The organism is Picosynechococcus sp. NKBG15041c, from assembly GCF_055380235.1.
In genome coordinates this window covers 57,672-115,342 of sequence record NZ_AP040364.1, presented here as the reverse complement: position 1 = coordinate 115,342, position 57,671 = coordinate 57,672, and the positions used below count along the sequence as shown (strand labels likewise).

The following is a 57,671-nucleotide window of genomic DNA, read 5'->3' as shown; positions in this document are numbered from 1 at the left end:
AATCCTAAACCAAGAATGAAAAGAGGTGTAAAAAAGGTAGCGCCCTCGACTCCGGATGCCATGGCGATCGTGGCGATCATCACAGAAACAGGAAACATAAACCAATAGTCAAAAGCCATTTGTTACTCCAAAAGACAAGCCAAGCAAAAGAATTGCGCTGGACAAAAACGACTTACTTAATAAAAGTTAATCATTTCAGGCGCAAGGTACAGTCGTCAAATCAGGAATCACGCGTGAGATGGGAATCTCTACCAAAGTTAGCTTTCTAATGACTAATTCCGGCGATCGCCCCTAGTCTTTCCCCTAACCCCGATTTAAACTAAAGCCTGCTCGAGCAAATCTGGATTCTCCTCAAGTTGTTTTGGAAAATTGGCGATCGCCACAATGACTCCGGCAAAATTCTCTCAAAATTCCGACCAGAAGCAATCTGCTTCCGATAGTAGCGATTTTGCCTCCGTCAGAAAAAAACCTCCAGAGGTGCGTCAGGTGTGGGGAAATTTTCTCTTAATCACCAGCAGGTAATCGATAACAGATGCTTGGTTATTTCTATTTGTGTGGTAGGAACTCGGTGCAAGTATGCTGGTTTTTCAATGACTGTCTGTTCTCTGTTTGTTGGGTTTTCTCAATAAGCTCTAATAATTCACTGATTATTGCCAATAGAATTATTTTCGCCTGCTGGGACTTTAGCAAAGCACCACCAAATCCCCAGTAGAGAACCAACACTGAGCCATCAGAATCAATTACAAACAAGCGTACTGATTTAATTTGCTTCCTTTGCTAGTTTTTTTGCTGTCCCATATTTGAAGTTGCCACAAAAAAGACCCCGCAGTGGGGGTCATGAATGAATGAGCCATGCTCAGAATTTACCAAGGGAAGTTGATTCTTCCCTGAGGAGACTATTCATTGTCAGGCGGGGAGCTCTCCAATAGCGGTGCTGATTCCTCTGGCTGTATGGAGATATCGGAAACATCTAAAGTTTCGTCTCCATACAGGGCGGCATCAAATCTCCGCTGAAATTCCTCGGAACACCCAATCTCATTCATCCGTTTCCAGAAGGAGCTAACAATAATTTGACGGGCTACAGCCTGTTGTTCCTTGATGATGCCTGGGGTCTCTTCTATGACCTGGTCGGCATAGAGCTTCGATTCTTGTTTCAGAAAATCCGTAACTTTAGGCTCTAGCACTACAGATTTAATGGGTTGATGGGTGACCAAGGAGATCGCTTGTTTGTAGGTTTTATTCTCCTGGCGCACGAAATGCCAGACCTGCTCCAGTAAGGCTGTCTGTTTTAGCGTAAATACCTCTGTGTTGGGGTCAATTGCTAAAGCCCGTAATACCTCATTAAGCTTTGCCATCGATGTTTTGTACTGGCTGATGATGTCTTGTTTATTCATGGGTCAATTGCCTCAAAAGGTGTCCTTCGCAGATAGGTTGAAATTGAAATGGGATTCCTCATTGGCGTCATCTTCATCCCCATCGAGTTCTTCAAATCGTGCCAATGTCCGTGGCTCTGTTGCTGAAGCTAAATCTGACGATTGTTTAGAAAGGCTATTCACCAGAGCGGTCAGTTGGTTGATTTCCTGGGATAGTCGCCGGATTGATAGTTCCGCCTGACGCTTAATCTGTTTTGGTGTAGCGCCTTGTTTTTGGAGGATGCGGGGATAATGCAAAATCAGGAGGGCGTCTGCTAGTTCTTTTTGTAGGCTCTGGCCCTCGCTCTGTTTTAGGTCTTCTAGGATCTGCCGCAGGGGACTATTTGCCTCACTGCGAAAAAAGTGTTGTTTGCTCATTTTTTTCATTGCTTCTATTTTTTATAGGCTGTGTAAAAGTCCGTAACCATCCACCAAACGACAGGCCATTACCCGGTCTTTGATGCCTGATTTCACCAGTCCCCGCACTAGATGATTAGCCCAACTCACCTTTCCTGATAGATGACTGGTAATTTCCTGCTTCAGGAGGAGTGCTGCGCCGCCACCACACACCACATAGTCCACAGGTTTTTGTTCTGCCAGAAAGTCCTGGATTTGTTGCCAGTAGAGGGGAAGGCATACTTCCATGGCCTGGTGCACTGCTCTATCGTGATGCTTACCTGTGAAAATCATTTCGGCCAGGGTAATTTCATCTTTATGGCCTGTGCGACGCTGCATTTCTTGCACAAGCCAACGAAAGCCGAGGTTATTGGTCACTGATTCCGATACTAGGGGAGAACCTTTGTCGGTCACTAGCCATGAGGCATTGCGATGGCCAATCACCAGCACTGCCACCCGTCCTGACCGGGGATTAATTTTGCTTGGTAATCCCTGGAGAAAGAGTCCTGCCCCCTCTGGACAGATGGTGATTTCATTGATGTCTAATGAGAGCAATCGCCCACAGTATTCAAACTGCTCCTGGGCTGCCATGAGATTCTCTTCTAGGCGGTCTTTTGTGACATATTCATCCAAGGGCAATAGAATCCCTAGGTCTATGGTTGGTGATTCCTGAAGCTGGGTTTGGATATGGGATAGGACTCCCAGAATTTTGTACAGAGCCTTGATGTATTTCAGGTCATTGTTGCGCACAGCAGAACCCTGAAACTTCTTGGCACCAGCACCCAGGAGATAGCAGGCATCGCCATGGGATACCCAAGCATTTTCCACATGGGTATACCCCATCATCCACCCAGAGGATCTCGGGTAGTCTGGAGGCACTGCTGCGCAATAGGGGGACATCACAAAACATTGGCTAGAAGCATTCTCTAGGCAATAGGCCACCTTCGTGGCACTACTACCGGGGTCAATCACAATTTTGAGTTTGGACATAATTTTTTCCTCCTACTGATGAAGAGGAAATGCCCCAGAAAGAACGGATAAAACACGGATAAAAGCCCGCATTTTGTTACACAACTTCACTAAAGGTGTTTTAAGTCGTCCGATATTCGACGGTTTTTTGTTTCGGCTCAGCCCTTTTCATAAAAAAATGGCGGACACCGATTCAAGTTTGAAAAGTAAGTTTGTATTACTGTTGGGGCTGATGTTTGATTATTGGCTCTCTGTTGGCGGTTTGGTGTTGCTTTGCTAAAACTCCAGGGAATAAAAATTTCTGCCATTGGCGATAACAGTCGGATTCATCTGACTTGTTGAGAAAAGCCACCAGACAGAGGGCAAGTAATCACTGAATGGGTAGCACAGCCTCATCAGGTCTCCACCCAAGCACCACAAGATGCTCATCAGCCACTGCCGCTGAGTTACGAGTCATGGAGAGGAAATTTCCCCACACCTTATACACCTCTGGAAGTTTTTTTTGACGGGGCACAATATCCATAGTCGGCAGCACATTTCCTCTGGTCGGAATTTTGAAAGGATTTTTGAGATGTTGAAACTTTTGAGGGTAAGTCCAGCAAAAACGAGCGGCGATCATAAGAACAATGATTACGCCAAGGAAGAACAAATGAAATTTTTGGAGTGGTGCAGTGGTTAGACCAGTGCCGCAACTTTCTTGGCTTTTTGAGATTGGTGCTTCGAGTTAAACTCCATCGTGTGGGCTGCAACTTCGATTAGCTCTGACTCAATGTCTAGCCCCTTGACGTCTCGTAGCCAGATCAAAACCTCTGCAAAATGCCATAGATCGCGCTGACCTTGATATACGGGAATAGGGCCACTCTCGTCAGCTATTGCCAGATGCTGTCTAATATTTTGGCGACTGCATCCGAGAATAGCGGCAATGTCTGAAACTCCGACTAGATCTGGACCAACCCCAATCAGTACGGCTCCGGGAATAGCGCTTTTAACATCTCTAACTGCAGATTTGATGGCCGCCTCTAAAGATTCAGATTCTCGGCTAAAGTCAGCTCCTATAAACCCGTTGCGCCCAGTACCGATCATTGCATCATCGCAGCCTGCTTCAAATAGTGCGTCTAAGTATTGCTCAGGGTTGGTGTTCACACCAGGGAGCCTGAAAGATAGTTCAAAGTTGTAGCATTTCACGGTTTTAGTCCTCCAATGCCTCTTTATCTTGATTGCCATCGCAGCCATCAACCCGTTTCCGAATATTTCTGGCATGCCCTTGGGGATTTTTGGGCGTAGACCAAATCTAGTAGAGGCAGGCAGCGGGCATTTTTTTGGGAAGCTGCTGTGTCCAGACAATAGGGGTTGTCACCCGCCTCTACTTTCTAGCCTTTAGATTCTACATACTGCAATGCCTCTTCAATTTCTTTATTAGGATGCCGTTATCTTTCCATGCTTCACTTGTAAGATAAAGATTGTTTTTTGGTTGTCAACTGACAAGTAAATTTATTGTCGTCCGATAAGCAAGTTAGATTCTTCTTAAGCCATACCAACCACTTAATCTAAAATCAGGCCTTTATGTAGATGATTCGATTTATAAATCCTTAGCGTGCGATTTTTTCCGTTTTATGGCGTGACCCCTAAAAGGTAGATTGGTATTACTGTTGGGGCTGGTGTTTGATTACTGGCTCTCTGTTGGCGGTTTAGTGCTGCTTTGCTAAAACCCCAGAAAATAAAAATCCCTGCCATTGGCGATAACAGTCGGATTCATCTGACTTGTTGCGAAAACCCACCAGGCTGAGGGCAAGCAATCACTGGAGGGTTAGCACAGTCTCATCAGGTCTCCACTCGACCATCACACAATGCTCATCAGCCACTGCCGCTGAGTTACGGGTCATGAAGAGGCAATTTCCCCACACCAGAAGAATATTCTCGTGATTGGTTCTGGTTTTTCTTTCCACAACTTGAAAGCATTCTTTGCTACCACGACAAAGGAATCTCAGACACTCAATCAGGCTTTTGATGAAATCTATATGAGAAAATATCTTTGCTAAGATAATTTTTTAATGAATGTCAGGCTCTATTTGAATCACTTTTAAAGTATCATCATTAATAAAAATTATTCAAACAACACAAAAAGTGTATCTCCTAATGCCTATAGTTCTAGTCGAGATTTTTATTGTCTTTCTATTAATTGTTGCTAATGGTGTTTTTTCAGGCTCTGAAATAGCAATTATCTCAGCACGTAAAACCCGACTAGGGAAGTTAGCAGAAAAAGGAGATTACCAAGCAGGGAAAGCTTTAAAATTAGCAAATTCTCCTAATGATTTTTTATCGGCAGTGCAAATTGGCATTACTTTGATTGGCATTTTAAGTGGTGCTTTTGGGAGTGCAACTCTCTCTGAAAGATTAGAGCCTATTTTTGCGAAGATATCTATACTAGAGCCATATAGTGAAACTTTAAGTGTTGCTATTATTGTCTCTATAATTACTTATTTGTCTCTTGTCGTTGGGGAATTATTACCTAAACGAATCGCTCTTAACTCTCCTGAAAAAATTGCTTGTGCGACTGCTCCTTTGATGACTTTTTTGTCAAAGATAACAACTCCATTAATCTATCTTTTGAGTTTCTCCACAGAAACATTATTAAAAGTATTTGGAATTAAAACGATAAATGAGCCCAATATCACTGAAGAAGAAATCCAAATTTTAATTCGACAGGGAGCTGCTTCTGGTATTTTTGAGGAAGCAGAACATAATATTGTTGAAAGAGTTTTTTGTCTTGGTGATTATCCTATTCAAGCAATGATGACACCAAGATTAGAGGTAGTTTGGTTAGATATTAATGATGCCTTCGAGGATAATCTGCAGAAGGTCATCGAAAGTAATTATTCACGCTTTCCTGTAGGTCAAGGCACCCTAGATGAATGTATGGGCTTTGTCCGTGGTAAAAACTTATTAATGGCTAAGTTATCTGGAGAAGTTACAAGCCTTGATCCCTTTATTCAGCAGCCTTTATTTCTCCCAGAGATAGCAAAGGTATTAAGTGTTATCAAAGATTTTCAAGAGACCGGAATTCACATTGCTGTTGTCACAAATGAATATGGTGGTGTTGAAGGAATTGTCACTCTAAACGATTTAATGGAAGCTATGGTCGGCGATTTACCTTCCATAGAGCACCATGAAGAACCTCTGATTATTCAACGGGAAGATGGTTCTTGGCTTTTAGATGGCTCGTTGGATGTTAGCGAACTTAGGGTTCTTTTCGGGCAAGATTTTTTACCGGAAAATACTAAATTCTATACTGTTGCTGGTTTTATGATTCATTTTCTTGAACATATTCCCCAGTCTGGTGAATATTTTGAATGGAAGTCCTTACGTTTCGAAGTGGTTGATATGGATGGGGCGAGGATTGATAAGGTTTTAGCTAAAGCTCTTTCATCATCAGATGATGCATCTAAGGAGAATATAGATAACTTTTAAATGAAAAAAATACTTTGAATTTTAGATTGTATTCAAATATAAAATTAACTATTTTATGCTGCTAGAGCAGATAATTATTCCGTCCAGCCGTTGGCTTGGGGGTTAACTTGGGTAAGGTCGAGTTAGGCCGGATCATCTTCCTGCACAATTCGTTGCAGCTCTTCAGGATCATTGAGAGCCTATTTGGCTTGTTAAGCTAGCCAGTGAATTTACTCGTGCTGTTGCGGTTGGTAGTCCCCGAGAGTTTACTCAGGTTGGCAAAAAAAAGGATATGGCAGATTACAGGGGCTGAAATGTCAGTCCTGCAAATTGGCTTAGGCGCTGGATAAGGTGTTCTTGGCAGAGGGATGCGGGTGTCCAAAATCCTCCTTTTTGGTCTGTAATATCTTTTGCTAAACAGAGCCCAGCCTGGGCCAACAGTTTGGCGGTAGAACCATAGCCGGGGTCGCGATCGCCTGTTACTTGAATAACCATTGTTTTGCCGGAAGCGGTTTCGCCCCAAAAGCGCAAATCATAAAAACCTTGCTCTTGCTCGGTTTCACTCGGGCCTTCACCAGGGGCAGGGATAAATTTTTTCAGTAAATTAGGGGCGATCGCCGCCGCGCCAACAAAAACATCGAGGGCAAATTTTAAGCCATAAGCCTTAAGACAACCAGAGACATTGGTGCCTGTGAGAATTGCTTCGCTGTATCGGAAATCCTGGCCGTATTGCCAGCCCTGTAAAGCATTGGAGCGCAGGACAATGGGGACATTAATGCCCGCCATTACAAAGGGGGTGAGCCATTCCCCAAAACTATAATCTATCTGGACCGGCATTAGAGTGGCTGGATGATTCCGTTGTGCCTCCGCCCCATCGCACAAAATATAGGGATTCCCCAAAGCAGTCTTGAGGGCTGGATCAGCAATCGCCTCCTGGAGGAGATTGATGCCACTGGCTAGTGTTCCTCCAGATATTCCCCCCCGGATATCTTTGAGCCTCATTTTGACGGTGGTGCAATATTCTCCAAACTGTTTCTGGGCTTGCTGCTGGAGGTAGAAAACCCCTAAATCTGAGGGAATCGAATCAAAACCACAACAATGCACAATCCTGGCCCCAGAATCTTGGGCGATCGCCTCATACCGATCTAACATCCGCCGTATCCATTGCACTTCTCCCGTCAAATCACAGTAATCGGTGCCGGTCATCGCACAGGTTTTGACGAGCATTTCCCCATAGAGGGCATAGGGGCCCGCTGTGGTCATAATTACCTTGGTTTTTTCACATAAAGCCTGGGCCTGGGCGGCATCAGTGATGTCTACCACTAACAGCTCCAGGTCTTGGGCCGCTGACCCTAGAGAATTTTTAAGAGCCATGAGTTTATCGGCAGAACGCCCGGCGATCGCCCAACGAAAATCCTCGACTGCACGATGTTCAAGGAGATAGCGGCAAACAATCTGCCCCACAAATCCCGTAGCGCCAACCAGAACAAGCTCAAAGGTAGTAGACATGGTGAACCTAGACGAACCTATGAAAAAAGAACAAATCAACCTCATCCAGAAAGCACATTTTCGCCGGTTAGCGTACCAGACGGGGATATAGCCTGCCGCAAAGGGTCACTAAAACGGTTGCGCCACCAATGAGGACAGCGAAGTCTGTGAGTAAACCATAGCTTTCTACAGAGCCGACCAGCATCAGATTGCGTAGGGCATCGACAAGGTAGGTGAGTGGATTCAGCCGCGAGAGGATTTGCAACCATGGCGGCATGATAGAAATCGGATAAATGGCGTTACTAGCAAAGAACAGGGGCATCATCATCAACTGGCCGACACCCATAACCCGTTCGTGGGTTTGCGCCCAACAAGCCACCGATAGGGATAGTGCCGAAAAGAGAATTGCCCCCAGCATCACGGCGATCGCCACGCCCAGGATGGCCATGGGATTCCAGTCCAGGTTAACCCCCAAAAAAATGGCCACTCCATAGACGATAACAAGCTGTGATAGGCATCGCACCCCGGCTCCAATGGCTTTGCCTAGCACCAGAGCTGAGCGGGGAGTCGGACTCACCATTAGCTTGTGCAAGATACCTAAGTCTTTCTCCCAGATGACAAGTAGCCCGGTAAAAATTGACATGAACAAGACACTCTGGGCCAAAATCCCTGGGGTCATAAAATCAATATAAGTCAGATTGCTCGTGGGAATGCCCCGCACCTGGGTGAACACCTGCCCAAAAATGGTCAGCCACAATACTGGCTGAACCGCTCGGGTAAAGAGTTGTACCGGGTCATGGCGGAGCTTGCGGATCTCCAGTTCAGCGGTGACCAGGGTTTTGTGAAAAAATTCGGTTGCGGCAAACTGAATAGGAGTGGGTTTAGCCCAGCCGTTGTGCAGTCCGTCGTGTGGTTGAAGTGTCATGATAGCCTCCGTCTTCTTGGGTGGTGAGATAGTCTCCGGTGTAGTGGATGAATACGTCATCGAGGGTGGCATCTGTCTGGGGAATGCCTGCTTTTAGGGTGGCAGGGGTGCCGATCGCCACCTGTTGTCCCTGATAGAGAATGGCGAGGCGATCGCACAACACATCTGCCTCATCCATAAAATGAGTCGTCAAAAATATAGTGGTGTTGTGATCCTGCCGGAGTTGCAAAATCAAATCCCACATCGCTTTGCGCGCCACCGGATCAAGCCCCACAGTGGGTTCATCTAAAAACAACACTGGCGGCTGATGCAGAGTCGCCTGGGCAATTTCGAGGCGACGAATCATCCCGCCTGAATAGGTATTCACCAAGCGGTGAGCCACGGTATCTAAGCCCACATAATGCAGTGCCGTCCGGATCCGCTCTAGGCGCTGGCGACGGCGCACCCCATAGAGTTTGGCTAAGACCAGCATATTTTCATAGCCGGTCAGGGTGCCATCTACCGAGAGGGCCTGGGGCACATAGCCAATCCGCCGTTGTACTTCCATCGGCTGATGTTGGATGTTGTAGCCGGCGACCGTCGCCTGTCCTGAACTGGAGGGCAACAGCGTTGTCAGCATTTTAATCAGGGTGCTTTTGCCAGCACCATTGGGCCCGAGGAGGCCAAAGACTTCCCCTGGTTCAACGGACAAACTCAGAGCATTCACAGCGGCTCTGGGGCCAAAGCATTTGGTTAAATTTTGGGTAGTGATGACAGACATGGGAGGAGTGAGTAAGTAAATAGGCGTAGGGTCTGTAACTTGGGGAGTAAGGGAAGGAGTCTCATCGTTAGTTATTGCTTGAGCTACCCTCCGGCAAAAACATCTTCTAAAATGGCAAGTCCTTGCATCACCTGGGTTGCCTGGTCTGCCGATAATGCCTCCAGGCGCTGGGTGACGCTGGTGAGCGTGGCCCCATATACGCGCTCTAATTCAGCGCTGCCATGGCTAGTCAAACTCAGAATGATTCGCCGCCGTTCCTGGGGATCTTGCTGACGTTGGACCAGATTGCGTTGGACAAGCCGCTCCACCATGGCCGACATCGTCGGACGGGTCACATCTAGATAGTCAGCTACTTCCGATAGGGAGGCTTGGGGTTGCCGATTGAGAAAGTACAGCACGCGGAGCTGCGATAGGGAAAAGTGGGGTTGACCATGGGCGCGGAGTTCGGCCCGTAAAAAGCGGGTGACTACTGGAATGACGGTCATCAGGCTAGCGCCACAAAGGGATGAAGCAGAGACTTGAGTATCCATCTTGGGGATAGATTGTGACACTAATAGTTAGGTTAGCTAACCATTAGTGTAGCGCAACTTTTGCGGATTGACCCCTCAATGCAGATGGGTGTGGCGATCGCTTACCATGCTGTGTTGTGCTCATGCTCGACATACATCAGGTTCACGATTTGATAATTGTTTGAAAAAGCGGCTGCTATGGGTAGTCACTTGGGGAATATGACTTGATTTCTCAGACCACATTCGATGTTTTAAAATGATTTGAATTTGATGTATAAAATATGTTTAAAACTAATGGTAATACTGGTTAGCTTATAGTTTTACTTTAATCGGATTTCAAGACATAACCAATACTCCGGACAGTATGAATAATTCTTTTGATATTATGTGATTCTAATTTAAGTCTAAGAGCTCGTATATACACTTCAATGACATTTGACTCTCCGATAAAATCATAACCCCAAACCTTTTCAAGAATTTGTTCTCTCGTTAAAACTTGTCTGGGATGGCGCATAAGTAGTTCTAGTAAATCAAATTCTTTAGCGGTCAGTTGAATCAAGTGCTGAGCACGATATACTTCACGGGTAATGCCATTTAGGGTCAGGTCTTCAAATTCTAATTGATCGACTATCTCGCGACGGGCGCGGCGTAGGTGAGCATTGACACGAGCTAATAATTCTTCGATACTAAAAGGCTTTGTCACATAATCATCAGCACCAGCATTCAACCCAGAAACGCGGTCAGAAATTTCGTCTTTAGCAGTCAGAAGAATAATTGGAAGTTCTATGCTACTAGAACGAAGCCTGAGGCAAAGATCGATGCCCGATAATCCTGGCATTAACCAATCAAAAATAAGTAAGTCATAATTATTTTCTCGAACAAAATTTAGGGCATCAATGCCATTGTGGGCGATGGTGACGTTATAACCTTCTAGGATTAATTCAGAGGAAATGAGAGCGGCTAGTTTTCTGTCATCTTCAGCAATAAGAATTTGATGGGGCATGGTCAAAGGATTAGATATATGGCTTGGTTATTTGGATTTGGTAATGTTACTGAGCTCTAGGTTTACCTTGCCAGAGGGGAAAGGAAATGGTGAAGCAGCTTCCTTTTTGAGGTTGGGAACGCAGACTGATTTTACCGCCCATGCCTTCAACTAAACTTTTGGCGATCGCCAATCCCAACCCTGTCCCATCACGGGAGCGGGTCATTGTCTCATCCACCCGATAAAACCTTTCAAAAATTCGTCCTTGGTGGCTGAGAGGAATCCCAATCCCGTAATCAATAACATTGATCTGCGCTGCTGGGGGAGCAATGTCGAGATCAATCTCTACAATTTGATCGGCCTCAGAATACTTAATGGCGTTATCAATTAGATTTAACATTACCTGTTGAAGGCGGTCTTGATCTGCGTAAATAATCACATCTTCCGGGGGGGTTGTAAGCTGGATGCACCGCTGGCTGACCTGTTCTGCCATGATGATGATTTCTTCTAGGAAAGTATTAAGCATAATGGGCTGGTGTCGAAAATGGAGGTGCCCCCCATCGGCCCGGGCTAGATCAAGAAGGTCTTGGAGCATACGAATGGTATGGGCCGTTTCAGTGGCAGCGATGGCGATCGCCTGTTGTTGATATTCATTTAAATCATTATTGCGACGGAGGAGACTTTGGAGATAACCTTCAACAATCGCTAGAGGTGTTCTTAATTCATGGGAGACATTACCGACAAATTGTCGTTGATTTTCCCAAGCACTTGAAAGGCGAGACAACATCTCATTGAAAACCTGGGCAAGACCGAGGATTTCGTCGGGTGCTTGATGTAGCTCTAAGCGAGCACCCTGGAGATCGTCAGCAGAGATAGCCTGGGCCACAGTACTCATTTGGGCGAGGGGCTTGGTCACTTTTTGAATACGGTGGATAATTGCCCCAATCAACAAAATAATAGTTCCCACACTGACTAAACGCAGACGCCAAAGACTGATGTAGAGTTTTTCGAGGTCAGCGGTGATATCTTGGGAAAGGTACAGTTGTCCTACAGTTTCTCCATCTACTTCAAGGGGACTGACACAAAGAATAATTTGGCGATCGCCAACATGGACGATTTGAGGTGCCATTGTCTTGAGGTCAAAAGCCATCATTTCTGGAACCTGAGCAACAAATTTAGCTGTTTCTGCCGATTGAGTTAACAATCGACCATCAGGATTTTTTACCCAAGCCATAACCTCTGCAGTGGTAACCCGCTGGAGGGTACGCACCAAACCAGTCTCCACCGTTTCCATTTCGCTATAAAGTTCCAGTTGCTCTGGGAAACGTGAGGCGATGTAATCTAAGGTTTGTTTATGGGCTGCCACAAGATTTTGTTCCATCTGCCAACCAGCCCAAATCGCCACAATCCCAAGGCCACAAACTGACAGGGCAACTAGCTCAAAGGTGAGACGAAATTGCAGAGAACTGGTCGAAAATTGAAAGCGTTTACATTGTTGGGCGATCGCCCGCTTGAGTGTAAAAAACCCCATTCATCTTTTATCCTGAAAATTCTAGAAATTGGTGGCTGTACCATTGGTTAAATCAAACTCAAAACGCTGATCGTAGTCCGTTTCCCCGTAGATGTTAAAACTGACCGTTGGCTCATCTCCCAGTGCTTCAACCTGATGTATTGTATCTGGCATAAAACCAATTAAATCTCCGGCATCCAAAACCTGTCTACCGGCAGTCACCAGTTGATTAGGATCAGCAGGCGATCGCCCCCAAAATCGATTTTCTTCCTGCCCTCGTAATAAAGCAACTAAGCCCCAACACCCATGGTTATGAATCGGCGAAACCTGTTGGGGATGCCAAGCCACCAATTGCACCGTTAAAGGAAAATCTGGTTCATCATACAAAATTTCTACCGCCCAGCCCGTATCAGGATTTGGTGCAATCGGAAAATATTGCAGCCAAGCTGAATCTGCTAAAAAACAACGCACCAGGGGATATATCGCCTCTAATCGTTGCTGATCATCTAATGTATGGCTTAATAAATCTTCTAAATCCGTCAGTAAACGATAGAGTCGATAAGGTCGTGGTGTTGTCCGTGGGAAGTGTGTAACCGTTGGCCATAGCTCCTGTGTACCCCCATGATCAACAAACCAGTTACACTCAGTCATATTTTTTGTCCAAATAATACTAATAAACTTAAAAAAATCTTTCCTTTAGATTGCCACAGTTTCCTGAAAAATAACTGATTAAAATCTGAAGTCTATCTAAAGTTAATTCTGATTTTTTTTAGGATTTTTCTAGTTTTCTTTCATCTGCATTTCATTTTTCCTCAGTTTAATAGGGCCAAGCCAAACAAAAACAAATCCCCATCAGGAATTAAAGCTAATGAAAATTCGCTATGCAGCAGTCCTTATTTCTGTTTCTCTCTTAAGCCTTGGAGCAGCCACTGGATGTTCAGTCAGTCAAAATCCTTGTGCTAGCAAGACAGAAATAGCTAACCCTTGCGCTGCAAAAGAAGATCCTTGTGCATCCAAAGCCAACCCTTGCGCTGCAAAAGAAGATCCTTGTGCATCCAAAGCTAATCCTTGTGCTGCAAAAGAAGATCCCTGTGCATCTAAAGCCAATCCTTGTGCATCTAAAACTAATTAGTCGACAATTTTAATTTAGCTTAAACAAAATCATGGAACAAACTAAACGCATTTCCCTTTCACTTTTGTGTTTAAGACTAAGCATTTTTCTTGTCATGCTAGTCTGGGCCTTGGACAAAATTGTTAATCCAGACCATGCCCGAGCCGTTTTTGAGAACTTTTATTTTGTTGCAGGCTTAAATAATAGCATCTTACTCTTAATTGGCCTTGGACAATTGCTTGTTATTTTAAGCTTTGTAATTGGTTTTCAAAAACGCTGGAGCTATTTTTTGATGTTATTACTCCATAGTAGTTCGACTGTTATTTCCTTTAAGCAGTATCTAGATCCATTTAATAATCTTCTTTTCTTTGCTGCTTTTCCCATGTTAGCGGCTTGTTTTACTTTGTTTCTCCTGCGAGACTATGACACTCTTTGGACAGTCGACTAAATTTATCATGGCAAAATTTGTCCTGAGAAGCTAAAAAATGAAGAAATTCAGTTACTCAAAATGAACTTAAGGCGACTCAAAAAAAAGTTTCAACAATCCTGGCGGAAAAATTTTACAGGCCTAACCCTCGGTGCTTTTGGTTTTAGCATTTGTTTAGAAATTGCTGCTTTTTCAGCATTTTTTACTGGAGTGGCAGCCGCGATTAGTCCTGATTTAATGATTACTAAAGGATTTTTAAATTCTGGTTTCAATCCCCAAATTTGGCTATTAAATGCTTTGGAATGGATTGATAGTCTCGGTTTCCTAGGGGCGATCGCCTTTATGATGTTGTACATCATTGCGACAGTCGCTTTTTTGCCGGGGTCAGTCCTCACCTTGGGGGCTGGAGTTGTGTTTGGGGTTGCTCTAGGATCGATTTATGTTTTTATTGGAGCAACCCTAGGGGCGATTGCCGCTTTCTTGGTTGGTCGTTATTTTGCCAGGGAATGGGTCAGTCAAGCGATCGCCGAGAACCAAAAATTCAAAGCCATTGATGAAGCTGTGGGTCGAGAAGGTCTGAAAATTGTGTTGTTAACTCGCTTATCACCAATTTTTCCTTTTAACCTATTGAACTATGCCTATGGCGTTACTGGTGTTTCCCTAAAAGATTACATTGTTGGCTCTGTAGGAATGCTTCCGGGCACTCTTATGTATGTTTACATTGGCTCCCTAGCAGGGAACCTAGCAACCCTAGGTGCAGAAGATCAAACCGTTAATCCCATTGCCCAATGGTCGATTCGTATCCTCGGATTTATTGCGACAGTAACTGTGACAATATATATCACAAAAGTTGCTAAGCAGGCACTTAATGAAGCAGTGATCAAATAAAAAATTCAAATTTTTTGTTTTCAGAATTAAATTTGTTAAAAGCTTTAAAATGTAACTTCTAAAGCTTTTTTTGTGACTATTAAAAAGATTTAAGCAAGTGATCGCCAAAACTTAAAGAATCTAGATAAAAAGCATTGTAATTTTTGATTTTCAGCATAGTTTTGTTTAGAAAGTAATAGAGCTGTTTTGCTATTGATTTCCCCTAGGGTCGGGTAAATATGAATTCCTGTCAGAGCAGATATTGGTAGTCGATGGGTCATTGCTAGTACAATTTCTTGAATCAATTCTCCTGCCATGATGCCGACTAGGTGAGCCCCAAGAATTTCTCCATTTTTACGCACAATGATTTTGTTAAAGCCCACCGTAGCATCTTCTGCCTGGGCGCGATCTACCGCTGTAAAAGGTAATTTTAAGACCATAACATCTTTATAACGCTTGCGGGCTTGAGTTTCTGTCATGCCAACTCGAGCAACTTCTGGATCTGTAAAAGTTGCCCAAGGAATGATGCGATAATCAATGCTTTTAAGAAAAATTGGCAGGGGATTCAAAGCATTTTTTAGAACCGTAATCGCTTCATAGCCAGCCACATGGGTAAATTGATAACCACCAATTACATCACCACAGGCATAAATTCGACTATTGGTAGTTTGTAATTTTTCATTAACGATAATGCCCTGTTTGTTATACTCGACCCCAGCCATTTCGAGGTTGAGAGATTCTACATTGGGCCTTCGGCCAGTGGCTAGCAAAATTTCATCGGCGATCGCCACCACCTGGGAATTATTTTCTGTGTAAAGATATTTTTTTCCCTGGACAATTTCAATACGTTTTAAGCGGGCATTTTTGAGAAGCTTAATGCCTTCCTGAGAAAATTGTTGCTCAAGAATAGCCGCTGCATCGGGGTCTTCTTTGGGTAAAAGGCGATCGCTACTGGTAAAGAGTGTCACCGCAGTACCCAAACGATGAAAAGCTTGGCCCAGTTCACAGCCAATTGGCCCTGACCCAATCACCGCCAAAGACTTAGGCTGTTCTGTGAGGGAAAACACCTGTTCATTGGTCATAAAGCCCGCTTCTTGCAGACCTACAACGAGGGGAATCTTGGGGCGAGAACCCGTGGCAATCACAAACGCCCGGGCCGTTAACTGGCGGCCATTCACTAAAAAACGTTTTTCATCTAGGAAATGGCCATCACCAAAAATAACCTCTACTCCCAATTTTTCAAATCGCTCCGGTGAATCATGGGGCTCAATGGTGGCGATCGCTCTTTTCACGTGGCCCATTGCTTCTGCAAAGTTAATTTTTGGGGGTTCTGTGTAGACCCCGACCCGACTACCTTGCTGTACCTGATGGGCAACCTTTGCTGTATGCAAAAAAGATTTACTAGGTACGCAACCAAACCACAGACAATCTCCCCCAAGGCGATCCTTTTCTACCAGAGCCACTTTCGCTTTGAGCTGTGCTGCGGCACTGGCTAGCACTAGACCTCCTGAACCACCGCCAATCACAACAATATCGTAATTTACAGCCATTGTTTTATTTATTTTATTTACTATTCTATTGTGTGCAAAATTGAGTATTTAGCAAAGAAAAATCATAAATTTTTTAAGGGATTTTCAGGGGATTTTCAGAAAGTAAATTACAGGGTCAATTGGGAGTTGTTTCTTCGGTTTATGATTTTTATTGTCTTGATTTTATTGGCTTAAAAAGTTTGATATACGCTGCAATCAGAAATAGAGTCACTCTAAAATATCTACTTATCTAATATGATAATTACTTTTTAATTTAAGTATTACGCTACCCCTAAAAAATGTTTCTGGTGTTCGTGCCATGCCCATCCTCGCTTGTAGCCCAAGTGTGCTGTCACAAACTCCTACATATAGAGAGGCGGACTGTATTTCCTCAACTGAAAAGCAATCGAGGCTGGCTTGTAGCCTCGATTCTGTTGGATTTCTACCAATTCATCAAATAGGGTTAGCCATCTATCCAGCTCTACATCGTCTAGCTTGAGATCCTTAGTTGTCACTCTAAAAAGAGGCCACCCTCGATGTATGCCTAAACCATGTAGGAAGTCTGGTGCTGGATGTACGAGCCCGGACTTGTCAGCATTGTGGGACAGCTCATGACCAGGACATCAACGGGTCAATCAATATCAGAAATGAAGGCTGGCAGATATTGTCGTTGGGAACCAGCGATACTGCCTAGCAAGAGAATGTAAGACAACTCGGCAAAACGTCTGTTTTGTTGGATGCAGTTCCCGCTGAAGCAGGAAGCCCGCGCTCATCACAAGGCGATAGAGCGTCGGGTAGTTCACGCACATAACAATTAGCGAATGCTGTTTATGCTGTTATTGAGAGGCGGTACATTAGTCGGCTGTAAAGGACTGCCCAAGGGGGTCAATTCTCCACTGTTAGGCAAGATAGGCGGCGGACAAGACAAACAAACAGGACCGGGAAAAGGAGGGATAGGTAAGGGAATCGGTTGAGGAATTGGTGTCAAACCAGGTGGCAATGGTAGAGGTAAAGGTCTGGGGAGAGGAATGGGCCGCACAATAGGCGACTGGGGTAAAGGAGAGAAGGAGGACGAAGGGGCTACCTGAGCACTAGTTGGCAATTGAGAAGCCATACTTGCTAGTAAAACAGCAGAAAAGGAAGCAAGCTTAATAACATATTTCATCGTGATAACCTCTGTGTTGTGGTTTGTGGTTTATTTGGTGCTTCCTAGTTGCGGCTCAAAAAAGATATGCACTGTCGAGGGCAGAACAGTAACAAGGAAAAATGTTATGTCAGGGCCTAGCTATGGGATATCGGTTTAATATGACGCTGTCATTGATAACTTTCTGGTGAACCTCAATCCTTGGTGAAATACACATCATGCCTTTACCCATGATGTGTGCCAGGAAGGAACGAACCTGTGAAAAAAGAACAAATTAACCTAATCTAGAAATCCTAAAAGAGACGAATGTAGTCAAAACATTCAAAGTATTGGGTGGCTATGCCTTTGTTATTTACAAGGCCTATTACAGAACATTTAACGTTGCTTCAATTTTTTTAGAATCCTTAAAACTAACTTTTTCTAAACATTTTGTTCGTGATTGTCGAACTCGAGTAACCTTCGTCAAACCTTAGACTGTCAAACTCAAATATCGTCATTACTTGCGTAATATCCAGAAAGTCAAATTTAAAGTTCATTGCATAATTATTATTGAATTTTATTTCTGAAAATTCAATAATAATTATGCCCTATTCTAGTGCCTTCTAAGAGCAAAATAAAATCAGAAACAAGCTCTACAAGCACTAAAAAATCATAGCAATTTTGAAATATAAATGTAATTAAAAAAAGTATCAAATTTTAAGTCAAAATAAAATTTTCTGACAATATCTAAAGTCAAAGGCAGTAGATATGACTTAGAAAATAAATTTTTTCTTTAAAACTGAAGCAATTAAAAATTATTAAGGAAAATTTAAGAGCACTAAAAAAATACTAATCGGGTTGCAATTATACTTTTACTTAAAGATTTCAGTAATTTATGAAAAATTAGATGAAGAACCGATGAATTTTTAAGGTAGAGGTTCATCAAAACTTCACAGAAATAATGTACTGATCAAATCATTTTTGTGGATATACTTGCTTTAATCATTTTTGCCTTAGTGTGCGTATAGATATTAATAAAACTGGTCTAAATCAGTGACCAAATATGCTTAAAGCAGCCCAATGGCAAAGTAGCAAGTAAGTTTTTTGCTTGCTTTGAGCTTATGCTCTTACGAATTTTTTTCCAGAGGAGTCCCAATTTGAAATCCCAGTCCCGACGATCGCCCAAAAAATTACCCCAAAGAACCTTAATCCATAAATTAGCCAGTCCTCTCGTTATCTCTGGACTAATGGCTGCGGGCAATTTCCAGCTCATTCCCCAAGCCCTTGCAGCAGGGACCGCAGCTAATACCCAAATCCGCAATACTGCCACCGCAACTTACGAAGATCCAAATGGTGTTGAGCTCAAGTCGATTTCCAATGAGATTACGATTACTGTTGCCGAAGTCGCGGGTCTTACCAACATCGCCCAGGCGCCTACAGATCTCAATGGTAATAGCGTCGTTTCTGGAGACATTCTCCAATTTCCCTTCAATGTCACAAACACAGGCAACGCTTCGACTGGAATCTTCATCCCTTTAAGCACAAATATTGCCAGCACAAACCTGACAAAAAATCCTGGTACTTACATTGATACCGATGGTGATGGTGTTCCTAACTTCTTCCTAGGAGATAATGGCATCCTCAACGCGGTGACTACAACAGCTGGGGCATATTCACCGGGAGCGCCAGTGACTATTGATCCTGGTGTTACGCCCACTTTCTTTACAGGAGCTGGCTGGGTTATCCCGAACATTGCGGCTGATGCAACCATCACGATCATCGTCCAAGGGACTGTCAACAATGCAGCCAGTGGCCAAGTCTCTGTCACTCTTGGGAACACCGGCCCGAACGATGGCAGCCCTGCGAGCCAGAACCAACCTGATAATTTTGACAGTTCTAATAATGATGAAGTCCGGACAGTCAAGTTAGAAAATGGCGCCATTGAACCCGCAACGGCGATCAATGGTAACCGTGAGGCTGCCGATACTTCTGAGCCGCTGACAATTGGTCAAAATGCACCGAGGCCCCTTGCTCTAGCAACCGTGCTGAAGTCAGTATCCAGTATCAATCCTGGTACAAATCCGGACATCACAGATGACGTGATCACCTATAACCTCAGTTTCCGGGTTGAGAGAGAGCTGCCTTCTGGTTATGAAGGCAACTTTACCCCTGCTGGTCTTAGAGGTACACAGATCACCGTTAATGGAACTGCTGGTGAATATGTGCTTGTTTCTGATGCAAGACCATCCGACGCTGATTTTGTTCTCACAACACCGCCCATTGCCCCCACAGGTTGGACTATCGTTTACACCGCAGAAGCTTTGACTACTGCGGCTCTTGATGCGCGATGGTATGACACTTCAACAGCGGCACTGAATGGAGCTGGTGCAACCTCTAAAATCACCCGGGTTGGTTTCATCCGTAGTACAGCAGCTCCCAATGCTGCAATTCCTGCTGGGACGATTGTCACTGGTTTTACCCTCCAAGCAACTAATGCACAAAATCCGACAGTCCGAAACTTAGCTCAAATCTTTGGTCAAACAAACGGCGATCCAGATAACAATATTGTTTTCGATGAATCTGGTGATCAAAACCCCAACAACTTCTTGGGTGAAAATCCCAGTAATGGCAATCCTTATGGTGACTACGATCCCGCCACAGATTTAGGGAATGCTGCTGAAGAAGACGGATCTGACCCCTATGACGATCGCCCGAATGATGGTGGTGGCAATGATACTGAGAAGGGTGAACCAAATGAGCTGGATCTAAACAATATCTTCCAGCCACAGCCCGCTAATTTGTTGAATGGCCCTGGCGGAACACCGGGTGCCGTCGGCCCAACCAACAATAACGATGATTTCGTTGAAAAGTCGATCACAGAACCTGCCACCCTCGGTCAAGCCGTTCCTGACCCCGCTGCTGTTATTTTCAATAACTCCGTCTCCAATGGTTCGGTCACCGACTTCAACAATGTCGTGTTGCGGCCCATCAGTCCCACAGAAGCCAACCTAGTTTGTGCCACCTGTGACTATGGCAGCGTTGATGTTAATGGCGGCGCAATCGATATTCCCGACGGTACAACCGTGACGATTACTCTTGGTGGTCAATCTGCAACTTATACCTGGAACGATGATACAGCGCCTGGTACAGGAACTTTTGATCTCACTACGGGGACTCAAGTTTCCATTGCGACTTTGACGGCAGGTCAGACCCTCAATTACACCGTTACAGTCGATCTACCTGGTGCCAGTGCCTTTGATGCTTACAGCATCCCAGTGATCGCCTATGTCAACAATGACCAGAACAACACCTTTGATGCAGATGCTGAACGGCTGATTAGCAACATTAAGGTCGATCGCCTTTATGCTGGTTACCTGAAACTGAACAAAGAAGTCCGGGTACGCTACAGCAATGGCACAACATCTAACTTTGTTGCGGATGCAAGCATTATTAACCCGGCGCCTGGCCCTGGCGACACCCTGGAATATCGCATTACTTACACCAATATTGCGACACCAGCTCCTAGCGGTGGTTCTGGTAATACGCTTCTACCGGCGAACAATGTTGTTGTTGAAGATAGCGGTATTAGTGGTACTGCGGGCGATACAGGAACCGGAAATAACTGGGCTCTGGATAATGACATCAATGGTGTTATCGATACTAGCCATGCTGGGGTCGGCACGGCGATCGCCTCTGCTGGTGCAATCCAATTCTTTAACGGTAACCCTGCAGTCCTAGGTATCCAACAAACTGGCACAACAGCTTCTACTGATGTCACCCAATACATCAACAATGTGGGCACTGTGAATCCTGGTGGTACGGGTACGTTCACCTTCCAGCGACGCATTAACTAACCCTTACAAATCTGTTGTGAAACTCAATTGAGTTTCACAACAGATCTTTTCTTGTGCAGGTGGGATTTTCTCCCAGCTTGCTTTCTGGCGGCCTCCCAAGGCAAATTCTGCCAGTTTACTCAAATTAGAAAAAGAGATATTTAGCACGATGAAGAAACCTTTATTTTTCCTCCTAGCGAGCATTTCCCTTAGTTTTGGCGTTGTATCGCCTCATGTCGGCCAGGTCGGTTCCCAGCCTGTTTTTGCTCAAACTCAACAACAGCAAGCCCTAAATCTAGAACTGATAGGCCACCTGCGTACTACCGAACGTAATTGGCGGGGCGAGGAACGAGTCGCATGGCGGAGTCTTGAAGGCGGCTTTATGCGGCCTGCTCCCCGGGTACGTCCTGGTGATATCGTCCGCTACACCGTTAATGGTAACAACCGCACTGATCAGCCGCTTTCTGGCTTGGTGCTCACCGATGATCTACCTGAAAACACTGTCTATGTAATGGGTTCAGCTGCTGCTGTGGGTGGCGCCACCGTGACCTTTAGCATCGATGGTGGCCAGACCTATAGCGCTAACCCAACGATTCAAGTGACCCTGCCCAATGGCCGAGTGGAGACCCGCCCCGCCCCAGCAGAACGCTATACCCATGTGCGCTGGACTTTCCGCAATGCTGTCCCTGCCCGCGCTGCCGTGAGTGGGCAATATCAGGTGCGTGTCCGTTAATACTTTTTTGTTGTGACCGAGAGAAGAAGGAAATCCCCGAATTTAATGGCTTTTTTTATACATCATCAACCAGCTAAATTTTGGCACGCTTTTCTGGCGATCGCCTGTATGGGGATTTCTCTCACTGGGGGCCAAGATTTCCTTTTAGCCCAGACCGAAGAACCCACTAATTCAACTGAACCTGAAGCACCCAGCCGCATTATTTTTAATCGCGCCGAGGCCACCTATCAATTTGGCCCCGATACCCAGCCGAGCCGCACCAGCAGCAACCCCATGAGTGTCAATGGTTCCCTCAAACCCTCGACCCCGCCGAGTATTGGCCGAGTGACCCTTTGTAATGGTGATTTGTTTAATGATTACAGCGGTTTTAAGGTCGCGCTCTACGAAGCGACTGGCCCCCTACAAACGGACTTGGGCCCTCTGGTGAGCCTCGACCCCGCTGCGACGCTGCCTTTAATCCCGATGGCAGCTGGCGTAAACCCCAATAACGAAAATCCCTTTGATCTGGGCGACACAGAGCTTCTAGATCCAAGCCTGCAGGGACAATACAATTTCCGCTTGCGGCCAGACCAGGTAAGCGTTGGTCAAGCATTTATTTTAATGGTGACACCCGCCCCTGGTAATTTCGTCGATGAGCGGCCCATCCAAATCCGGATTACGGCGGTGACAGACACTTCTTTTTCTTACACTGTGACTGCCCTTGATGACCAACCGCCCCCCCTCGCCAATGGCTACCTCGATCAATCAAGAACCCTTGCATTTTTACCCCAAACTAAAACACTCCGAAAAACCAGCCTAAAAGATCCCTTAGGCGGTGCGTCGATTCCCCTAAATTTGCTTGCTGCAGAAGTACCTCTCTGTCAACAGCAGGCGATCGCCATTCAAAAAACCGCCAACCAAGCCACCGTAGAACCAGGGGGCATCGCGATCTACCGTTTAGCGATCACAAATCGCACTACCACCAACCTTGAAAATGTAGAAGTGCGCGATCGCCTTCCCCTTGGTTTCCAGCTCATTGAAGATTCAGTTCAAGGGGCGATCGGCGAAAATCCGGCCGCCTTAAATACAGCCATCAGTGGCCAGGATATTACCTTTACTTTTCTCGAACCACTGCCCGGTGGTGAACCCCCCGAAAATAATCCCCTCACCCGCATCGTCTACGCCGTGGAAGTCACCCCCGATGCGATCCGAGGCGATGGCCGCAACGTGGCTTTTGTGGAAGGACAACGTGAAGACATTAACTTTACCGTCCGCGACGGCCCAGCAATTTATGTCATGGGCGTCCGTGATGGCCTCATTTCTGACCTCGGCACAATTGTCGGGCGGGTCTTTGAGGACAAAAACTTTGATGGGGAACAACAGTATGGCGAACCTGGCATCCCCAATGCTGTGGTTTTCTTCAACAATGGCAATCGCATTGTCACTGACAATAACGGCCTATTTTCTATTAGTAATGTTCTTCCGGGCTGGCACTCTGGAGCACTTGACCTGACCAGTGTCCCTGGCTATGCCCCTGCCCCTAACGAAACATTTATCGCCGAAGACCGCAGCTATAGCCGTACTGTTCGCCTTGAACCTGGTGGGTTAGCCCGCTTAAATTTCGCTGTGACTCCCTTGGTTCCCGGAGCAGCCCCATGAAAAAACGCTTCTCCGTTCCCCTAGGCACTTCGATTTTTGCCCTTGGTGGTTGGTTTAATGCTGTAACCGCGAAAGTTCCAGATATTAACACCGCCGAAATCCAGGGGGTGATGCTTGCTCCTACCGAGACGACATCCCAAGGGACTCCTTTTGAAGTTGTTTTGGACAAAACTTTGACTGGCAATGTCCAAGGGGAAATGTACCTCGCAGAAGTACCTGATCCCGTCACCGTCGAACTGGACACGGAACCAGAAGTAATTCCAACACCCCTCAACGAATCAGAGTCTGAACTAGAGATTTCTCCAGTGAGTCCTGGCCCTAGCCAAGCAAGTGTGCAAATTATTAGCCCCAGTCAGGGCACAGTTTTAGACAGCAACTCCAGCGCCGTGGTGATCGAGGTGCCCGTGGGCAGTCGTACCACCCTCAGTGTCAACGGAAGCTCTGTTGACCCCAACCAGATCGGCCAGCTAGAAACCAACAATAGCACTGGCATGGTGCGCCAGACTTGGTACGGGGTGATCTTTGGCCCCGGGGATAATCTCCTGGAAGCGACGGCGACTCTCAATGGCAACACCGCCGCCAGTACCGCCAAGGTGCAATCCCCCGGTGATGTGGCCAGACTCCGTCTCTCGACCCTCGAAACCCGGGTTCCTGCTGACGGGCGATCGCCCGTGACAATCCAGGGAACGCTGCTGGATAAAAATGGCAACCGTACTAATGGGAGCGGCCAAATCACCCTCGAAGCCACTGCCGGAGAATTTCTCGGTGAAGACGCGGGCCCCGGGGCGCCTGGGTTTCAAGTCGATGCTAAGGATGGGGAATTTACCGCCACACTCCAATCCTCCCTCGACAGTGGCCCGGTGCAGATTCGCGCCCGGCTGTTTGACCTGGAAGCCTACACTCAGGTGCAGTTCGAAGCGGCCTTGCGCCCTAGTCTTCTCACTGGGGTGATTAGCCTCCGGGTTGGGGCCGACAATACGGACTATTTCAGCAGTTACCGCGATTTTCTCAACCCCGATAGGGACAGCAATACTACCTTTGATCTAAGCGGAGCCGCCTTTGCCACAGGCAAGATTGGGGATTGGCTCCTCACGGCGGCCTTGAATAGCGATCGCCCCCTCAATGAAACTTGTGAAACCTGTACCAATCGGCTATTCCGCGCTGACCAAAGCTCCGAAAAACCCTATCCCACCTATGGGGATAACTCCACCGTCCGCAACCTCACCCCCTCCCAGGACAGTTTTTTCCTGCGCCTAGAGCGATCGCCTCGCCTCGAAGGAGCCACCGACCCTGACTACATCATGTGGGGGGACTATAGTACCGCCCAGGAATTTGCCACCAGCTCCCAAGAATTCAGCGCCCTCAGCCGCCAACTTCAAGGGGCAAAGCTGAATTACAATCTCGGCGATCTGCAAATTTCGGCCCTCTACAGCCAAGGGGGGGAAGCGTTTCAACGGGATACCCTGATTCCCGATGGTAGTAGTGGTTTCTATTTCCTCACCCAACGCCTCGTGGTTCCTGGCAGCGAGGAGGTTTTCTTTGAACTCGAAGAACTAGAACGACCAGGAATTGTCGTATGGCGCGATCGCCTCCAGCGGAGTCTCGACTATGACATTGACTATGACCGAGGGACGATCATTTTTACCGAGCCAGTGCGCCGTACTGAGGTGGGAGATAACGGGGAAATCCTCGTGCGGCGGATCATCATCACCTACCAAAACGAAAGCGGCGAAGATAATGTCCTCTACGGCGGACGGTTACGCTATCACTTCAACCGCACCCCCAACCAAGCCAGTTGGATCGGCGCGACCTATTTCCACGAAGGTCAAGGGGAGCGGGATTTTCGTCTCTATGGTGTCGATGCCCAGATTCACCTGGGAGAAAATTACAAATTTATTGGGGAATACGCCCAGAGCCAAAACAGTTCTTCAGAAATGGGAGCTGTCTCCGGTGCTGCCTACCGCTTTGAATTGGATGCCAAGTTTGCCGATGGTTTTACGGGCCGCGCCTACTACCGCCGGGTGGATAGTAGTTTTGCCAACAACGCCACCATTAGTTTTGTGCCGGGGCAAACCCGCTATGGGGCTGATCTCAACGCCCAATTGTCTCCCAATACTCGCCTTAACATCCGCTATGACCACGAAAAAAATCAAGGGGTAAGTATTCGCCCCATCGTTACCCTTGGTGATCTGATCAATGCAGGCCAGGAAGGGATTCCCGACGGCTTTGTCAACAATGAGCTCACCACTATTTCTGCGGGTATTGCCCAACGCTTTGGTCAGTCTAGTCTCAATGTCGATCTGCTGTTCCGCGATCGCACAGACTACATCAATCCGGTGAATGACGGTAGCTCTACCCAGTTGCGCACCAACTTCACTACCCCCCTAAACTCCCGTCTCAACCTACGTTTACTGAACCAAACTACCCTCTCAGCAAATTCTGACGCAGTGTTTAGCGATCGCAGTCAAATCGGCCTTGATTGGCGTATCGCCGAAGGAATTGTCCTTAACCTGAACCAAAACTGGTATCACAGCGGCAGCCTCGCAGGTCAAAGCACCACCAGTGTCGGTCTCAATGGAGAATACAAACCCTGGCATAACACCACCTTGACGGCGCGCTACGACATTGAACGCTTTGATGTGGGGATGCGCGATAGTCTCGCTTTCGGTCTGAAGCACAACTGGGCAATCTTTGAGAATTTTGACCTCGACCTGGGCTACGAAAAAGTCGTTGGTAACCTCTTTGGTCAGGGTGATGGGGCCGTGGGTCAAGGGGCTTCCCTGGTGACGGGCGTGCGCGGCGGTGACAGTCTGACCATCCGAGGCCGCTACCGGGGCGGGGATAATTTCCAGGCTGAAGCAGGTTATGAGTTCCGCAATACGAGCGGCAGCAGTACCAGCAACATCAATGCTTTGGTTCAAGGGAAACTTTCTCCCTCCCTGACAGCCCTCGCAAATTTCGACCGCCGTTTTGCCGCGGGCCAAGCAACTCGGGGTTTACCGCCTACAACAAATCTCCGTTTAGGATTGGCCTACCGCAATCCCTACACGGACAAATTTAACGCTCTCCTCCGCTATGAGTACCGCAAGAATCCGGATACCATTCCCGAAACGCTCTTAATCGGCCAGGGGCAAGATGTCACAGAACATTTATTCGCAGCGGAGGCGATCTATGCTCCTGACCACCGCTGGGAATTTTATGGCAAGCTTGGGTTCCGAAATTCTACTCTCCAACTGGCCGATAACTTCGAAGCTGCCAGTTCGGCGACTTTGGCACAGCTCCGGGCAACTTACCTGCTCAACCGCAATGTTGATATTACGGGGGGTATTCGTTGGCTCAACCAGCACACGGCGGGTTACAGCGAAATGGGTTGGCTCGCAGAGGTGGGTTATTATGCAACATCTAATCTACGGTTAGCAGTGGGTTACAGTTCTGGCCAAGTGAACAATGACCGAGATTTTTCGGGTAGTCGCTCCGATGGCGGTTTCTATGCGGGGGTAACCCTAAAACTCGATAGTTTGTTTGGGGGCTTTGGTCGTCAGGAACCGATCGCCCAAAGACCAGAAATCCGGGAGTTACGGGCAGACATTCCCCGGCCAAAAACCGATCTACAAGCTACTGGGCCACTCCGCCTAGATGTATCCCAGGCGATCGCCTTTAATCAAGGCAGCACGAATGTGTCTCTGGAAGGACAGAGGGTATTAGATAGTTTGGTCACTGTCTTGGGGCAATATTCTGATCTGAAGCTGGATATCCAAGGGTACTTGCCCCCATTAGTAGAACTCACAGCTGATAATCTCACGGCCCAGCGGTTGCAGGCGGCTCGTCAATATCTTCTTAGTCGCGGCGTTGGGGGCGATCGCCTGATGATTCGCTCCTTGGGGCGTGGTTCCCAGACGGTTCCGGTGACCTTTACTCTGAGCGGCTCGGTGGGAACATTCCAGGCCATTTTGACCCAACTAGGTGGCAATCCCCTCATCGGGAATTTGATCGACCAGGGGCTACCTCAATTGGCCAGCTTAACCCCAGTGACCCAAAATGCGTCTATGCCTATTACAGAGCAGTCTGCTCCTCAACCCTTGACAATTACCACCAGGCTCACTGTTTTCGATAGTGACGAAATTTCTACCATCCCAGAAGGTCGCTATCGTCTGGGCGATCGCCTAAATGAATCCAGACCCAACTTTACCTATATTCCTGAATGGATCATCGGATTTGCGCCCTTAGAAAATCCCGACGCTTTGCTCCTTGCGGAGGTTATCCCCGTAAATCCGATCACCGAATTTGCCATCAGTCTGACCCCTGATCGAGACTCCATTGCTGAGATTTCAGGCGATCGCCTCCTGGTTCGGGAACTTCCCGACGATCCTCAACCGGCAACGCAAATTTTAGGCGATCGCCGTCTGGATGAAGACCCAGCTAATCTTCTCAGCCTCGCTCCCCAAGCTAGTACCCTTTCTGGGCGAGAAGCCCGCCGCCTAGAAGCAGCCCTCTACTTCCTACTCAGCGAAGACCTCAATCGTTTAGACGATCTATTCCAAATCAGCGGACGACAACAGCGTCGCGAGCTAGGTCAAACTATCGACCTTGATCGTCTTTGGACTACAAATTCTTTTCTGGATGAGTAATCTTCATGAAAATTTTATTCCTAGCACATAAACCCTCCTACAAAATTTAGCAATTTAAACAACCCAAGTTTTTATTTTAGTTAGATTAAGCTCTCAAAACTTCATGGCAAAGAATATCGGCTCCTCAAACGTATTTAAAGCACTATCCTTTGATTTTTTCATCAAAGTATTGCTATGGCCTCTATCTTTACTTGCTGTTATGAGCGATTTTAGCTGGTCTGTTGTTTTTAAGCGAATTTTATCAAACTTTTCTAATCAAGTCATACCACGACAATCCGAAGCGATCGCTGTCTCAACCCGAAAAAAAAGACATATAACAAAGAAAAAAAAATCACGTTTCCTATTCAACTTTTTTGTCACACTAATTCTGACAATTCAACTCTCTGGATTAAACTTAATCTTTCATATACAGCCGGCGATCGCCGCTGGCCCCCTGAGCGTCGAACCCCTTACCTGGGATATCATTGGCTTAGATAGTAACAATCCCAATGATGGCCCCGACAAATTTCTCGTGGGTGCTAGGGTTTGTAACCTCAGTACAACAACCTCTGCCCAAAATGTCAGAATTCGCTTTGTTCGTGAAGGTGCATTTAATCCTCTTATCAGTGTAAGCACGACAGGGCTTTATAAAGATCAATGGCTTGTACCAAATCTTTCCCCATCAACTACAGGTACGGCTCCCTTAAACCATCATCAACAAACCAACAGGCCAAAAAACTGTTTTGATGCTTATTACGTTTTAACCTTGACTCGCACTGCGGATATTTATAATCGAGTCCAACGTTACCGGATTGAAGCTTTCGCTGACAACGCCGCGACAGTCGACACCAATAGCTATCCAGATCCGTATCAAGGCACTATAAATGAGTATGATACTGGCCATCCTCGACAAATTTATATTGAAAAAATTCTTTCCCAATCTCGCAATAGTGTTCTTGGTTTTACCCAATTAGCTCCTGCAACTGCTGCCAGTATTTTTGGACTCAACGCTAGCGAGATCGATAGTGCAAGTGGTAGCGGAAGTAGCTATGACGTAGAAGTCGGCGGCACGTATGCTTTTGAACTGACAACTCGGACTGCAACAGCCTACCCTCAATTAACGGTCAGTTCCGATTTTCCCAATGCTATTTTCCAAATCTTAGATGTTCAGACAGATTATAGTAACGTTAGTGGTGACCCTGACAACTCCAGCATCTACGCCAATGCCTGTGGTTGGATTAGTGATCCTACGGTACCGGGTTATTTAGCAAGTTCTAGCGTCTGTGATTATTCAGAAGTTACGCCAGGTGGAACACCGGATCAATATCCAAATAACGCTGGCAAAGTAGGGAATACCGTTAAAACCCGCTATCTCTTCAAGATTTTAGGAGGCGCTGGTGATTACACAATTAATCATCTTATCCTCGATTTTTCTGGCGGTAGTTTTCACTATAATGGCGGCTTTGGTTCAGGTGTTGGGGTAGTGAACTTTAATGTTACAAACCCTAGCGCTGACTTAGTCATTAACAAAAGCCATATTGGTAATTTTACACCAGGGAACAATACATACACCTTCCAAGTGATCAATAATGGCCCAGATACAGCCCGGGGTGATCTCGTGATCACTGACACATTACCCCAGGGCTTTACTTTCAATCCTTCCAGCCCTGCCATTGGCGTAGAAAATCAATCAGGGACAATTACCGGCTGGACTTGTACTGGTGCAGGAACACGTAACATCACCTGTACTAATCCTAATGATTTAGGAAATGGAGGATCAACAACTTTAAGTATTCGCGTCAATGTTACTGAAACTGCGGCGGTAAATACCTTTAACCAAGCAACAGTGAGTAGTCCAACCACTGATCCTAATCTCGCCAACAATACAGATATTGATCCCACGAGCATTATCCAAGCAACGAATCTGAAGCTAACAAAAGCAGATAGTAGTCCTGATGCGGCAGCAAATCCAGCCAGTAATAATGCCCCAGTGGTTCTCTCTGGATCTCCGATTACCTACACTTTCACTGTACAAAATCAGAGTAGCCTAACAGCTGCAGCGCCGGTAGTCATTACAGATACGCTACCGGAGGGACTTACTTTTAGCTTGGCTGATAATCCGAATATTCCTACGGCCTGGAATTGTGCGATCGATGGCCAAAATCTGACCTGTACTTATACTGAGGGCAATGGTTCTCTAGCAGGTAATACAACAGCACCTTCCTTGCCATTGGTTTTCAGAGCGAATGGTGGTGTGATTACTTCGGGTACTAGCGCTGTTATCAAAAATACAGCGACCGTTACCAGTGCAACAGCAGAAGCAGATAGTAGTGATAACACCAGCAGTGATGATTTTCTGGTTACATTGCCAGTTTCTGATTTGACGATTACAAAAAATGATTTTGAGGCAGCTTTTACCTACAATCTTTCTGGTCAAACCTATACTGGAGAAAATTTAATCTATGAAATTGCTGTAAGAAATAATGGCGTTGCACCAACTGTCGGCCCCATCGCTATCACCGAAACTCTACCGAACAGCAATAACAATATTATTGAATTAGCTTCAACAACCTTCGCCGGAGTAGGGCCAGACGGTTCAGTTATTAACTGGACTTGTAACCAAGGGATTAATAATCCAGTTTTACCCGCAAGCGGAACAGCTTGTGCCGTTGGCAATAGCGGACTTTTTACTTTTGTCTATCCTGGCACTTTAAATCCTGGTCAAACCGTAACCTTAAGTCTAATTGTGCGAGGAAGACAAACAAATACAATCCCTGGGACTAGTAGCTCGCTGATCAATACTGTAGGAGTTTATAACCCTAACGACGGGGTAACCCAATCAAAGACAGCAACTGAATCTACGCCTGTGTTGATTAGTAATAATGATAAATACAACATTGGAATTCGGAAGCAATTAACCCAGATTAATGGAGCTCCTCCAAGTCCTACTTGTACTTTATCTAATGGAATTAACAACTATGGAACCACCGAAAGCTGTACGGCGACAGTAAGCCCCGGCAATACTATTCAATATACTGTTACGGTCGTTAATAATAACAATGGTGGTCCAAATGGTGTTAATGTCGCTATTTCAGACTTTATCCCGCCTGAAATCAACATAACGGGGGTAACTTGCTCTGCAGCTGGTAGCCAGGGTCAAGCTTTAACAGTCTGTGATAATCAAGTTTCTAATTCAGGGCGTGGTAGCCTTTACCCTGTCAATTTTAATTTAGTATCTGGTACTAATCCCCCAAGATATCAAGTTGATAAAACAGCTTTTTTAAGCAAAGGTACGGGGGTTGTTACTTATACATTTACGGGCAGTATTAAAACTCTAGCTCAATTACAAGCATTAGGTATTGTCAACAGCAATATTGTTAACCGAGTTAGCGCACCGAAGACTGATGGAACTTTTGTTGATACAGATTCAAATGATAATCTTTCTTCTACTTCGATTCGTTTAAATATTACTGATCTGAGTATTACTAAAACGGACGCAGTGAATGGAATAACAGATCCTGGTGCTACAAGTTTCACCGCCGGAGCAGAAGGTGTTTACACTTTGAGGGTGAATAATCTCGGTTCGAGTGCAACGGTTGATGACATCAATGTAGTGGATGATGTGCCGGACCGATTCCAGGTGCTCGAAGCTTTCGGGACAGGCTGGAGCTGTTTGGTCGAAAATCCGACCCCCGCTAATCCTGTCAGTAACCCAGCAGCAGATGCTATCAATAACAACATTGTGCGCTGCGTTCGTAGCACATCTTTAGCAGCGAATAGCTCCAGTATGATTACTATTCGCATTAGGCCGATTGCGACATGGATTCCGACTGGAGCAGAAACTTTTCCTGTGAGTTTTGTGAATATTGCCCAGGTGAGTACAACGGGGGATACGAATGCAGCAAATAATGGCTATGCACCAGGTACAACGACCGGATTAACAGAACCTTTTGGCTATGAGCAGACTCCCGTTGTGGCACCGAATTTTGATCTCAAGATTACAAAAAGTGCCCCCAACGGTAGCTTTGCAATTGGACAGACATCTTCTTATCAGTTGGATATTCTTAACAATGGCCCAACAGAGGCGATCGCCTCGACGACAAATCCGATTACTGTAACCGATATCTTACCGACAGGCTTTACTTTTATCTCCGGCACCGGATCCGGTTGGACTTGTTCGGCTTCTAATCAACTGGTGACCTGTACCCGTAGTAGTAACCTCGCCGTAGGCGCGACAACATCGATTAATCTCAATGTTTTTGTCGATGGTACTGCCACTAATCCCACTTCAAATACTGCGCAAGTAAGCCTAACAGGAGAACCCAGCGCTAACATTATTTTGGATAACAACGATTCTAATAGTCGAAATCGTCACACTATCTCGACTGCTGTCCAACAGGCTGCGGATCTCAGCATCACTAAAACATTAATTTCAACGATTACAAATTCCTCGCCCCCTCCAGCAGCCATTCCTGGTTTAGTAGCTGGAGAACAAGCAACCTACGAACTAAAAGTAACGAATAATGGCCCTTCTAATATTTCCAATGGCGAGGCTATTACTGTTACAGATAATCTGCCAAACAATTTGAGTTTTGTTTCCGGTTCTGGCGATGGCTTTAGTTGTAACGCCTCTGGTCAAGCTATTGCTTGCACGAAAACTAATGGCTTAACAGTCGGCCAAAGCGCCGCGATCACGTTAGCTGTCAATGTAAATAATGTTGCCACTGGCGATATTACGAATTCAGCTAGTGTTGATGCTGTGACAACTCCAGATCCTGACCCAAATAATGATAACGACAGTACAACAAACCCTGTACAAACCCGTAATCTTGATCTAGCTCTCACCAAAAGTCACCTGGCTAACAGCTTTGCAATCGGTCGTCAGGGCACCTATAGCTTAGAAGTAAGCAATGTTGGGAATGTCACCGTCACTAACCCTATTACGATCACCGACACACTTCCCGTAAATCTGTCCTATGTAAGTTCTGTTGGCCAGGGGTGGACTTGCAGCGTCACTACCCAAGGAAATACTAGTACCCAAGAGATCGTCACCTGTACCAGTGATGATGATTTAGCCCCTGGTCAAACAAATACTATTGATCTTGTTTTTAGCGTTGGTTCAACAACCCCAATCGGGACTGACATCATCACTAACACAGCCACGGTTATAACGGCAGGAGATAATAATGCCAACAACAATACCGACACAGACCCCACCAGCATTACAGGTAGTGCAGATTTATCTATTGATAAAGCCCATACTGGTGACTTCACACGAGGTACTCAAGGAAGTTATACGTTGACTGTCAGAAATAATGGAACATCTAATGCTACGAATATAGAGTTAGTCGATCAGCTTCCAGATGATCTTTACTATGTCTCTGGTACAGGGACAAATTGGACTTGTCCAATCGTGAGTTTTACGGCACCAAATCCACCCACCCCCGAAGACTTGAGAGATATTGAGTGCAGCTATAACGGAACCCTGGCCCCTAACAGTACGACAGTATTAACATTAACGGTCTATGTACGAGATGACGCACAGGATACGTTTGAAAATTTTGCAACCGTTTTTGCCAATGAAGCTGATCCGAATTTAGATAACAACACTGATACTGATATAACGACTGTTACTGGTAAAAATATTACTGCTCCTGATTTAATCCTTATTAAACGGATTACAGCGATCAATGGAAATAGTCAGAATTTACAGGCAGTTATCTCTGAGGATGGGGCTGATAATGCTAATTGGCCTGTGGACTTTGTGAAAGGGGCAAAAACGACAGAGGCAAAACCAGGCGATACTGTTGATTACACAATTTATTTCCTCAATAAAGGAGATGCCTCGGCAAACAATGTCCAAATCTGCGATCGCCTATCGCAATTCCTGGATTACATTCCCAATACCTATGGTGCACCTGATTGGGGAATTAACCTCCAGTTCAACAGTAACTCCACTAATCTGACCGGAGCTGATGATAGTGATGCAGGACGCTTCTTTATCCCAGGAACTGAACCGACGGGCTGCAGAAACCCAGCTAATCCCACGGCAACACTCACAGCTGCAGAAAATGTGAGCGGTACGATTAGCGTGAACTTGCCTGAAGTCAAAGCTTCAACGGGTTCTGGTATACCCAATGATGCCTATGGCTACGTTCGTTTCCGAGCAAAGGTTAAATAATCTCTGTTTTGTTAAAAGTAGACATGGGGCGATCGCTGTTTGGCACCCACTGACTGGATTCATTAATATCACAGGGATTTTGCTTATGCCAATTGGATCGCTCACCCATTAAGGCAACTTCATCAAAAGAGGGACGTCAGCGTCATATAAGATAAGCGCATTGTTTCCAGACTACACTGATTGTAGTGAAGAGCATCCATGAGAAACGATTTTGTTTTTAGTGGTAGAGCCACATCTGACGTTTTAACAACTAAATACCGACACAAGGTATTTACAGGTGAGATACTGAATTGGTTCCATGAAATTCTGTCTGAACTTTGCGAGAAATAGAATTGCAAATTGATTGAATTCAACGGTGAGGTGGATCATATTCATCTGCTGTTTCAGTATTACCCGCAAATAGACTGATCCAAATCCGTGAATAATTTTTAGGACGACTCACTTCCCCTTGACCATGCCGCATATACCCAAAGCCTTTTTTCTCTCCCATGGTGGTGGCCCGATGCCCTTATTAGGAGATGCAGGCCATCAGGAAATGGTCGCCTGTCTCCGACATATCGCCCTCAGCATCCCTAAGCCAGACGCCCTTTTGGTGGTCAGCGCCCACTGGGAAACAACAATTCCCACACTCACTGCCAGAAAAAACCCGCCGCTCATTTATGACTATTACGGGTTTCCTGAAGAATCCTACCAAATTCAATATCCTTGTCCTGGTGAACCCGCTTTAGCGCAGGAAATTTACCATTTGTTGGCAGGTGCTGGTATTGAGGCTGCCTTGGATGAGGAGAGAGGCCTAGATCATGGAGTTTTTGTCCCCCTCAAGCTCATGTACCCCGAGGCTGATATCCCCTGTGTGCAGTTATCTCTGGTGAATACCCTTGAGCCTTCTACTCACATTGCGATGGGGCAAGCGCTGCAATCTCTACACCAGAAGAATGTCCTCGTGATTGGTTCTGGTTTTTCTTTCCACAACTTGAAAGCGTTCTTTGGTGCCACAACAAAGGAATCTCAGGCACTCAACCAGGCTTTTGAGGACTGGTTGGCACAAACTTGTTCTAGTCTTGACTATACGGAGGCGGAACGGGCAGAACGCTTGCTCCATTGGTCAGTGGCGACTGGGGCGCGCTATTGCCACCCCCGCGAGGAACATCTGCTGCCGTTGCATGTTTGTTATGGCGTTGGGCAAACGCCTTGCTCTGAACAGTTTCGTCTCAAGATTATGAATCAAGAATCTAGTATGTATCTGTGGTAGCTCGGGGATTCTATTCGTTGGCCCTTGCTTTGGTTCGGGTTTTGTCTTAGGCGCTGATACCGGAACAGGCGACGGCATTGTAAATTCGCTGGAGACTTGCTTTGGTCAGAGCAGGCACAAGGCGATCGCCTGCGGCCATGCGCGCACCGGAGATATTACGGGCAGTGGGACCAATTTGTAGGGCGGCCAGTCCTCCCATGAGAAATAGATCACAGCCCTGCCAGCGTAGATATTGATCGAGAATTGGTAAACCTTGGACCGTGGCTTGGGGATATTGTTCACTCACTTTTTTGAGGAGGGGTTCAGCAGCAATTGTAAACCGAGTCCCTGTGGCAAACCAGAGGCGATCGCCTTTAATCATTTCCCCATTTTCGCAGTGTAATTGCCAGTGATTGTCCTGCCAGTGGGCGGCTTGAATTTGACAGTAGGGTTTTAAAGTAATGTTGCCTTGGCGTTCGGCGCGGCGAAGCTGGTGCATCATCGCAGGAGTCAGAGAACCGCCATTACGAGCTTGCAGGATCATTTGGTGGCGTTTTTGCCAATCGGTTTCGGCATAGAATCCCTTGAGATATTTAGGCCCTAGCCAACCAGCGTCGGCATCAAATAGTTTTTCTTGGAAAGAACGACGGGCAATCAGCGTGACTTCTGCCTGACGGTTCATCGCCCCCAATGCCAGATGTCCACTGGAAAGACCACCACCAATAATCACAACTTTTTCCCCCTTGAGGGATAGGGATCGCAGATCCACCGCCTCACTATGGCAAAGGCGATCCGCTGGATGGTTCGTAGAAATGTGTGGGACCCAAGGGGGAATTTGGCGCTCGGTGCGATTGGTGGCAAGAACCACCCGCCTTGCTTGCCATTGCTGACCATTGCCTAGGGTCAGCTGGAACTGTTTTTGTCTGGGAGTTGGCGGTTCTAAATCAATCACTGCCTCTGGGATCAGTAATTGATCGAGGGCAAAGTCGGCGATCGCCCACTGACAAAAATCTTCAAACAGCTTTGTCCCTGGGAGGTCGTAGGGCGGGAAAAGTTCATCGGGACGCCCCTCCGCAAACCGCCGCAGGGCGAAGGGATCGGGGTGGGGATGATGCACCGCAGGCGATCGCAAATGGGGAATCTCCTGGGCAGCAAACTGCGCTGACCACTGGGCTAACCATCGGCCTTTCGGCTCAAAAACTGCAATGCGCTTGTACCATTGGGGCCGCTTTTTCAGGAGATGTAAAACCAAGGTGAGACCTTGGATTCCCGCCCCAATTACCGCTAGATCACACCGTTGCTGAGTAGACATTTGAAAGCTTTTCGTAAACAATGATAATCATTATCAAAATAATGCCATTGCAATTTAGCACAAAATCAAAAGCTAGCTTGTTGGCTGGCAGGAAGAAAAACCCAGATGATCGATTGGACAAAAACAGCCATCGTGGCGATCGCCGGACTGGCAGGATCGGGCAAAACCCAGTGGCTCCGGCAACAATTGCAAAAAAGCAGCGAGCCCATTATCTATTTCGCGCCCCGGACCGTGGACTGCGCAGTGGATCGCCATTGTCTTGCCCTCGAATTTCCCCATTGGCAATTTTTAGAAGAGGGGCAGGAAGTGGAACTGGTTCAAGCGGTGGAACAGGGGGCGATCGCCATCTTAGAGCTGGGTTTTTATGTGGCCCTCGCCTCCGGCGAAGAATTGCTAAAAGCATTGGAAGAGGCAGGTTTTCCCTGCCAGCGGTTGGCATTTGTGCCCGAGCAGATGGCGAGTTCCCCTTGGCATGACTGGGCCAACGAGATCATTGAAGTCCCGATGCACCTCCCCAGCAATGAGATTCAAGTGTGGCGATCGCCCCTCAGTGGTCAGGTGTTTGATCCTGCCAGTCTGAATATTTTTTGGGACGAACTCACCGCCGGAGCCTATGGCAACATCCAGCGAGCCAAGGGCATTGTCGAAATTGTCGATGGCCGAGCGTTTTATCTCGACTATGTGGCCGGCATGGAGGACAGTTTTTACCGTGAACTCCCAGTTCAACAATGGTTAACGGGCAGACCCCAACGGTTTAGCGGTTTAGAAGTAGTCGGGACGCAGTTAGACGGGCGACAAATGTCTAATACTCTCCTTGACTGTTGTTTAGGTGATGAACTGCTGGATTACTATCAGGCACAAATTCGGCAGCAACGGCAAGACACCACCGAAGCTGACTATGCCGCTGCCTAAGCTTCCCCAGGGTTTTTCCGGTAAATAAACACAATTGACTGAACGATAAAATTTAAGCGTAAACTAATGAAAATAGCCGTTATTTCCTGCATCCACGGGAATTATGAAGCATTAACCACCGTGCTGAATGATATTGAGGATCAACAGGTGGATCAAATCTATTGCCTCGGCGATCTAGTCGGTTATGGTCCCTATCCGAATCAGGTGGTGGAATTAGTGCGATCGCTGGATATTCCGACGGTGCAAGGGTGCTGGGATGAGGATATTGTTGACGGGTTAAATGCCTGTGATTGCAGTTATCCTTCCCTGCTAGCCGAAAAACGGGGCAAACTGGCCCACCAATGGACAGACGGAGAAATTTACGCTGAAACCCGTGCCTATCTCGCCGAATTGCCCAAGGTGCTCAAGAAGGATCAATTTGCCTTTACCCACGGTAGCCCCCAGAGTCAGCATGAGTATTTACTGCCGGAATTGGATGGCTTTCTGGCACTAGAACGGGTACTCAGTACAGGGGCAGATATTCTCTTTTGTGGTCATACCCATGTTCCCTATGTGCGTACCCTTGACCAAGCTTCCCTGAAATTTTCTGTCCAGACGAATTCCGCTAAGGCGATCGCCCCAGAGCAAGAATTTACTGCCCCCATCAAACGCATCGTTAATGCCGGATCCGTCGGTGAACCGCGCCATGGTCGCCCCAATGCCACCTATGTGATCTATGACGGCGATCGCGATCAGGTGGCATTACGGGAAGTGGAATACGACTACCAAAAAACCTGTGCGGCGATTATTGAGAAAGGATTACCGCCGATTTTTGCGTGGCGCTTAGCCCAAGGTATGGAATTTGCCGAACGCGCCGATGACCCAACCCATCTCTGTGAGCGGGGGGTATAAAGCCATGATGCAATGGGCAATTTTAAGCGGCATCGAAGGTAATTTAGCCGCCTATGAAGCGGTACTACAGGATATTCGACGACAAACCCCCAAGGTCACGGATCTTTATATCCTCGGCGATCTCATTGATGGCACCCCCGCAGGGAATGCCGTCGTGGAGCGCATCCGCCATCCCAAAAAAGGCGAACTCATCCCCCAGGTTTGTAAAGGAGCCTGGGAAGAACAATGTTTAATCGTGCGGGGCTTAGCGGCGGAACCCGAAGACAATCCTTTTCTTGTCGAAAAAGGGGGCCATATTCTCAAACAACTCTGGGATCATGTCCCACGGGAAACGGTGCAATGGTTTAGTCAGCTCCACTTTGGCTTTGCGGAATTGGACTGTCTCTTGCTCCATGGCAGTAGTTTGACGGTGTTTGAAACCCTGACCCCAGACATTTCTCCGCTGATTTTGCTGGATCGCCTTTCTCGCACAGGCAGTAACCGTCTTTTTTGTGGGCGATCGGGTCAAACATTTAAATATCAGGTCACCACAGGGCAATTGGCCGCTACGGTAACAACTCTTGATACGCCTCAGATGTCTCAAAATTATACGGTGGGCGATCGCCCGGGAACTGACGACGCTGCAGCACGGCTGATCGTTGGCGTGGGTAATGTCGGACGAATCCCGAACCAAGCCACCTACACCCTCTATAGTCCCAATAATGATCAGGTAATTTTTCGGACGGTGCGCTACGGAACAGCGGCGGGCTTCGGTTGATTGATTAAGCTGTTTTCCAAGCAATCCCCTTAAATTTCTCCAGATTGGCGGTTTAAGGGGATTTTCGGGTTGTTAAGACAAAGTTTTTAGTGGAACGACGGGCGATGGCGAATCAATTCCATAAATTCCTGGCGAGTAGATTCATTATTGGCAAAGACCCCTTGCATCGAGCTGGTGACGGTCCAAGAGCCTGGTTTCTCCACCCCACGCATGACCATGCACATGTGGGTCGCCTCGATGACAACGGCAACCCCTTGGGGGTTTAGTAATCCCTGGAGGGCGTCGGCAATCTGTTGGGTTAAGCGCTCCTGCACCTGCAAACGCCGGGCATACATCTCACAGATACGGGCAATCTTTGAGAGACCAATCACTTTACCGTTAGGGATATAGGCCACATGAGCGCGACCTAAAATCGGTAAAATATGGTGCTCGCAAGAGCTAAATAAATCAATATCGCGCACTAATACCATTTCGTTTGCATCTTCATGGAAAACAGCACCATTGAGCAGCTCATCGAGGGATTGGTTATAACCAGACGTCAGAAATTTGAGGGCTTTAACCACCCGCTTCGGGGTATCCCGCAAACCTTCGCGGTCTGGATCTTCCCCCAATCCCAAAAGCAAAGTCCGCACGGCTGCTTGCATGTCGGCCTCTGATACGGGCGGTTGAATTTCGGTACTAATCGCTTGTTGGCGGATGTCGTTCAATGAAATGGGCAAGTTCATGGATTAAATTCTATGGGTTAATTGTTTATCGGTTTTGGTGGCAGGCGATCGCCTAGGGATTCAGTCATTGCTTCCCCCGGCGATGCCCTAGATGGGCAATAAATTATGCCGACTGCAGAGCCAGGGCGACTTCCTTCGCAAAATAGGTCAAAATCATGTCAGCCCCAGCCCGTTTCATACTGGTCAAGGTTTCTAGGACGACTGTTTGCTCGTCGATCCAACCCTGTTGGGCCGCTGCTTTGACCATGGCATATTCACCGCTGACGTTATAAGCCGCCACGGGTAAATTGGTTCGTTGCTTAATGCGGCAAATCACATCGAGGTAGGCCAGCGCTGGTTTGACCATCACGATGTCTGCCCCTTCAAGAATGTCTAATTCCACTTCTTTGAAAGCTTCCCTGCCATTGGCTGGATCCATTTGGTAAGTTTTTTTGTCACCAAACTTAGGGGCCGAATCTAGGGCATCTCGAAAAGGCCCGTAGTAAGCAGATGCATATTTGGCGGAATAGGCGAGAATGCCCACATGAATCCAACCCTCTGCATCTAGGGCGCGACGAATGGCCCCTACGCGGCCGTCCATCATGTCTGATGGGGCGACAAAATCAGCCCCTGCTTCGGCGTGAACCAAAGCTTGTTTGACCAGCACTGCCACGGTCTCATCATTGAGAATTTTTCCATCTTTGGCGATGCCGTCGTGACCCTCACTGCTGTAGGGGTCGAGGGCCACATCTGTAATGACTATCATGTCTGGGATAGTTTCTTTGATGGCACGCACTGCCCGAGGAACTAAACCAGCTGGATTATAGCTTTCGGTCCCTGCATTGTCTTTTTTGTTGTCGGCAATCAGCGGAAATAAGGCGATCGCCCCAATGCCTAAACGATGGATTGCTTTGATTTCAGTCAATAACAGATCCAGAGAATAGCGCCAACAACCAGGCATCGAAGGGACTTCTACGCGCTTTTCTGTGCCCTCCATTACGAACATTGGATAAATCAGGTCATTAACTGTCAAGACCGTTTCACGCACCATACGCCGCAGGGCGGTTGTGCGCCGGAGCCGACGGGGGCGACAGGCTGCGACCTCAATGGAAGCTGACTCTGCCATAGGATTTGACGCAGACTCAGAAGAACATAATGGCGTTGACATATATAAAAATGATAATCATTCTTATTCATCCTACACCACCGAGATTCATCTGGTGTACAAAGGCTTTCTAGATTTAACGCCTTCCCTTCAACCCTGACGGGTCTGGTCGGAGATTCCTGGTTCTTCGTCTCTCGGCTCAATACAACACTGTGACCACACCCTGATCAGACCGACCCTATAGTCGTTATTACATCGTTAAAAAGTTAAATGGGTAAAAAACTTTATGCCCATTTAAAAATAAAGTTTTGCTTCCATATCATTCGGATTTTCGGTTGGAGTGCGAAAAATTTATTGACAAATATTTTTAGTTAGGGTTATCTTACCTAGGAGCGTTTTTATTAAGATAGATTCTCAATAAATCAAGAACCCTTATTCCAAGAAAAGCAATGCAACAACTTTGTGATGATTTAGGACGAGTGATCCCAACTGGGCCTAATCCAGGGGTAATACAGGGGCGATCGCTGCCGGGGAAGCATTCCCAGGCCTATCTAGAACGTCAAGGGCTCCGAGAATCCAATGCCCGTAGCTATCCCCGCCGCATTCCGATGGCGATTCAGGAAGCAAAGGGCATTTTTGTGACGGATGTGGACGGCAATGTCTATTTTGACTGTCTGGCAGGGGCAGGAACCCTTGCCCTTGGGCATAATCACCCGGTGGTCATTGAGGCAATGCAACAGACGTTAACAGGCAATTATCCTTTGCATACATTGGATTTGACGACACCGATCAAGGATCGTTTTGTGGCGGAATTATTCGCCAGTTTGCCAGAAAATTTTGCGAAACGGGCGAAGATTCAATTCTGTGGTCCGACGGGAGCGGATGCGGTGGAAGCAGCTCTGAAACTGGTCAAAACGGCAACGGGACGACGGAGTATCCTCTCCTTTTCTGGCGGTTACCATGGTATGAGCCATGGGGCCTTAAGCTTAACGGGGAATATTGCGCCCAAGGCTGCGGTGACAGGCTTGATGGCGGATGTCCATTTTCTGCCCTATCCCTATGATTACCGTTGTCCGTTTGGGGTCGGTGGTAAGACCGGTCAACAGATTGGTAGTCGTTATATTGAATATTTGCTAGAAGATCCTGAAAGTGGGATTGTGCCACCTGCGGGCATGATTTTGGAGGTTGTCCAAGGGGAAGGGGGCGTGATTCCTGCGCCGGATGCTTGGTTGCAGGAGATGAGACGGATTACCAGTGAACGGGATATTCCGTTGATCATTGATGAGATCCAGACGGGTTGGGGACGCACGGGTCACCTATATGCGTTTGAACGGGCGGGAATTACCCCAGATGTGCTGCTACTGTCGAAGGCGATTGGTGGTTCTTTGCCTTTGTCAGTGGTTTTGTATGATGAGAAGCTCGATTTGTGGAAACCGGGCGCCCATGCTGGCACGTTCCGGGGTAATCAGTTAGCAATGGCAGCGGGTACCGCCACGCTTAACTATATTATTGAAAATCAATTGGTCCATTCTGTGCAAGTTTTGGGCGATCGCCTGAAGCAAAATTTACGGGCTATCCAAGGGCAGCATTCCTGTATTGGTGATGTGCGGGGACGGGGCTTGATGCTCGGGGTAGAGATTATCAATCCCAATGGTGGACAAACAGCTTACCCAGAGCTGGCGCGGCGGATTCAGGCGGCTTGTCTGGAACGGGGTTTAATTCTAGAATTGGGCGGACGTTTTGGGACAGTAGTGCGTTTCCTGCCGCCTCTGATCATCACTGCGGATCAGATCGATATCATCAGTGAAATTTTTGCCCAAGCGGTACAGGTTGCAGAACAAGCATTCGCCTAGGGTGATCGCCGTCAAGTTTGTATCTAAAACCGGATCTCCCTTTCTCCATAAAGGTTTTAGCGGATCTTTGTCTTTAGTAATCTAGCCATTTTTCCTATGTCATCATCGCGTCAGGCGCGCCGCTTTGACCAATATTTTCTGACGGATCAAGCAGAAAGTATTGAGAGTTATCAGCAGGCGATCGCCATTGCCCAAAATCTACTTATTACAAATCTATCTCAACAAAGACAAGCCTATACTGGCCTAGCCCCTTGGGTATTGGAGGAAAGCTTCAGGAACTTTTGCCCCAAAAACTTTATTCAGAAAAATTATCAACAAATTCAAACTGAGTTATCTCAGATCATTGGCAATGCAGCCATGGTGGTCCACCCCAACTGTATTGCTCATCTCCACTGTCCCCCCCTAATTCCGGCGATCGCCGCCGAATTGATCATTGCCAGTTTGAATCAATCGATGGATTCTTGGGATCAAAGCCCCAGTGCAACCATTCTGGAGCAACAATTAACCCGATGGCTCTGTGATTTGTTTGGTTACAGCAATGCTGCTAATGGCACTTTTACCAGTGGTGGCACCCAATCCAATTTGATGGGGTTACTACTGGCGAGGGATAACTATGCCAAAACCCACTTAAACTGGCAAATTCAACAGCAAGGGTTACCGCCAGAGGCCCAACAATTTCGGATTTTATGCTCTGATGTTGCTCACTTTACTGTTCGTCAAGCTGCAGCAATTTTAGGCTTAGGAGAAGGTACCGTTATTCCCATTGAAACTGATGGGAATTTCCAACTAAAACCAACAATTTTGGTTAAAAAACTGACGGAACTCAAAGAAAGTAATTTACGACCTATTGCCATCGTTGCCACGGCGGGAACTACTGATTTTAGTAGTATTGACCCCTTACCTAAACTTGCAAAAATTGCCCAAGAAAATGATTTGTGGTTTCATGTTGATGCTGCCTATGGTGGTGCCTTAAAACTAAGTCAAATCCATAGTCAAAAACTAAAAGGAATTGAACTTGCTGACTCCATCACTGTTGATTTCCATAAACTCTTTTATCAACCGATTAGTTGCGGTGCATTTCTGCTCAAAAATCAGGCTAATTTTAGTTTGATTAAACTCCATGCAGACTATCTCAATCCCGAAGGTAATGAAGCCCAGGGTATTCCCGATTTAGTGACAAAATCAATTCAAACTACCCGACGGTTTGATGCTTTAAAGTTATGGCTGTCTTTGAAAATCTTGGGGGTGAAAACTTTTGGAGAAATGATCGATAGCACCATCGAGTTAGCAGAGGCGATCGCCCATATTATTGCCGAAGATACAGAATTAGAGTTGGCGAATATACCCACCATCAATGCTATTGTATTTCGCTACCAACCCAGTCAAGGAACAGCAGCCGAGATTGATCGCATCAATGAACAAATCCCAAAAAAATTGATGCTCGAAGGCAAAGCAATTATTGCTCAAACCCAAGTCAAAGGTAAAAACTATCTCAAATTTACCCTTCTAAATCCTCTGACAACCTTGGAAGATCTCCAAAAACTACTGATCGAAATCAAATCTTTAGGTAAAACATTACAACAGATATAAACAACCATGAACTCAAAAAAAATTGCTGAACAAGCTACTATTCAAAGTTTTCTCAATTGTTATCTGCGAGAAACCAGAGAGTATAAAAAATTACCCCCTGATATGCCGTTAGCAATCAAAATCAGTGAACTAACCGAAGCAAAAGTCGTCCTTTGTTGTCCATTACCCCATCAAAATTTAGATATTTTTGCAGGAGTTCGTTATTGGTCATTGAGCGATCGCCACTTGTTTACCTTTCCCATTTTCTACAAGCCCCAAAACACCAGCGAACTATTAAAACTCGACTACGTAACCTTAACTGCACTAATTTCCAAAGAACTAAGCTTAAATAGTAATAGCTCAGAAAACTGTGACGAATTAATTCTGCGGGTGATCCAAAGTTGCCAAAACATCGAGCAGTTTTTAAGCCATCGTCAGCCAGACATTGATAGTTTATATGACTTCCATCAAAACTTTATTGACAGCGAACAATCTTTGATTTTTGGGCATCATTTTCACCCCACCCCCAAAAGTCGCCAAGGATTTTTAGAGGAGGAATTACCTATCTATTCCCCAGAAACTCAAGGTAAGTTTTCCCTGCATTATTTTCGCGCCCATTCATCCATCGTCCTCGAAGGTTCAACCCTCGAAAAAACAGCCACAGAATTGATCAAAGAGGAACTACGGACAGATCAAAACATCAGTGAATCTTTTAAAAATAAATATTGTAACCCAGATGAATACGCCCTGATTCCCGTCCATCCATGGCAGGCAAAATGGTTAAAACATTCTCCCAAAGTGCAGGAATTGTTAAACGGGGGTTTATTAGAAGACATAGGACAACAGGGCAAAGCCTATCAACCAACTTCCTCTATTCGCACCGTTTATAATTCTCAATCGCAATTCATGTTTAAACTTTCCTTAAATGTGAAAATTACCAACTCTATTCGAGGAAATCTATATAAGGAATTAGAGCGGGGTTTAGAAGTTAATCGCATCCTTTCTAGTCCCATTGGGGAGGATTTGTATGCACATTTTCCTAACTTTGATATTGTTCGAGATCCCGCTTATATTACCATCCCCCTTGATGGCTTAGAATCTGGATTTGCCACGATTTTGAGAAGTAATCCTTTTCACACGGAAAATTATCAAAGCCATAGCAATGCTCAACCTACCAACGTCACCACCGATGCAACCTGTTTAATTGCCCTCTGTCAAGATTCTGTTACAGGTCAAAGTTCCCGTTTAGGAACTATTATTCATACCCTTGCCAAAAAAGAAAATGTTTCTACGGAGGTAATTAGCTTAAAGTGGTTTCAAGAGTATTTGCAGATTTCCTTAAAACCTATTCTTTGGCTTTATTTTACCTATGGTATTGCCCTAGAAGCTCACCAACAAAATAGCCTTTTAGAGTTGAAACAAGGTTATCCCCATCGATTTTTTTATCGAGACAATCAAGGTTATTATTACCGTCGCTCATTTCAGTATTTGCTTAACAGTATCTTGCCCAATATTAGCGAAAAAAGCGAGACAATCTGCGATGACGAAGTGATTGATGAACGATTAATGTACTATCTCTTCATTAATAATATTTTTGGTTCAATTAATGCTTTTGGTGTGGCGGGATTGATTGACGAGTCGTTACTTTTTGCAGAACTAAGAAAACATTTAACAGAATTTGAAAATAAGAATTTGTCTGGTTCATTATTACTAGAGCATTTACGACAATCCACACTACGCAGTAAAGCTAATTTGTTAACTCGCTTCCATAATATGGACGAATTGGTTGGTTCTGTGGCTACTCAATCTGTTTATGTTGATATTCACAATCCCTTAGTAGAAAAGAAAAATCCCGTTTTAGGAGGTGCTTATGTCTAAATCAATTTTAACGAGGAAGAAAAATTTTACTATTTACGATCGCACCATTGATAAAGAGATTTCTTTTCGCCCTGTCACTCTCACGGAGGATTTACAACGGATTCATCAATGGATGAATTGTCCCCATGTGATTCCTTTTTGGAAGTTGAACTTTTCCTTAGAAAAAATGTATGATCATCTCATTAAGGCGATCGCAGATCCTCACCAAACATTGTACATCGGTTCATTAAATGGTGTTCCCATAAGTTATTGGGAGTCCTACTGGGCGATCGATGATATTATTGCTAATTACTATCCGGCAGAAAAATTTGATCAGGGCATTCATTTATTGATTGGGGATACCCAATTTTTGGGGCAAGGTTTGGCGTTACCTTTATTACGTGCCATGGTTATGTTTCAATTTCAGACCCCAGAAACTCAAAAAATTATGACTGAACCCGATGCCAGAAATCAAAAAATGATCCATATTTTTAAAAAATGTGGCTTTGAGTTCCAAAAAGAAATTGATTTACCAGACAAAACCGGTGCATTGATGAAGTGCGATCGCACCAAATTTGAAGAACTTTGGGATCAAAATATTTTCACATCGGCAAATTTTGATTAACTCATAGTAAGAGCTAAAGGCATTATTTTAGATCCTCTCAATAAGCAAGTTTTGTACATCTTAAGAATTTAGACAAACAATCAACAATGACCGAAAAAATTTACGATCTTTTAGGGGTTGGTATTGGCCCATTTAATTTGAGTTTGGCCGCCCTCATAGAACCCATTTCTCAATTAGAGACTATTTTTCTGGAACAAAAAACAGAATTTCAATGGCATGAAGGACTACTGATGGAAGGAACAACCATTCAAGTACCATTTCTTGCCGATTTGGTAACTATGGCAGATCCCCGTAGTCGTTTTACCTTTTTGAATTATTTACGGGAACATTCTCGCCTTTATAATTTTTATTTTCTGGAAGAATTTAAAATTTATCGCCGTGAATACAACCATTATTGTCAATGGGTTTCACAACAGCTTAAAAGTTGTCGTTTTTCAGAAAAAGTGGAGTCTATTACATGGCATGAGGGGGGATATTTTATGGTTCAATCAAAAAATGTCTTAACCTCTGAAACTAGCAGTTACAAAGCTAAAAACTTAGTCTTAGGGGTTGGCACAACTCCTGCAATGCCCCCTTGTTTTAAAAATTTTCAATCTCAGAAAAATATTTTCCATTCCGCAGAATTTTTACATAAGCAAAATCAATATCAAACCGCAAAATCTGTCACCGTCATTGGTTCTGGGCAGAGTGCCGCCGAAGTGTTTTATCAGCTTTTACAAGATCAAGAAAAGTATCATTACTATTTAGAATGGCACACCCGTTCATCGGGATTCTTTCCCATGGAATATTCTAAGTTAGGCCTAGAACATTTTTCCCCTGACTACATCAAATATTTTTATCATTTACCGCAGGAAAAACGAGATCAGATCAGAAGTAGGCAAAACCTTCTTTACAAAGGAATTAGCTTTAGTTTAATTGCTGATATTTACAATCTATTATATGAACGTTCTATTGGTCAAAAAGCCCTCAATGTGCGTCTTCGTCCTTTATTGGAAGTCAAGGAAGTCGAAGAAATTGAGGCAGGTTATCGATTAAGTTATCGTCACTGTCAAGAGGATACTTATGTAAGCCATGATACTGATTGTATTATTTTGGCAACAGGTTATCAGCATTCCATTCCCTCATTTATGGACGGATTAAATTCCCTAATTCAGTGGGATTCTCAACATCGCTATGGTGTTAATTTTGATTATCGTTTGCAGTTAACCCAAGATATTCCTAACTCTATTTTCGTTCAAAATGGCGAACTGCATACCCATGGCATTGGCGCCCCAGATTTAGGCTTAGGCGCTCACCGAAGTTCTGTGATTATTAATACCCTATTGGAAGAAGAAATTTATCCTATTTCCTCTCAAAATGTTTTCCAAGAGTTTGGGGTTTCTGGATGAAGACTATTTCACAAAAAATGATTATCGGTTTGTTTTTCTGTGTATTTTTGTCTTTGTTTTCGGAGGTGTTGCTGTCTCCTTTTTACCCTTTATTTTTTAGTAAGGTTTTCGGGGTTGAGGATTTAAGTTATGCAGGATACTATATCTTTATTTGTCGATTAACAGTGGTTCTTTTTACTCCCATTTGGGGGTTTTTAGCGAAGCGGTTTGAGGCGAGAAAACTGTTATCTGGTGGACAATTAGGCACGGCGGTAATGACGGCAATGATGGCATTAACACAAAATGTTTATCAATTTACGTTTATTACGGTTCTATTACTTATTTTTAAGAGTAGTTACTTTTTGCTTTATCCGTTGATTATTGAATTGGGGGGGGAGCATAGGAGAAGTACATTAACGGGAGTTTATCAGGCGGTTTTTCATGGGGCGATTGTGTCATCGACAGTGGTTGGGGCTTGGGTTCTCAATTTACAGCATCCTTTGCACTTGTTTTATGGGGTGGCTTTGGGTGATGTTTTACAATTCACTTTATGTTTTATGCTACTTAAGAATATTCCCAAGTTAAATCAGCGAAAAAATATTGCTAAAAATGTTGATTCAGGGAAAAACCCGTGGAGATTTATTATCGCTATTGGTTTGGTGGTTCTCACTTTTCAACTAGCGAATAATTTAGTAAGACCTTATTTTACTGCCTATGTGACAGAGCCTACGCCATTTGGTGTTGATTTAATGACCAGTAGTTTCCTATTTCTTATTCCCAGTGTAATGGCGATCGCATCTATGCCATTTATTCGCCATTTTGCCACATCTAGCCGTTTGTCTATGCTTTATACCACGGGAATAATGCTATTAATTGGAAGTTTATACCTCCAAGGTTTTAGCCAATCATTGCCTATATTCATTATGGCAAGGGTAATTTATGGTTTCTTTCTGGCGATTACCCAAGGGGTTTTAGAACTCAAATTGTTTGAAAATAGTAAATCCAATCATCTACATTTTAATTATGGTCTGATTACTTCCTTTGCCAACATTGGACACCTAAGTGCGCCTTTACTGGCTTCTAGTTTGGTGAATAGCTATGGTTTGGCATTCCCCCTCATTGCCGCCGCCACTTTATGTATTTTGAATTTAGCTTTGGCGAAATTAACAGTTTTTAGACTCAAACTTTCTGAAGGGTTTTCATAGGATTATTTCCATTCACATCCATATCTTTTTTTGAATTTAATTACTTGCAAATATTAGGAGAAAAAACCATGCAATTTAATACTCTCAACTCTGCTTTTAACCCTGTAATTTGGCAAGATGTCAGTCAAAAATTATTAGCAAAAATGGTATCGGAGTTTCTTTATGAGGAAATTATTTCCCCTGAAATCATTGAACAACGAGATTCTTTGATTTCCTATCAACTAAACTTACCAAAAGGCATCAGTTACAAATTCCAAGCAAAAAAACGTCTTTTTGATAGTTACCGCGTCTTGCCAGAATCTATTTATCGTCGAGAAAACGGTGAGTGGGAAACTGCTACAAGTCCATTTCAGTTTGCCATTGACATTCATCAAACCGTAGGCATGACGGCAGAAACTACCGCCCATTTAATTAAAGAATTGAGTAATACTTTGGTAGCAGATGCTCATATTCAACAGAATAAAACGGCAAAAAAAGTAGATTTATTAGCTTTGGATTATGCCCATCTTGAAGGGGAAATGGAAGGACATCCCTGGATTACTTTTAATAAGGGGCGTATCGGATTTGGCTATGATGACTATCTTCTCCATGCCCCAGAGAGTAAAGAGCCAATTTGTATGACATGGATTGCAATCGCGCGCAAGGATAGCACTTTTAATGCGATTCCATCATTAGATTATCAACGGCTAATCACAGAAGAATTAGAGCCCGAAACAACCCAAACATTTAAGCAAACTCTGCTCAATGAACAACTAAACCCAGAAGATTATTATTTTCTCCCCGTCCATGATTGGCAATGGAAAAATATTGTGATCCCTTTATTTGCGGAGGCGATCGCCCTCAAGTCAATTATTTATTTGGGCAAGAGTCATGACCAGTATCTCCCACAACAATCTATTCGTACCTTTGTCAATATTAGCCATCGCCAAAAACATCACGTAAAACTTCCCCTCAGTATTTTAAATACCTTGGTTTACCGTGGCTTACCCAACGAGCGAACCCAAGTCGCCCCAAAAGTAACTGAGTGGGTAAAATCTATCTGTGACGAAGATTCATTTTTAAGTCAAGAATGTCGCCTCATTTTACCCGGAGAAATTGCGAGTTTAAACTACAATCACCCCTATTATCAAAATCTCTCTGGCGCACCCTATCAATACAAGGAAATGTTAGGTTGCCTATGGCGGGAAAGCGTTTTAAGCTATCTCGAAGACGATGAACAAGCCATCACCCTCGCATCCCTCTTACATTGTGACTATCAAAATTCTCCCTATATCCTTCAGTTAGTGGAAAAATCAGGTTTAACTTTAGAGCAATGGTTAGACCGCCTATTTAATACTGTTTTACCGCCGCTTTTACATTACCTCTATCGTTATGGAGTGGTGTTTTCACCCCATGGGGAAAATACAATTTTAGTATTGAAAAACCATACTCCTCACCGTCTAGCCATGAAAGATTTTGTCGATGATGTGAATGTTAGTGAATATCCCTTGCCCGAACTCGAAAACTTAACTGATGATTTACGCAAAATTCTATTAACTGAACCCCCAGAAGGATTATGTCAATTTATTTTTGCAGGTTTATTTATTTGTCATCACCGTTATCTTTCTGATTTATTAGAAACCTATGCCAACTATTCTGAATGGAAGTTTTGGAGTCAAGTTCGACAGGCAATTTTAAATTATCAAAGCCGTTTTCCCGAATTGAAGTCAAGATTTGAGTTATTTAATTTACTTGCACCCCAGTTTACAAAACTCTGTTTAAATCGAAATCGATTGATTACCTATGGTTATGGTGATGATTGCGATCGCCCCCATGCTGCAGCCTATGGAAAAGTGAATAATGCTCTTTATTTAGTTGCTGAATATTAGCTTTATCAACTCACCAAGCATTGAGACAATAAAGCTTCTAAGATACTTGTCTCAATGCTTTTATTTGTCAAATTATTCCTTACTTATTTTGCATTTTACAATCAAGCATAAAAAACAAACTAATAAATTTAATCTATTTTCTCTATTAAACTTGTTTGAATTTATCTTTTAGAAACCCTTTAGATTTTTTATCATTTCCTGAAAAATCAAAGGAATAGCTAATTTTTTAATTTCTGTTTAAACTCCTGTAAAAAACTATCGACTGTCCCAGACAGTTTCCACTGCTTCAAAGGCTTAATAAACTTATCAAAAATATTAAAATCCACAATATAGCTGCCAATTTTCCAGCCAAGAGGCTCCAGATGTTTACCAGGTAATTCTGTTACTTGATGAGATTTTTTTTGTAAATAATTATAAAGCCACAGTACGTCACTAACATCTGGATTTTGATCTTTAATACTGCCTGCGATATCATCTTTGTCAAAAGAAATCATCCCTGTCAGTTGAAATAAACGACTATCGCGAATTAAATTTAATGTTGTTTTTCGATCAGGCTGTACTGTCACATTCAGCTTATTCAATAAAGTAACCAGTGGGCCTAAAGGAATAGCGCTATCTAAATCACTAATATCAGGGGAAATTAAGATTGAACTTTGATTAAAAATTCCATCATAATCTAGATTAAAGGGTATTTTAGAATATGAAGAATTTCTAACATCATTGATATTAGTCATTAATTCAAGCAACGCAATATATTTACATCCTAAACTATGACCAATCCAATGATAGTTAGCTGATTTTCGATATATTTCTGGATCATACTCCATATTTTCTGCTATTTTAGGCAACGAGCATTGTAGTCTATTTTGTTCATCTAATAAGCTATTAGCAACATTCCAATGTCGTAATGAGAAACGAAAAGGTAGAGCGATTATACTATATCCTGCTTGATATATCTCTTGAAGAAAATGATGATAAAAAATCGTAGGAAAAGTCCCAAAAAATGCCCCCCCAATAAATTGAATGATCCCTCGTGGTTTTGGATGGAAGGCCACCCAACTAAATGAAATAGGATAAAATTTTGGCTTAATCATTGGTTTAGCATAGCAGGCTCTAGTTTTTAAGAGCCTGCTCTAAAATTCAGTAGAAATTTAAGATGCGTTGTTCATACGAATAGGAATATTCAAATTTGAAAGCAACTGATTTACATTCTGTAGGTTGTCATTATTCGGATCAATTTGACCCATGACTTCCGCTAAAATATTGGCTTGTTCTACTTCACTTAAGGAGGTGAAATCAAAGGGCAATTGACCCAATTGTGGTAGGCGATCAATAACGCCTGGATTGATCAAAATAGGCCCGCCTGGTTCAGGCTCAATTTGATTGAGTCCATTACCACTAGCTAAAGCGAGAGGATAATTGATTTGGTCAAAATCCGCAGTGTTAGTAATGTTGTTTGGTAAAAATGTACCCCGAATTTCTGGGTTTAGTAGCACTTTTACAGGACGGTTACTCTGCGGTACTCGTCTGAATAAAGGTGCTCGTCTAAAAATGGCAGGTAATCGAATTTCTACAAAGCCACGGACTTCCAAATCAGGATTTGTTTCTGCAAGGAGTGCCGGGGTGAGATTAGGCAGCAGTTGTACAGAAGCAGTCTGTCTAGCTCCGAGAGAAAAACTTGTTGAAAAACGAGTTGTGCTAACAGTGGCATTAGTTGGCGTTAAGGTGAGGGGTTGATTGGCCCCAGCAACATCGATGAGCACAACAGCATTGTTTACCAAGGTTCTGTTTGAATTAGGGGGATTAGGCAGGCTGATATAAAAATCTAAAGTATACTGAAATGCTTCATTTTCAAGGTTAGAAATAGTAAGAAAGTAGCCTTGTACTACGCGCCGGGCAATAGCAGATGCAGCTGGCGGAGGAGCAATGCGCTTAACTAACAATTCAAAAGTGGATACTTCCATTAATTTATTCTCCAATAGTACTTAAGCAATTAAGAGAAAAGTACTCAGATTTGGTCTAAGAATCGTAAAAAGTCGCAAAATAACCACGAGTTTTTTGAAATCAAAATAACTCTTTATAGTTATCTATTTAATTTGACTTAAACGATATGTACTTATTTTTTTGATGGAAATTTTTGTGAAAATTATATGCCTCTCAGGGAAGCACTATTCCACAACTTTCCATCAAGTGATCTCTAGACTTGCTTTCTTTTATAGTTCAAAAAAAATCAACATATGCAGTTTTGTATTGAGTTTTGTTGCATTTTTTTGATTTGGCAATTTATGGTTAAAAATCTGTCGTTAATTCAGTCAAATGGTAGAGGGAAGTTGGTAATTTTTTTGTGTACAAATAAAGATTGGGCTTAATTATTTATTTGGCCAATTTTACGACTGGTTTTAGCGGGGTCTATGGGTGTATTAGGTTCATGGACTTCAAGGACCTTAGGTTCTGTTGGGTCAATCTTCTCTGGTACAACAAACTTAAAAAGGCGATCGCCCCAGAGACCCGTCATTAGGTGTAGCATGACGCGCCGTAGGGGTGACCAGTATTTCATCAGCCAGAGTACCCACCGCCGCCCGATCACCATGGGCCACCAGTTATTGGAAAAAACACGGTTTAGGACATCGGTAAACAGGAGAATGAACCAGTTTTCTAAATGACGACGACGACCATAGCGCCGTAGAACCCGGACATGACCGAGGTCTTGGTTTTGTTCTCGGGCCTTGAGTAGTAACTGGGCGAGGGTGGCGGCATCGCGAATCCCTAAGTTCAGCCCCTGGCCTCCCACAGGATGGCAGTGATGGGCGGCATCCCCCAGAAGCACGAGTCGAGGCCGATAATAGCGGCGACTATGCATCAGGCGCGCCGGAAAAACGAGGGGTTGACTCAATAGACGCAGTGACCCGGAGTGATCGCCGTAGCACTGTGCCATCGCACCCAGAAATTGTTCAGGGGGCAGAGCGGCGATCGCCTCAGCTTCGGCATGGGGGAGAACCCAAACCACTTGGCAGCAATTGTGGGGTAGGGGCAAGATGGCGAAGGGACCACCGGGCCAAAATCGCTCGTAGGCAATATTTTGGTGATCCTGCATTGGCGTCACCACAGCGGTGATGCAAGACTGCCAATAATCCCAACCATCGGTTTTAATTCCCGCCCCTTGGCGCAGGGGCGATCGCCTCCCATCGGCCGCCACCACCAGGGCAGTGGTCAGACTCTGTTGCCCTTGCTCTGTCGCCACCGTCACCGTTGCGGCCATTTCACCATAGACAACCGTCTGAACCCACGCTTGATAGTGGCAGGTAATCTGGGGATCCGTGGCGATTTGCCCCTGGAGCGCCTGTTGCAAAATTCGATGCTCGGCACAGTGATATACAGCGGGTTCGCCCAAATCTACTGGTCTGAAGACAACTTGGTGAGAACAATGCCCATCGGCTAGCACCACTTTAGGGAAATGGGTCATGGCAGGGGCGAGCTGTTTCCAGAGCCCCATTGCCTGGAAAATTTTGGCAGACAGCGGCGATAGGGCATAGGCACGGGGGCGATCGCCCACTTGAATTGCGGACTGGGCTTCTAGGACAGCGATGCGCAGCCCACAACCCCGCAAGCCACAAGCTAAAGTGAGGCCCGGAATACCGCCCCCGACGATGATGATGTCATAGTCCAGTGGAGTCATCATGGACCCACGCAACTACCTTGATTTTGTGCCCCTGTCACTGTTTCAATCGCTATCCTAGGGGCAACAGACCGCACCGCCCGGAACATACCAAAGCGACATAACCCAACCCCGAACGCCAATCGCATCAGCAGAAAGGTCGGCACTTCTCGCAGCGATTTGATCAAACCAACCAGGCCAAACTTCAGCAGCCCCCCAGGGCGAAGAATGCCCTGCCAAACAGAATCTAACCAAGCCGGCAGCGTTTCTTTTGTCCAGTCATCCACCGTCACTTGTCCTCCGACCAAGCCCGTTGCTTCTAGTTGTGCCGCGAACCCTTCAATACTAGAAAAAGCCGGATGAGACCACTGATCAAGCAATTGCCGCATCACCAAGCGCTCCCACCCATTTAATGGCCGATGGCGATCGTCCCGCTGATTCCAGTCGGCGACCACAAGAATGCCTCCTGGCTTCAACACCCGCAGCATTTCCTGGGCATAGCGGGCCTTATCGGGCATGTGGGGGCCCGCTTCCACCGACCAGACCACATCAAAACTGGCATCAGGGAAAGATAAATTCAGGGCATCATCCACCTGAAAACGTGCCTTGAGATCGGGAGGCGTCAGTGCTTGGGCCCGCTTTACCTGTTGGGGACTGATGGTAATCCCGACCACTTCAAAACCGTAGTCCCGGGCCAAGATCCGACTACTGCCGCCAATGCCACAACCCACATCCAGCACCGTTGTGCCCGGAGGCAGGCGATCGAGGCCGCCCCAGCGCACCATTTCATGGACAAAGTCATGCTTCGCCTGCAAAAAATCTTTCCGGCGGGGGGGGGACCCATAGTGACCGAGATGAATATGTTCTCCCCAATAAAATTCTAGAATGCCGTCTTGGGTCCATTCGTCATAGGACTGGGCGACAGATGCGGAGGATTGGTATTTACGGGCGGTCAGCAGGTAAATGAACAGGCCAATGATCGACAATAAAAGACCAATCCCTAGCCCCCAAAGCAATAGGTTAGTTAGATTCATTTTAGGTTTTTATATCGTGAGAAATGGGTTATGGGTGATGGTGATCGTCAGGGCGAAAAAGGTTGGGCAAAAGGCGGAATATCCACTGATAGGGTCGTCCCTTAGCCAACTGGAATAATGCGGCGATCGCCTGACTCAGGGCTTGGTGTGGGAGGCGATCGCCACCGCGCTTCGGCTGCCCCCCCAGAGATGCAGAAGATTGAGGGGATGCTTGCTCAATCGCCTGTTTCACGAAGGGATGCGCCCCAGCCGGAATGCGTCCTGGACCATGGAGATATTGTTGGAGCTGGCGGATTTTGATGGTTGAGATCTGATCGGCCCTCTGTTTGGCAGCAAGTCTTGGTCTATGGCGGGCCATCTTGATCTCCCCTGATCGTCTCGGAATCTAGGTTAAATTCATCCCAGCGATCGCCGACTTGACGGTAACAATCGGGCGGAGCGATCGCCAAATTTTGCAACCAGTTCACTTCTACCGAACGACCATGGCTCAGGAAAAGGAGCATTTCTCGCTCAGGGCTATAGGTTTGCACCACCGTTAACAGAGAGTCTAGCGCCTCCCCCGGTAGGCCACGGGATTTTAAATATGGACGGGTGGTGGCGGCTGGCTGGTACTGGAGACGATATGGCACCACATCCTGACGCCAATTCAGCACACTCAGGTCTGCTGTCACCACCTCACAAACAACCATGCCACGCCCTTGGGTCACATAGCCCTGCCAAGCCCCGTGACCTAAAGACAATAAATTTTCTCGGATAAAAGCAGCTTGCCAAGTCGTATGACGGTGTTGCCAAAGATCAGTCAGCGGCATTTTGAATCTCCTCCCGTAGCGCCTGGGTCGCAGCCACCATGTTTTTGAGAGCGGGGACGACCTCTTCCCAACGGCGGGTTTTCAGACCACAGTCTGGGTTAATCCAAGTTTGGGCGATCGGTAGGTGGTCAATGCCCGTGCGCAGTTGTTGCACCATCTCTTCAACGCTGGGGACAACCGGACTATGGACGTCATAAACCCCATTCCCCACTTGATAGCGATAGCCAGCCTCGGTAATTTCAAACAACGTTTCATTGTTACTGCGGCTGTTTTCAATAGAGAGCACATCGGCATCCAGACGCTCAATATGTTCAATAATGTCGCCAAATTCGGAGTAGCACATGTGGGTGTGTACCTGGGTCTCTGGTTTAACAGCACTAGTAGCCAACCGGAAAGCATCCACTGCCCAATTTAGATATGCTTGCCAACGTTCGACCTTCAGGGGTAACCCTTCCCGCAGGGCTGGTTCA

General features: G+C 45.5%; 44 protein-coding genes and 2 pseudogenes (2 of these 46 cut by a window edge). 22 read left to right on the top strand and 24 right to left on the bottom strand.

Translation table 11 applies throughout. The features are described 5' to 3' along the window. The 6 genes from ACZ45B_RS14125 to ACZ45B_RS14100 form a co-directional block, all read right to left on the bottom strand. Window positions 1–119 carry the start of a sulfite exporter TauE/SafE family protein gene (locus tag ACZ45B_RS14125; RefSeq protein WP_024546841.1) on the bottom strand. 778 nt of this gene lie to the left of the window's left edge, so 119 of the gene's 897 nt are visible here — the first part of the coding sequence; it begins with the start codon at window positions 117–119; its stop codon lies beyond the left edge, outside the window. Window positions 120–896: 777 nt separating this feature from the next. After that, a complete protein-coding gene (locus ACZ45B_RS14120; protein ID WP_024546840.1) occupies window positions 897–1,394 on the bottom strand; it encodes a hypothetical protein in 498 nt (165 codons plus the stop codon). A 12-nt stretch (window positions 1,395–1,406) separates the two neighbouring features. Continuing rightward, entirely contained in the window at window positions 1,407–1,790 is a 384-nt protein-coding gene (locus tag ACZ45B_RS14115; RefSeq protein ID WP_081699683.1) for a hypothetical protein, read from the bottom strand. A gap of 21 nt (window positions 1,791–1,811) precedes the next feature. Further along, window positions 1,812–2,798: a ParM/StbA family protein gene (locus ACZ45B_RS14110; RefSeq protein ID WP_464675030.1), complete on the bottom strand. Its 987-nt coding sequence runs from the start codon at window positions 2,796–2,798 to the stop codon at window positions 1,812–1,814. A gap of 349 nt (window positions 2,799–3,147) precedes the next feature. Continuing rightward, on the bottom strand, window positions 3,148–3,300 hold the full coding sequence (locus ACZ45B_RS14105) for a hypothetical protein (protein ID WP_464675029.1): 153 nt from the start codon (window positions 3,298–3,300) through the stop codon (window positions 3,148–3,150). A 152-nt stretch (window positions 3,301–3,452) separates the two neighbouring features. After that, complete coding sequence (locus tag ACZ45B_RS14100) at window positions 3,453–3,962, bottom strand: helix-turn-helix transcriptional regulator (protein WP_024546290.1); 510 nt, start codon at window positions 3,960–3,962, stop codon at window positions 3,453–3,455. Window positions 3,963–4,913: 951 nt separating this feature from the next. On the opposite strand from ACZ45B_RS14100, the gene ACZ45B_RS14095 reads away from it, so the two are divergent. Then, complete coding sequence (locus ACZ45B_RS14095) at window positions 4,914–6,245, top strand: hemolysin family protein (protein ID WP_024546291.1); 1,332 nt, start codon at window positions 4,914–4,916, stop codon at window positions 6,243–6,245. A gap of 279 nt (window positions 6,246–6,524) precedes the next feature. On the opposite strand, the gene ACZ45B_RS14090 is transcribed toward ACZ45B_RS14095, so the two are convergent. The 7 genes from ACZ45B_RS14090 to ACZ45B_RS14060 form a co-directional block, all read right to left on the bottom strand. Continuing rightward, window positions 6,525–7,733, bottom strand: a complete 1,209-nt coding sequence (locus tag ACZ45B_RS14090; RefSeq protein ID WP_024546292.1) for a saccharopine dehydrogenase family protein — start codon at window positions 7,731–7,733, stop codon at window positions 6,525–6,527. 67 nt (window positions 7,734–7,800) lie between these two features. After that, the gene (locus tag ACZ45B_RS14085; protein WP_029681875.1) at window positions 7,801–8,637 is read right to left on the bottom strand and encodes an ABC transporter permease; all 837 of its coding nucleotides are present in this window, start codon (window positions 8,635–8,637) and stop codon (window positions 7,801–7,803) included. Continuing rightward, window positions 8,594–9,397 (bottom strand): ABC transporter ATP-binding protein, encoded by an 804-nt coding sequence (locus ACZ45B_RS14080; protein WP_024546294.1) that lies wholly within the window; start codon window positions 9,395–9,397, stop codon window positions 8,594–8,596. The genes ACZ45B_RS14085 and ACZ45B_RS14080 overlap by 44 nt, the downstream gene beginning before the upstream one ends. Window positions 9,398–9,480: 83 nt before the next feature. Then, window positions 9,481–9,927, bottom strand: a complete 447-nt coding sequence (locus ACZ45B_RS14075; RefSeq protein WP_024546295.1) for a MarR family winged helix-turn-helix transcriptional regulator — start codon at window positions 9,925–9,927, stop codon at window positions 9,481–9,483. A 304-nt stretch (window positions 9,928–10,231) separates the two neighbouring features. Next, window positions 10,232–10,909 carry a response regulator transcription factor gene (locus tag ACZ45B_RS14070; RefSeq protein WP_024546296.1) on the bottom strand — a complete coding sequence of 226 codons (678 nt, stop codon included), beginning with the start codon at window positions 10,907–10,909 and terminating at the stop codon, window positions 10,232–10,234. A 46-nt stretch (window positions 10,910–10,955) separates the two neighbouring features. Then, window positions 10,956–12,419 (bottom strand): sensor histidine kinase, encoded by a 1,464-nt coding sequence (locus ACZ45B_RS14065; RefSeq protein ID WP_024546297.1) that lies wholly within the window; start codon window positions 12,417–12,419, stop codon window positions 10,956–10,958. Window positions 12,420–12,440: 21 nt separating this feature from the next. Continuing rightward, window positions 12,441–13,049, bottom strand: coding sequence for a cysteine dioxygenase family protein (locus ACZ45B_RS14060; protein WP_024546298.1), 609 nt, complete (start codon window positions 13,047–13,049; stop codon window positions 12,441–12,443). 217 nt (window positions 13,050–13,266) lie between these two features. On the opposite strand from ACZ45B_RS14060, the gene ACZ45B_RS14055 reads away from it, so the two are divergent. From ACZ45B_RS14055 to ACZ45B_RS14045, 3 genes are read left to right on the top strand one after another with little or no spacing between them, the layout of a single operon-like run. Then, a complete protein-coding gene (locus tag ACZ45B_RS14055) occupies window positions 13,267–13,530 on the top strand; it encodes a hypothetical protein (protein ID WP_071990951.1) in 264 nt (87 codons plus the stop codon). 31 nt (window positions 13,531–13,561) lie between these two features. Further along, on the top strand, window positions 13,562–13,957 hold the full coding sequence (locus ACZ45B_RS14050; RefSeq protein WP_024546299.1) for a hypothetical protein: 396 nt from the start codon (window positions 13,562–13,564) through the stop codon (window positions 13,955–13,957). 60 nt (window positions 13,958–14,017) lie between these two features. After that, window positions 14,018–14,824 (top strand): TVP38/TMEM64 family protein, encoded by an 807-nt coding sequence (locus ACZ45B_RS14045; protein ID WP_024546300.1) that lies wholly within the window; start codon window positions 14,018–14,020, stop codon window positions 14,822–14,824. 89 nt (window positions 14,825–14,913) lie between these two features. Here the strand turns inward: ACZ45B_RS14045 and ACZ45B_RS14040 are convergent, their stop codons facing one another. Continuing rightward, window positions 14,914–16,353, bottom strand: coding sequence for a dihydrolipoyl dehydrogenase family protein (locus tag ACZ45B_RS14040; protein ID WP_024546301.1), 1,440 nt, complete (start codon window positions 16,351–16,353; stop codon window positions 14,914–14,916). Window positions 16,354–16,861: 508 nt separating this feature from the next. Between ACZ45B_RS14040 and ACZ45B_RS14035 the strand changes: the two are divergent. The 8 genes and pseudogenes from ACZ45B_RS14035 to ACZ45B_RS14000 all read left to right on the top strand — a co-directional run. After that, window positions 16,862–17,143: pseudogene (locus ACZ45B_RS14035) on the top strand (RNA-guided endonuclease TnpB family protein); the annotation flags it as partial. A gap of 1,469 nt (window positions 17,144–18,612) precedes the next feature. Further along, window positions 18,613–21,309: a DUF7925 domain-containing protein gene (locus tag ACZ45B_RS14030; RefSeq protein WP_148293434.1), complete on the top strand. Its 2,697-nt coding sequence runs from the start codon at window positions 18,613–18,615 to the stop codon at window positions 21,307–21,309. A 148-nt stretch (window positions 21,310–21,457) separates the two neighbouring features. Further along, window positions 21,458–22,021 (top strand): DUF11 domain-containing protein, encoded by a 564-nt coding sequence (locus ACZ45B_RS14025; RefSeq protein ID WP_024546303.1) that lies wholly within the window; start codon window positions 21,458–21,460, stop codon window positions 22,019–22,021. 45 nt (window positions 22,022–22,066) lie between these two features. Then, entirely contained in the window at window positions 22,067–23,659 is a 1,593-nt protein-coding gene (locus tag ACZ45B_RS14020) for a DUF11 domain-containing protein (protein ID WP_051352943.1), read from the top strand. Then, complete coding sequence (locus tag ACZ45B_RS14015; RefSeq protein WP_024546305.1) at window positions 23,656–28,287, top strand: hypothetical protein; 4,632 nt, start codon at window positions 23,656–23,658, stop codon at window positions 28,285–28,287. The genes ACZ45B_RS14020 and ACZ45B_RS14015 overlap by 4 nt, the downstream gene beginning before the upstream one ends. A 103-nt stretch (window positions 28,288–28,390) precedes the next feature. Continuing rightward, window positions 28,391–34,447, top strand: a complete 6,057-nt coding sequence (locus ACZ45B_RS14010) for a beta strand repeat-containing protein (protein WP_464675028.1) — start codon at window positions 28,391–28,393, stop codon at window positions 34,445–34,447. A 198-nt stretch (window positions 34,448–34,645) separates the two neighbouring features. Beyond that, window positions 34,646–34,852 (top strand): annotated as a pseudogene (gene tnpA, locus ACZ45B_RS14005) (IS200/IS605 family transposase); the annotation flags it as partial. Between the two features lie 49 nt (window positions 34,853–34,901). Beyond that, window positions 34,902–35,699: a DODA-type extradiol aromatic ring-opening family dioxygenase gene (locus ACZ45B_RS14000; protein ID WP_024546307.1), complete on the top strand. Its 798-nt coding sequence runs from the start codon at window positions 34,902–34,904 to the stop codon at window positions 35,697–35,699. Window positions 35,700–35,745: 46 nt separating this feature from the next. Here the strand turns inward: ACZ45B_RS14000 and ACZ45B_RS13995 are convergent, their stop codons facing one another. Continuing rightward, window positions 35,746–36,990 carry an FAD/NAD(P)-binding protein gene (locus ACZ45B_RS13995; protein ID WP_024546308.1) on the bottom strand — a complete coding sequence of 415 codons (1,245 nt, stop codon included), beginning with the start codon at window positions 36,988–36,990 and terminating at the stop codon, window positions 35,746–35,748. Window positions 36,991–37,095: 105 nt separating this feature from the next. Between ACZ45B_RS13995 and ACZ45B_RS13990 the strand changes: the two genes are divergently transcribed. The 3 genes from ACZ45B_RS13990 to ACZ45B_RS13980 all read left to right on the top strand — a co-directional run bounded on the left by ACZ45B_RS13990 (window position 37,096) and on the right by ACZ45B_RS13980 (window position 39,550). Then, window positions 37,096–37,902, top strand: coding sequence for a CobW family GTP-binding protein (locus tag ACZ45B_RS13990; RefSeq protein WP_024546309.1), 807 nt, complete (start codon window positions 37,096–37,098; stop codon window positions 37,900–37,902). Window positions 37,903–37,968: 66 nt separating this feature from the next. Beyond that, window positions 37,969–38,793: a metallophosphoesterase family protein gene (locus ACZ45B_RS13985; protein WP_024546310.1), complete on the top strand. Its 825-nt coding sequence runs from the start codon at window positions 37,969–37,971 to the stop codon at window positions 38,791–38,793. Further along, on the top strand, window positions 38,759–39,550 hold the full coding sequence (locus ACZ45B_RS13980) for a metallophosphatase (RefSeq protein WP_236612484.1): 792 nt from the start codon (window positions 38,759–38,761) through the stop codon (window positions 39,548–39,550). Before ACZ45B_RS13985 ends, ACZ45B_RS13980 begins: the two co-directional genes overlap by 35 nt. A gap of 86 nt (window positions 39,551–39,636) precedes the next feature. Here ACZ45B_RS13980 and folE read toward each other — a convergent pair whose 3' ends face one another. Beyond that, a complete protein-coding gene (folE, locus tag ACZ45B_RS13975) occupies window positions 39,637–40,275 on the bottom strand; it encodes a GTP cyclohydrolase I FolE (RefSeq protein ID WP_024546311.1) in 639 nt (212 codons plus the stop codon). A 103-nt stretch (window positions 40,276–40,378) separates the two neighbouring features. Further along, complete coding sequence (hemB, locus tag ACZ45B_RS13970; RefSeq protein ID WP_024546312.1) at window positions 40,379–41,380, bottom strand: porphobilinogen synthase; 1,002 nt, start codon at window positions 41,378–41,380, stop codon at window positions 40,379–40,381. 428 nt (window positions 41,381–41,808) lie between these two features. Between hemB and ACZ45B_RS13965 the strand changes: the two genes are divergently transcribed. The 7 genes from ACZ45B_RS13965 to ACZ45B_RS13935 all read left to right on the top strand — a co-directional run bounded on the left by ACZ45B_RS13965 (window position 41,809) and on the right by ACZ45B_RS13935 (window position 51,703). Continuing rightward, window positions 41,809–43,212 (top strand): aspartate aminotransferase family protein, encoded by a 1,404-nt coding sequence (locus tag ACZ45B_RS13965; RefSeq protein ID WP_024546313.1) that lies wholly within the window; start codon window positions 41,809–41,811, stop codon window positions 43,210–43,212. Between the two features lie 96 nt (window positions 43,213–43,308). After that, a complete protein-coding gene (locus ACZ45B_RS13960; protein WP_024546314.1) occupies window positions 43,309–44,802 on the top strand; it encodes a pyridoxal phosphate-dependent decarboxylase family protein in 1,494 nt (497 codons plus the stop codon). Window positions 44,803–44,808: 6 nt separating this feature from the next. After that, window positions 44,809–46,659, top strand: coding sequence for an IucA/IucC family protein (locus tag ACZ45B_RS13955; protein ID WP_024546315.1), 1,851 nt, complete (start codon window positions 44,809–44,811; stop codon window positions 46,657–46,659). Further along, window positions 46,652–47,263, top strand: a complete 612-nt coding sequence (locus ACZ45B_RS13950; protein ID WP_024546316.1) for a GNAT family N-acetyltransferase — start codon at window positions 46,652–46,654, stop codon at window positions 47,261–47,263. Before ACZ45B_RS13955 ends, ACZ45B_RS13950 begins: the two co-directional genes overlap by 8 nt. Window positions 47,264–47,349: 86 nt before the next feature. Continuing rightward, entirely contained in the window at window positions 47,350–48,651 is a 1,302-nt protein-coding gene (locus ACZ45B_RS13945; RefSeq protein ID WP_024546317.1) for a lysine N(6)-hydroxylase/L-ornithine N(5)-oxygenase family protein, read from the top strand. Then, window positions 48,648–49,835 (top strand): MFS transporter, encoded by a 1,188-nt coding sequence (locus tag ACZ45B_RS13940; protein ID WP_024546318.1) that lies wholly within the window; start codon window positions 48,648–48,650, stop codon window positions 49,833–49,835. Before ACZ45B_RS13945 ends, ACZ45B_RS13940 begins: the two co-directional genes overlap by 4 nt. A 68-nt stretch (window positions 49,836–49,903) precedes the next feature. After that, entirely contained in the window at window positions 49,904–51,703 is a 1,800-nt protein-coding gene (locus tag ACZ45B_RS13935; RefSeq protein ID WP_024546319.1) for an IucA/IucC family protein, read from the top strand. Between the two features lie 218 nt (window positions 51,704–51,921). Here the strand turns inward: ACZ45B_RS13935 and ACZ45B_RS13930 are convergent, their stop codons facing one another. The 7 genes from ACZ45B_RS13930 to metE all read right to left on the bottom strand — a co-directional run. Further along, window positions 51,922–52,797, bottom strand: a complete 876-nt coding sequence (locus tag ACZ45B_RS13930) for a DUF1350 family protein (RefSeq protein ID WP_024546320.1) — start codon at window positions 52,795–52,797, stop codon at window positions 51,922–51,924. Window positions 52,798–52,854: 57 nt separating this feature from the next. After that, a complete protein-coding gene (locus ACZ45B_RS13925) occupies window positions 52,855–53,667 on the bottom strand; it encodes a hypothetical protein (protein WP_024546321.1) in 813 nt (270 codons plus the stop codon). Between the two features lie 401 nt (window positions 53,668–54,068). Next, window positions 54,069–55,382 carry an FAD-dependent hydroxylase gene (locus ACZ45B_RS13920; protein WP_024546322.1) on the bottom strand — a complete coding sequence of 438 codons (1,314 nt, stop codon included), beginning with the start codon at window positions 55,380–55,382 and terminating at the stop codon, window positions 54,069–54,071. Then, entirely contained in the window at window positions 55,379–56,392 is a 1,014-nt protein-coding gene (locus tag ACZ45B_RS13915; RefSeq protein ID WP_024546323.1) for a methyltransferase domain-containing protein, read from the bottom strand. Before ACZ45B_RS13915 ends, ACZ45B_RS13920 begins: the two co-directional genes overlap by 4 nt. Window positions 56,393–56,420: 28 nt before the next feature. Next, window positions 56,421–56,750, bottom strand: a complete 330-nt coding sequence (locus tag ACZ45B_RS13910) for a hypothetical protein (RefSeq protein WP_024546324.1) — start codon at window positions 56,748–56,750, stop codon at window positions 56,421–56,423. Beyond that, window positions 56,737–57,201 carry a hypothetical protein gene (locus ACZ45B_RS13905; protein ID WP_024546325.1) on the bottom strand — a complete coding sequence of 155 codons (465 nt, stop codon included), beginning with the start codon at window positions 57,199–57,201 and terminating at the stop codon, window positions 56,737–56,739. Before ACZ45B_RS13905 ends, ACZ45B_RS13910 begins: the two co-directional genes overlap by 14 nt. After that, on the bottom strand, window positions 57,188–57,671 hold the 3' end of the coding sequence (metE, locus tag ACZ45B_RS13900; RefSeq protein ID WP_024546326.1) for a 5-methyltetrahydropteroyltriglutamate--homocysteine S-methyltransferase. It continues 1,766 nt past the right edge of the window; 484 of the gene's 2,250 nt are visible here — the last part of the coding sequence; its start codon lies off the right edge, out of view; it ends in the stop codon at window positions 57,188–57,190. The genes ACZ45B_RS13905 and metE overlap by 14 nt, the downstream gene beginning before the upstream one ends.

Coding starts and splice junctions, on each gene's coding strand:
- ACZ45B_RS14120 (WP_024546840.1), bottom strand. CDS start 1,394: ATGAATAAACAAGACATCATCAGCCAGTACAAAACATCGATGGCAAAG.
- ACZ45B_RS14115 (WP_081699683.1), bottom strand. CDS start 1,790: ATGAGCAAACAACACTTTTTTCGCAGTGAGGCAAATAGTCCCCTGCGG.
- ACZ45B_RS14110 (WP_464675030.1), bottom strand. CDS start 2,798: ATGTCCAAACTCAAAATTGTGATTGACCCCGGTAGTAGTGCCACGAAG.
- ACZ45B_RS14105 (WP_464675029.1), bottom strand. CDS start 3,300: ATGGATATTGTGCCCCGTCAAAAAAAACTTCCAGAGGTGTATAAGGTG.
- ACZ45B_RS14095 (WP_024546291.1), top strand. CDS start 4,914: ATGCCTATAGTTCTAGTCGAGATTTTTATTGTCTTTCTATTAATTGTT.
- ACZ45B_RS14090 (WP_024546292.1), bottom strand. CDS start 7,733: ATGTCTACTACCTTTGAGCTTGTTCTGGTTGGCGCTACGGGATTTGTG.
- ACZ45B_RS14085 (WP_029681875.1), bottom strand. CDS start 8,637: ATGACACTTCAACCACACGACGGACTGCACAACGGCTGGGCTAAACCC.
- ACZ45B_RS14080 (WP_024546294.1), bottom strand. CDS start 9,397: ATGTCTGTCATCACTACCCAAAATTTAACCAAATGCTTTGGCCCCAGA.
- ACZ45B_RS14075 (WP_024546295.1), bottom strand. CDS start 9,927: ATGGATACTCAAGTCTCTGCTTCATCCCTTTGTGGCGCTAGCCTGATG.
- ACZ45B_RS14070 (WP_024546296.1), bottom strand. CDS start 10,909: ATGCCCCATCAAATTCTTATTGCTGAAGATGACAGAAAACTAGCCGCT.
- ACZ45B_RS14065 (WP_024546297.1), bottom strand. CDS start 12,419: ATGGGGTTTTTTACACTCAAGCGGGCGATCGCCCAACAATGTAAACGC.
- ACZ45B_RS14060 (WP_024546298.1), bottom strand. CDS start 13,049: ATGACTGAGTGTAACTGGTTTGTTGATCATGGGGGTACACAGGAGCTA.
- ACZ45B_RS14055 (WP_071990951.1), top strand. CDS start 13,267: ATGAAAATTCGCTATGCAGCAGTCCTTATTTCTGTTTCTCTCTTAAGC.
- ACZ45B_RS14050 (WP_024546299.1), top strand. CDS start 13,562: ATGGAACAAACTAAACGCATTTCCCTTTCACTTTTGTGTTTAAGACTA.
- ACZ45B_RS14045 (WP_024546300.1), top strand. CDS start 14,018: ATGAACTTAAGGCGACTCAAAAAAAAGTTTCAACAATCCTGGCGGAAA.
- ACZ45B_RS14040 (WP_024546301.1), bottom strand. CDS start 16,353: ATGGCTGTAAATTACGATATTGTTGTGATTGGCGGTGGTTCAGGAGGT.
- ACZ45B_RS14025 (WP_024546303.1), top strand. CDS start 21,458: ATGAAGAAACCTTTATTTTTCCTCCTAGCGAGCATTTCCCTTAGTTTT.
- ACZ45B_RS14020 (WP_051352943.1), top strand. CDS start 22,067: ATGGCTTTTTTTATACATCATCAACCAGCTAAATTTTGGCACGCTTTT.
- ACZ45B_RS14015 (WP_024546305.1), top strand. CDS start 23,656: ATGAAAAAACGCTTCTCCGTTCCCCTAGGCACTTCGATTTTTGCCCTT.
- ACZ45B_RS14010 (WP_464675028.1), top strand. CDS start 28,391: ATGGCAAAGAATATCGGCTCCTCAAACGTATTTAAAGCACTATCCTTT.
- ACZ45B_RS14000 (WP_024546307.1), top strand. CDS start 34,902: ATGCCGCATATACCCAAAGCCTTTTTTCTCTCCCATGGTGGTGGCCCG.
- ACZ45B_RS13995 (WP_024546308.1), bottom strand. CDS start 36,990: ATGTCTACTCAGCAACGGTGTGATCTAGCGGTAATTGGGGCGGGAATC.
- ACZ45B_RS13990 (WP_024546309.1), top strand. CDS start 37,096: ATGATCGATTGGACAAAAACAGCCATCGTGGCGATCGCCGGACTGGCA.
- ACZ45B_RS13985 (WP_024546310.1), top strand. CDS start 37,969: ATGAAAATAGCCGTTATTTCCTGCATCCACGGGAATTATGAAGCATTA.
- ACZ45B_RS13980 (WP_236612484.1), top strand. CDS start 38,759: ATGACCCAACCCATCTCTGTGAGCGGGGGGTATAAAGCCATGATGCAA.
- folE (WP_024546311.1), bottom strand. CDS start 40,275: ATGAACTTGCCCATTTCATTGAACGACATCCGCCAACAAGCGATTAGT.
- hemB (WP_024546312.1), bottom strand. CDS start 41,380: ATGGCAGAGTCAGCTTCCATTGAGGTCGCAGCCTGTCGCCCCCGTCGG.
- ACZ45B_RS13965 (WP_024546313.1), top strand. CDS start 41,809: ATGCAACAACTTTGTGATGATTTAGGACGAGTGATCCCAACTGGGCCT.
- ACZ45B_RS13960 (WP_024546314.1), top strand. CDS start 43,309: ATGTCATCATCGCGTCAGGCGCGCCGCTTTGACCAATATTTTCTGACG.
- ACZ45B_RS13955 (WP_024546315.1), top strand. CDS start 44,809: ATGAACTCAAAAAAAATTGCTGAACAAGCTACTATTCAAAGTTTTCTC.
- ACZ45B_RS13950 (WP_024546316.1), top strand. CDS start 46,652: ATGTCTAAATCAATTTTAACGAGGAAGAAAAATTTTACTATTTACGAT.
- ACZ45B_RS13945 (WP_024546317.1), top strand. CDS start 47,350: ATGACCGAAAAAATTTACGATCTTTTAGGGGTTGGTATTGGCCCATTT.
- ACZ45B_RS13940 (WP_024546318.1), top strand. CDS start 48,648: ATGAAGACTATTTCACAAAAAATGATTATCGGTTTGTTTTTCTGTGTA.
- ACZ45B_RS13935 (WP_024546319.1), top strand. CDS start 49,904: ATGCAATTTAATACTCTCAACTCTGCTTTTAACCCTGTAATTTGGCAA.
- ACZ45B_RS13930 (WP_024546320.1), bottom strand. CDS start 52,797: ATGATTAAGCCAAAATTTTATCCTATTTCATTTAGTTGGGTGGCCTTC.
- ACZ45B_RS13925 (WP_024546321.1), bottom strand. CDS start 53,667: ATGGAAGTATCCACTTTTGAATTGTTAGTTAAGCGCATTGCTCCTCCG.
- ACZ45B_RS13920 (WP_024546322.1), bottom strand. CDS start 55,382: ATGATGACTCCACTGGACTATGACATCATCATCGTCGGGGGCGGTATT.
- ACZ45B_RS13915 (WP_024546323.1), bottom strand. CDS start 56,392: ATGAATCTAACTAACCTATTGCTTTGGGGGCTAGGGATTGGTCTTTTA.
- ACZ45B_RS13910 (WP_024546324.1), bottom strand. CDS start 56,750: ATGGCCCGCCATAGACCAAGACTTGCTGCCAAACAGAGGGCCGATCAG.
- ACZ45B_RS13905 (WP_024546325.1), bottom strand. CDS start 57,201: ATGCCGCTGACTGATCTTTGGCAACACCGTCATACGACTTGGCAAGCT.